This is a genomic window from Microbacterium sp. Mcb102 (genome assembly GCF_024519805.1).
In the GTDB taxonomy this organism is placed as follows: domain Bacteria; phylum Actinomycetota; class Actinomycetes; order Actinomycetales; family Microbacteriaceae; genus Microbacterium.
In genome coordinates, this window is record NZ_JALJRG010000001.1 from 168,815 (window position 1) to 217,688 (window position 48,874).

Sequence of the window (48,874 nt, forward strand, 5' to 3'; positions counted from 1 at the left end):
GCGGGGATGCCGAGGAGCCCGGGAATCGAGAATCCGTGCACGTCGGCATCGACGAGGCCGACCGATAGTCCCTCGTCGGCGAGCGCCACGGCGAGGTTGGCGGTGACCGTCGATTTACCCACGCCGCCCTTGCCGCTGGAGACGAGGATCACGCGGGTGAGCGAGTCGGGACCGAAGGGCATCTGGCGGGCGGGCCTGCCGTCGCGGAGCTTCTCGGTCAGCGCCTTGCGCTCGGCCGGGGTCATCACGCCCACCTCGACGTCGACCGCGGCGATGCCGGGGACGGATGCCGCAGCCTCGCGCACATCGGACTCGATGCGCGCCGCCGCAGGGCAGCCCACGATCGTCAGGACGATGCCGACCTGAGCGCGGTCTCCGTCCACGGCGATCTCGCGGACCATGTCGAGCTCGCCGATGGGGCGGCGCAGCTCCGGGTCCGTCACCGCGGAGACTGCGGCACGGACGAGGTCGGCCCCGGTCACGATGCGGCGCCTGCCGTCGGCTTGTCCCCGGTGTCTTCGAGCTCGGCGAGCAGAGCCTTCAATTCCTGCCGCAGCACGTCGCGCGTCACGGCCTGCGCGTTGCGCTCCTCGAGCGACATGCGCAGCGCCACGATCTCCCGGGCGAGGTACTCGGTGTCGGCGAGGTTGCGCTCCGCGCGCTGGCGGTCCTGCTCGATCTGCACGCGGTCGCGATCGTCCTGGCGGTTCTGCGCGAGGAGGATCAGCGGCGCGGCGTACGAGGCCTGCAGCGAGAGCATGAGCGTCAGGGCGGTGAAGCCGAGGGCGGCATCGTCGAAGCGGAGCTCGTCGGGCATCAGGGTGTTCCAGACGATCCAGACCACGCAGAACAGGCTGAGGATGACCAGGAACGCCGGGGTCCCCATCGCACGGGCGACCCACTCCGTGAACCGGCCGAACCGATCGCGCGAGGTCGTGCGGGGCCTCGTCGTGCTGCGGCCGGGGGCATCGAGGCGCGGCGACCGGGGCATCAGCGGGCCTCCTTCGCGGAGGACGAGGTGTCATCGCTGTCGTGCGATCGCCAGTCGTCGGGGAGCAGATAGTCGAGCACGTCGTCGATGCTGATCGCACCGACCAGGCGGTGGGCCGCGTCGATCACCGGCAGCGAGACGAGATCGTAGCTCGCCAGCAGTCTCGCCACCTCGGCGGCGGATGCGGTGACGGGAACGGGCTCGAGGCTGTCGTCGAGGATCGCGCCGAGTCGCTCGTGGGGCGGGTAGCGCAGCATCCGCTGGAAGTGCACGAGTCCGAGCAGACGCCCGGTCGGCGTCTCGAACGGCGGCAGGGTGACGAACACGGCGGCGGCCAGCGCGGGGTGCAGCTCGTGGCGGCGGATCAGGGCCAGCGCCTCCGCGACGGTGGCGTCGGCCGAGAGGATGATCGGCTCCGGGGTCATCAGGCCACCCGCGGTGTCGGGACCGTAGCGCAGCAGCATCCTGACGTCTTCGGCTTCTTCCGGCTCCATCAGCTCGAGAAGCTGTTCGAGTCGGTCCGGGGCCAGCTGGGCGAGCAGGTCGGCGGCGTCGTCCGGTTCCATCTGGTCGAGGATGTCGGCAGCGCGCTCGTCGCCGAGACGATCGAGGATGTGCACCTGCTCGTCTTCGGGCATCTCCTCGAGGGCGTCGGCGAGACGGTCGTCCGACAGCTCCTCGGCCACTTCGATCATGCGCTGCTGCGGAAGATCGAGAAGGGTGTTGGCGAGGTCGGCGGCGTGCAGCTCCGAATACGAGGCGACGAGCTGCTCGGCGGACTGCGATTCACCCGGTGCACGCTGCTCGGCGACCTCGCTCCAGGCGGCGAACGTGGTCGGACCCTTCGCGAACGGCGAGGCGCTGGTCTTCGGGCGGCGGAGGAACAACTGACTGATCGCCCATTCGCCGAGGCGGTTCGGCTCGATCGCGACGTCTTCGATGACGGCCGTGCCGCTGCCGTCCGCGAAGCTCACGCGCCGTCCGAGCATCTCGGCGAGCACGCGCACCTCGCCTGCGCGGGGAGAGAAGCGCCGCACGTTGATCAGGCCGGTGGTGATGACCTGTCCGGACCGGATCGAGGTGACCCGGCCGATCGAGAGGAACACATGGCGTCGCCCCGGGATCTCCACGACCAGACCGATCACGCGGGGGGCCGCGGTACTTCGGTAGACGACGACGACATCCCGGACCTTGCCGAGCCGGTCGCCGAGGGGGTCGAAGACGGCGCACCCGGCCAGGCGCGCGGCGAAAACCCGTTGTGTGCTCACTTCTCCAGAGTAGTCGGCGGGTCCGGTCGAGGGCGGGATGGTCGCGCCTCGGGCCGTCGACCGGTACGCGTGGAAGAATAGCCGGATGAGTATGCTGAACCGCCCCGCGAGCGGCACCGAGACCGGCGAGATGGTCGCTTCGACGCGCGACTACGAGAGCGCGCAGAAGACGGTGTCGAAGCTGATCGCGGGGGAGGTGCCGGCACGGGACATCGCGATCGTCGGGCAGAGCGTGCGCACGGTCGAGCGTGTGACCGGAAAGCTGGGGTATGCGGCGGCCGCGCGTTCGGGTGCTGTCAACGGCGTCCTGATCGGCCTGTTCCTGTCGGCGATCCTCGTGATCGGCAACCCCGAGGTGCCGATCCAGCTCTTCGTCGGCTTCGTCTTCATCGGTGTCGCACTCGGCATGCTCCTGAGTCTCGTCACCTACGCGATCGTGCGTCGCCGGCGCGACTTCGCGAGCGTCACGCAGTTCGCGGCCGACCACTACGAGGTCACGGTGCAGACGGCATCGCTCGCGAAGGCCCGTCAGGTGCTCGGCGCGACGAAGACAGCGCCCGTGCGGCCGCCCGTGAACCTCGACGAGCCGCCGCGGTACGGCGAGCGGATCACGCCCGGTGCGGCGAGTCCCGAGCCCGCGGAGCCCGTGGTCCCGCCGCGTCCAGCCGATCCCGTCGCGGAACCGCAGCTGCCGGAGGGCGATCCCGCCCCCGAGGCCGGCCCGGCGGCGCCCGCTGCCGACGAGGCGGCGCCGATCTCCCCGCTGCCCGCTCCCGAACCCGGCATCGCGCCCGGCTCGGATGCGCCGGAAGGTGACCGACGATGACGCTCCCCGAGTCTCCCGAGCCGGGCGAGTTCTCTCCGCCGCCGCCACCTGCGCCCCCGGCGTCGACTGCGTCGACTGCGCCGCCTGCGCCCCCGGCGTCGACTGCACCGCCTGTGCCCCCGGCGCCGACTGCGCTGCCGGTGCCCCCTGCGCCGCCCGCACCGCCTGCTCAGGCATACGCTGCCCCCGCGGCGCCCGCGGGATATCCGGCGCCGGGATACCCGCCTCCCGGAACCCCGGCACCCGGATACCCAGCCCCCGCGTACCCGGCACCCGGTCAACAGGCAGCTGCCGTGCCGCCCGGGTATGCCCCGCCGGCGTACCCAGGACCCGGTTATCCGTCGCAGACGTATCCCGCTCCCGGTCACCCCGGGCAGTTCTCCCCTGCGGTCGCGCCGGCACGCGGTCTGCTCCCGTGGGCGCTCGGCTTCCTGGTCCTCATCCCGTTCCCGTTCATCGGAGGGCTCGCGTCGGGCCTCGCGATGGCTGTCAGCGGGGGATCGGCGCGTCGAACCGGCGGACCCGCTGCGGAGAACGCGCGGTCGGCCTTGAACTGGGGACTGACCTACCTGATGGTGTCGACGGTGCTCCTCGTCATGCACTTCGTGCTGCTCATCACCGTGACCTCTCAGGGCAACGCCTCCACCGGGTTCTTCCCGCTGGGCATCCCCATCACGTTGTACTTCGCCGTCTCGCTGCTGCACGTCGTGCTCGTGATCATCGGCACGGTGCGGGTGTCTTCGGGAGGCGTCATGCGCGTCCCCTTCGCCATCCCCTTCGCGCGCGCCTGATGACGACGATCCAGGTCGATCTCCCGACAGGGCCGACCGTGGTCAGCGCGGACTGGTCCGCGGGCGGGAACGGCGTGACGGTGCTCGTCGCGCACGGTGCCGGCACCGGCAAGGACCATCCGTTCCTCACGGGGTTCACGGAGGCCCTGGGCGGACTCGGCTTCTCCACCCTGCGCTTCAACTTCCCGTATGTGGAGCAGGGGAGGAAGATGCCCGGGCCCGCGGCGCACGCGATGTCGACGTGGCGGGCCGCTGCGGCGTTCGCTCGCGCGCAGGAACCGGGAAACACGGTGTGGGCGACGGGCAAGTCCTACGGCGGACGCATGGCATCCATGGCCGTCGCGGACGGTCTCATCGTCGACGGCCTGGCGTACCTCGGCTATCCGCTGCACCCACCGGGCAGGCCCGAGAAGCCACGCGTGGAGCATCTGCCGGCCATCGCGGTTCCGCAGTTGTTCGTCGAGGGCACGAACGACCCTTTCATCCAGCCGATCTCGCAGTTCGAAGAAGCGGTCGCGTCCTGTCAGGATGCCCGAGTCGTCTGGATCGAGGGCGGCGGCCACACCTTCGAGGTGAAGGGACAGAAGCGTCCCGCCTCCGAGATCGGCGCATCTCTCGCGCCGATCGTCGCCGAGTTCACACGCCGCTAGCGGCGAACTCGGCGACGTGCCGTGTCAGCCCTGTAGCCGGGCGATCCACGCCTCGACCTCGTCGGCCGTGCGCGGGATGTCCGCCGACAGGTTGACCGGGCCGTCCTCGGTCATGAGGATGTCGTCCTCGATGCGCACGCCGATCCCACGGAGCTCGGCCGGAACCGTCAGGTCGTCGATCTGGAAGTACAGGCCGGGCTCGATCGTGAACACCATGCCGGGGGCCAGGATGCCGTCGTAGTACATCTCACGGCGTGCCTGCGCGCAGTCGTGCACGTCGATGCCGAGGTGGTGCGAGGTGCCGTGCACCATGTACCGGCGGTGCTGGCCACCCTTGTCCGCATCGAGCGCCTCCTCGGCGGTGACCGGAAGCAGGCCCCACTCGGCGGTGCGCTCGGCGATGACCTTCATGGCCGCGCCGTGCACATCGCGGAACCGCACACCGATCCGGGCTGCCGCGAAGGCCGCGTCCGCTGCTTCGCGCACCGTCTCGTACACGCGGCGCTGCACCTCGGTGAACGTCCCGGAGACCGGAAGCGTGCGGGTGATGTCGGCGGTGTACAGGCTGTCGGCCTCGACACCGGCATCGACCAGGATCAGGTCGCCGGGGGCGACCGTGCCGTCGTTGCGCGTCCAGTGCAGATAGCAGGCGTGGGGCCCCGACGCGGCGATCGTGTCGTAGCCCTCGCCGTTGCCGTCTTCGCGAGCCCGGCGGTGGAACACTCCTTCGACGACGCGCTCGCCGCGGGCGTGGGCGACGGCGGCGGGGAGCTCGCGGATGATGTCGTCGAACCCGTCGGCCGTGATCTCGACCGCACGGCGCATCTCGGCGATCTCGAACTCGTCCTTGATGAGGCGCAGCTCGGAGACGAACCGGGTCAGCGCGTCGTCCTCTTCGAGCACCAGCTCGCCCGCGACGGCCTCGAGCTCGTCCAGGTGGGCGGTCGCGATCTCGAGGTCGGCGGCGACGCCGGCCAGGGACGGGCGGGGGCCGATCCAGAACTCGCCGACCGTGGCATCGGCATAGAACTCGGTCGTCGTCCGGTCGGCACGCTCACGGAAGAAGAGCGTGATGTCATGTCCCGAGTCGGTGGGTGCGAAGACCAGTACCGAGTCGGGCTCCGCGTCCGACGCCCATCCGGTGAGGTGCGCGAAGGCGGAGTGCGCCCGGAAGACGTAGTCGGTGTCGTTGCTGCGCTGCTTGAGGGAGCCGGCGGGGATCACCAGGCGCTTGCCGGGGAACGCGGCCGAGACGGCAGCACGGCGGACGGCGGCGTAGGGGGCCTGTGCGCGGGGAGCCGGGAGGGTCTCCGGGCGCTCGGCCCAGCCGGTGGAGATGGTGTCGAGGAAGCCCTGGGGGAACGGCTGCTTGCGGTTCGTGGTGCTGTTCTCGGCCGATGCTTCGACGGTGGGTTCTGCGATCGTGTCGCGCTCTCCGGTGCTCATCCCTCCAGTCTGTCATCTGCAGGGAGTGCACGGGAGTTCAGCCGGCGGGCTCCAGCTGCACGACGAGCGCGCGGTGGTCGCTGCCGCCGGCGTCGTCGAGGACGACGGAGCCGGTCGGAGTCCAGTTCTGCGAGGCCATCACGTGGTCGATCGGCGCACCGGCGAGCGGCGGGAGCGAGCTCGGCCAGGTGCCGGTGACTCCGTTGCCGGTGCGCGCCGCCACGTCACGGCAGTAGCCGATGTCGCCGCCCTCCACGCCGAGACCGGCCATGTGGTCGATCGTCGCGTTGAAGTCTCCCGCCAGGATGAAGTCCCCCTGCGGGCACTGGTCGGCGATCCACTGCAGATCGGTCTGCCACTGCTGCATCTCTTCCATGCGCGGTGCGACCGCGTGCACGGCGACGATCGTGGGACCTTCGCCGTCGATCGGCATCAGGACGACGCTGGGCACGGAACCCGTGTTGCTGGTGCCGTCCTTCGCCGACTCGATGACGGAGTACTCGCCGAGGTCGGGGGCGACCAGGACCGTGGTCTGCCAGGATTGCGGTCCGTCCTGTACATCGGGGCGGAACTGCACGTGGTGCACCCACATCGGGTGCCCCTGCTCCCTCAGCATGATCGCGATCCGCTCACCGACCTCTTCGGTGGTCTCGGGCAGCGCGACCACGTCCGCGCCCTGGTCGAGGATCCGCTGTGCGATCACGTCGGCCGACACGGCCTCGCCCGCGGTGTTCCAGGTGAGCACTCGGACGCTGCTGTCGGTCTTCTCCGGAAGGGCGGTCGCTCCGAAGCCCCTGCCGGCTCCGATCAGTGCGGTGGCGCTCGCTCCCAGCAGGGCGACGATCAGCACCGACGCGGCGAACCCGCGAAGCGGACGCGCGAACAACAGCAGGAGGGCGAGCACCACGATGATGAGGAAGCCGCCGAGAACCAGGCCGCGGACGGAGACGAGCTGGGCGAAGGGATAGGTCTGCTCGAGGTGGAAGAACTGCGGCCACACCACGATCGCCGTCGCGATCGCGAGCAGGACGGTGAAGAGGATCCCCAGTAGTCGAAACATCCCCTCCAGCCTAGAAGCGCCGCCTGTGAAGTCCCTGCCCCGACATCCTCTCCGTGCGCCTCCGCGCCCGGCGACGGTCGCGCTCGGTACGCTCGGAGGATGGCCACTCCGTCCGCCGGGTTCACCGGTCCCGCCGACCTGCACCTGCACTCGCACCAGTCCGACGGCACGGAGTCTCCGGCCGAGGTGATGCGGCAGGTTCATGCGCACGGGATCCGTACGGCCGCGCTCACCGACCACGATCGCTCCACCGGGTGGGCCGAGGCGGGCGATGCGGCCGTCGCGCTCGGAATGACCTTCATCCCCGGCATGGAGCTCTCGGCCAAGCACGAATGGCGCAGCGTGCATGTGCTGGGCTACCTCTTCGACCCCGAGAACGAGGCCCTGCGCGCCGAGACCGATCGCATCCGCGGAGACCGGATCGGCCGTGCCGAGCGGATCGTCCGGAACATCGGCCGGGATTACGACCTGGACTGGGAGGACGTCGTCGCGCAGACGAACCTGGACGCGACGGTGGGGCGCCCCCACATCGCCGACGCGCTGATCGCCCGCGGTATCGTCCGCGACCGGACCGAGGCGTTCGACGGCATCCTGCACCCGCGCGAGGGGTACTACGAGCCGCACTATGCGCCGGATCCCCTCACCGCCGTACGTCTGATCACCCAGGCCGGGGGAGTGGCCGTCATCGCGCACCCCGTGACGTCGGGCCGCGACCGGATGATGCCGGTGCCGTTCATCGAACGACTGATCGCCGCCGGCCTCGGTGGCTTCGAGATCGACCATCGCGAGAACACCGAGGCCGGCAAGCGGAAGCTCCGCGAGATCGCCGCCGAGCACGACCTCATCATCACCGGTTCCAGCGACTATCACGGCAGCGGCAAGCCGAACCGTCCGGGCGAGAACACCACATCCGACGAGATGGTCGCGCGGCTCATAGCACGCGCGACCGGCATCTCCCCGCGTTATCCCTGATCCTCGGCATTCTGTCGGTCATCTCCCGGCGGGCTGTCGACGGCGACCGATACCGTCCGAGGCATGCAGCGAGCGACTTCCCTGGAGCGGCGCGTCGACGCGATCGCTCATCGCGTCCTCCGCGGCGCCCCGGCGCACGGAACCCGCGCCGGCCTGATCGAGTTCGCGGTGTTCGTGCTGAAGCAGGCATGGGCGTGCATCTTCGGGGCGGCACTGCTCGTCGCGATCGTCGCAGCGCGGCTCTGGTACCCCGACGATGCGGCGCTCGCCCGCAACGATGCGCTCACGATCGCCGCGGTGCTCATCCAACTCGCGATGCTGGCCTTCCGGCTGGAGAGCGGTCGAGAGCTGTGGGTCATCGTGCTGTTCCACATCACCGGCACCGTGATGGAGTTGTTCAAGACCGATGTCGGATCGTGGGCCTACGCCGCGGACGGCTTCCTGCGCATCGGCGGGGTGCCCCTGTTCAGCGGCTTCATGTATGCCGCGGTCGGGTCGTACATGGTGCGCGTCTACCGCCTCTTCGACCTGGGCTTCGAGAGGTATCCGCGTCGGTGGATGACGGCGATCCTCGCGGTCGCGATCTACGTCAACTTCTTCGCGCACCACTGGTGGTGGGATGCGCGTTGGGTGCTGCTGGTCGGCGTCGTGCTGCTGTGGCTGCCCACCGTCATGCACGCCCGCGTGTGGCGTCGCACGATCCGGCTACCGCTCCTGGCCGTCTTCGCTGGCGTCGCCGTGTTCATCTATCTCGCCGAGAACATCGGCACCTGGGCGGGTGCGTGGGCGTATCCGGATCAGGCCGAGGGCTGGCAGCCGGTGTCTCCGAGCAAGCTGACCTCGTGGTTCCTGCTGATGATCATCTCGGTCGTCCTCGTCGCGTGGGTGTATCCGCCGCAGGTTCCCGCCGTGTTGCTGCAACGCGGGCAGGCCGCTCAGGCACCGGTGTGATCCGGGTACACGACGAAGGGCGCGTGAACCGGACGGTCGTCCGCTTCACGCGCCCTTCGTGAGGTGCTGAGGTCTGTCAGGCTCCGGCGACCGGAGCCGCTCCTGCGCCGGAACCGCCGCGACGACGCCGGCGACGACGTGCCGGGGCCGGCTTGCCGTCGTGGTGTTCCTTGCCCGCACCATCGTGCGTGCCGGCGCCCTCGGCGCCACGGTCGGCTGCCGGCGCGGACTGGCCCTCTCCCGACGTGGGCTCGGCGGCGCCTTCGGCGAACGTCGAACCGACCGGGGTGGTGCTGTTGCGGCGGCGGCGACGGCGGCGCGTGCCACCCTCGTCGGTGCCTTCAGCCGCGGCATCCGCAGCCCGCTCGGGACGGCGCGTGCGCTCTGTCTTGACCGACTCGGTCTTCGGAGCCGAAACGAGACGGCCCTTGGTGCCCTGTGGGATGTCGAGGTCCTCGAACAGGTGCGGACTCGACGAGTAGGTCTCGATCGGTTCCGGCTGGCCGAACTCGAGGGCGCGGTTGATGAGGGCCCACTTGTGCAGGTCCTCCCAGTCGACGAACGTGACCGCGATACCGGTCTTGCCCGCGCGGCCGGTGCGGCCCGCGCGGTGGAGGTACGTCTTGTCCTCGTCCGGGATGGTGTGGTTGATCACGTGGGTCACGTCATCGACGTCGATACCGCGGGCGGCGACGTCGGTCGCGACGAGCACGTCGCGCTTGCCGGCCTTGAACGCGGCCATCGAGCGCTCGCGCTGATCCTGGCCCATGTCGCCGTGCACGCCGCCGACGTTGAAGCCGCGGTCGCCCAGTTCGTCGACGAGGCGCTGTGCCGCACGCTTGGTGCGCGTGAAGATCACGGTCTTGCCGCGACCCTCGGCCTGCAGGATGCGGGCGATGATCTCGTCCTTGTCCATCGAATGCGCGCGGTAGACGAGGTGCTTGATGTTCGCCTGCGTCAGGCCCTCGTCGGGGTCGTTCGCGCGGATGTGGATCGGGTTCGACATGAAGCGGCGGGCGAGTGCCACGATCGGGCCGGGCATGGTTGCCGAGAACAGCTGCGTGTGGCGGACCGCCGGGACCTTCTGGAAGATCTTCTCGATGTCGGCGAGGAAGCCGAGGTCGAGCATCTTGTCGGCCTCGTCGAGCACGACCTCGGTCGCGTTCGAGAGGTCGAGCAGACGCTGGCCCGCGAGGTCGATGAGGCGACCGGGGGTGCCGACCACGATCTGCGCGCCGGCCTTGAGCTGGTCGATCTGTCCCTCGTACGCCTTGCCGCCGTAGATGGCGACGACGCTGGTGGAACGGTTGCTGGTGAGCAGGTCGATGTCTTCGTAGACCTGCACCGCGAGCTCGCGGGTCGGCACCACGATGAGCGCCTTGACGCCGTGCTCCGGGTCCTTGCCGAGGCGCTGGACCACAGGGATGCCGAACCCGAAGGTCTTTCCCGTTCCGGTCTTCGCCTGGCCGATGATGTCCTGGCCGGGAAGGCCGAGGGGGATGGTCTGCTCCTGGATCGGGAACGCGTCGACGATGCCCTTGGCGGCGAGCGCGTCGACGATGTCCTGATCGATGCCGAGATCGGCGAAAGTTGTCACTTTATTCAGATTGCCTGTCCGGCGAGCCTGGGGGATCGCCACGTAAACGGAGCCACGCCGTCTCTTGTGCCACAGGCGCGGGGCCCCGCTCCGACGGCGGGGACACGCCCAGCCTACCCGAGGGGTCGTCGGGACCCGGAAGGAGGTCGTGGCGCGGGTATTGTGAACGACGTGGCGAACTCGGGAGGAAGACCTCGTGGTTAAGTGGTTCTGGCAGCGCGAAGACGCGCCGCGGCGTACCCTCGCCCTGCGAAGTCGAGGGGAACAGAGCGATGCCACGCGCGTCGACTTCGCCGAACTCGCCCCCGAACTGGATCGTTTCCTCGGCCAGGCGGCCTACCTGCAGTTGGGGTACTTCGAGACGCTCACCCGGCTCATCCGAGCGACGCCGGAGCTGTCCGAGAAGGAGTCGCTATCGCGCGCGGCCGGGGCAGCGCTGACGAAGCACCGCGGCATCGTCGAGGTCATCGCGGAACGCGGCGGGGATCCCACACAGGTGATGCTGCCGTTCCGCGAGCACCTCGATGCGTTCCGACGCAAGACGATCGGTGCGCGTCCGCGTGAGACCCTGCTGGCGGTCTACATCACCGCGGGGATGCTCGACGACTTCTACCTCGCGCTCGCCTCGAGCTACGGCGACACCGGCCGCCGGGTCGCGCAGATCCTGCGAGAGGACGACGCCGGCCACGAGATCGTCGCGATCATCCAGGAGACGATCGAGAGCGACGAGGAGTGGCGTTCGCTGCTGTCGATGTGGGCGCGCAGACTGGTCGGAGACACGATCCTCGTCTGCCGCTCTGCCCTGCGACCCGAGTTGCTCGACGTCGACGACGCGCGCATCGAGCCGGTGTACACCGAGCTGATGGGAGCGCACGCGCGCCGCATGGATGCGATGGGACTCGCGTCGTAGAGACCTTCGCGGGCCGGGGTGTCCGGGTCAGATGCCCAGTGCGGTCCTGGCCGTCGCGTCGGAGCGCTTGCGCAGTGCCGTGATGGCCAGGGTACCGACGGCGGCGATCGCGACGGCGCCGAGAACGCTCGCGACCCACAGCCAGATGCTGTCCTCGCCGACGCCCAGCCACTGCAGGCCCGTGTAGAGGATCGCCGATGCCGCCGTCGCGATGGCGGGGGCGAGGACGACCCCGCGCAGCTCGCGGTCGGCGATCAGGAAGTGCACCGCGATTCCCAGTGCGCACGCTCCGACGAGTGCGAGGAGGATGTACATCGTCGGATCAGGCGACGAAGCCGACGCGGCGCGATTCCTCGGTGCCCAGCTCGATGTAGGCGAGGTTCGCGGTCGGGACGATGTACGAGTTTCCCTTCACATCGGCGAAGCTCACGTGCGTCGCGTTCTGCTCCAGCGCCGTGGCGACCTGGGTGCGGACCTCGTCCGCGCTCACGCCGGTGTCGAAGCTCAGTTCACGGCCGGTGTTGATGATGCCGATGCGGATTTCCACGCGTGCTCCTTGAAGATCGGGGACTGGCCCAACTCTACCCCGCGCGCCTCGCGCCGGATCGGCCGACGGCGGTGGTTTCGCCCTGAGCGCACAGACGGGGACGCACGCCGATGTCCGCGCGTCCGGATAGCGTGGACGACATGACATCGGATGCCGCGCAGCGAGCTGTGATCGCCGCGGAGCCGTCGGCATCGGGCGTCATCATCGGCGCACCGGGAACGGGGAAGACCCGCACCCTCGTCGACCGCGTCGTGCATCTGCTCGATGCGCAGGGGCTGCGGCCTGAAGAGGTGCTCGCGCTCACTCCGAGCCGACAGGCGGCGACGGCGCTGCGCGACCGCATCGGCGTGCGCATCGGCCAAGCCACCCCCGGGCCGTTGGCGCGGTCCCTCGGGTCCTTCGCCTTCCAGCTCGTCCGCGGGGCGATGGTGCGCGAGGGCGCGGAACCGCCTGCGTTGCTCACCGGCGCAGACCAGGACCGCATCATCGCGGAACTGCTCGCCGGCGACATGGAAGACGGGCGCATCGCCTGGCCGGATGCCCTCAGCCCCTCCGTCCGCGCATCGAAGGGGTTCCGTTCCGAGCTGCGGGCGTTCCTGGCGGAGTGCACCGAGATCGGCGTCCACCCCGAGGAGCTCCGAGCGTCGGGCAACGATGTGTGGGCCGCGGCGGCCGAGTTCCTGGTCGAGTATCGGACGGTGCTCGATGCGCTGCGCTCGGCGCACCGCGACGCCGCGGATCTCATCAGTGAGGCGAGCACGATCCTGCAGCGGGCGGACGCGTCGACGCTCGGTCCCCTGGCGCCCCTGCGCGTGGTGCTGATCGACGACGCGCAGGAGCTCACTCGGGGTGGGATCGCGATGGTCAAGAGCCTCCGTGGCCGCGGCATCGCCGTTCTGGCCTTCGGTGACCCCGACATCTCGTCCGGTTCCTTCCGCGGGGCCAGCCCGGAGCTGTTCGCCCAGCTCGCGGGCGCGCTCGGGGATGTGCATGTGCTCGACGGTGCGCATCGTCAGCAGCCGGCGCTCACCGCGCTCACACGGACCGTGACGCAGGCGATCGGGGTCTCCGGCAGGGTGGAGCACCGGCGTGCTCCCGTGCCGGTGACATCGGAGGAGATCGACGCCCGGGTTTCGACCTTCGTCGCACCCTCGCCCTACGAGGAGCTCGATCGCATCGCCGGAGTGATGCGGGAATGGCATCTCGCTGAGGGGATCCGTTGGGAACGGATGGCCGTCATCGCCCACGACACCCGACAGGTGACGACCCTCGAGACCGAACTCGCCGCCCGAGAGATCCCCACCCGCGCCGCCGGAGTGCAGCGTCCGCTCGGCAGCGAGGGCATCGTGCGAGACATCGTCGGCATCGTGCGCCTGGCGCTGACCCCGGTCGAGGAACGCACCTCCGAGGCGCTCGAAGAGGCCATGCGCACCCCGTTCGGAGGGATGGACGCGATCGGACTGCGGCGCCTCCGTGCCCGGCTCCGGCATATCGAGCTCGAACAGGGCGGCGCGACGCCCGCGCGAGAACTGCTGCGGCAGGCCATGGCCAACCCTGCGCACCTGACCCTCATCGACGCGCCGGAGTCGCGTACGGCAGAGCGCTTCGCCGAGACGATCGAAGCCACGGCCAGAGCGGCCGCCGAGGGGGAGACGATCCACGATCTGTTGTGGCGGGTGTGGGACCAGGCCCGCGCCGTGGACGGTCGCCGGCTCCAGGTCGCCTGGCGCGAGATCTCGCAGTTGCCGACCGGCGCCGAGACGGCGCGCTCACTCGACGCCCTCGTCGCGCTCTTCGACGCGGCGAAGAGGTTCGTCGAGCGTACCCCCGATGAGCAGCCGCACACCTTCGTGCGCGACATCCTCGACAGCGAGGTCCCCGAGGATTCGCTGTCGACGCCCGACCGCCCGGGCAGAGTCACGCTCCTGACCCCCGCGACGGCCCTCGGCACGGAGTTCGACGCGGTCGTCGTCGCGGGGGTTCAGGATGGGATCTGGCCGAACGTGCGCCTGCGCGGTGGTCTGCTGCAGACATGGCGGCTTGCGGATGCGATGCACGCGGCTCGCACCGGCACCAGCACCGAACCCGTCGGTGTGCTGGATCGCCGGCGGGCGGCGCTCCACGACGAACTCCGCCTGTTCGTCCGCGCGGTCTCCCGTGCGCGAGACCGCCTGCTGATCACGGCGGTCGATGACGACGACCTCACGCCGAGTCCCTTCTTCGGGTTCCTGCCGGCCCCGGAACCACCGGAACGGCACGCGTCAGCGGAGCATCCGCTCACCCTGCGCGGACTGGTCGCGCGGCATCGACGCAGCCTCACCACCGCCCACACGGACTCGCTCAGGCGAGACGCCGCCGGGCAGCTCGCCGTGCTCGCCCGCGAGGGGGTGCCCGGCGCCGACCCCGCGGAGTGGTACGGGATGACCCCGACCTCGACCGATGCTCCGCTGCGCGACCTCGCGGTCACCGGCGCACGGGTCTCGCCATCGAAGATGGAGTCCTATGAGGAGTGCGGCCTCAACTGGGTCGTCTCGGCCCTCGGTGGCGACACGGTGATGCCTCCGACCGCCGGCATCGGCACGATCGTGCACGAGGCGATGGAGCGCGTTCCCGATGGTGACCTGGAGCGGATGCGCGCGATCGTCGAGGAGCACTGGCCGGAACTCGACTTCGAGACCGAGTGGATCGGCCGCAAGGAGCGGCGGCGCGCAGACGTGCTCGTGAGCCGCCTGCACACCTATCTCGGCGATGTGCGCCGCGAGGGCGGCCGCGCGATCGGCAGCGAGATGGAGTTCCGCTTCGCCGTCGACGTGGCCGCCGAAGCGGGAGACGATGCCGTGCCGACGGTGCACCCGGTCGGGGAGGACCGGTCGAATCAGGCCGTCATCCACGGGTACATCGACCGGGTGGAGGCCTATCCGCCGGCGGCCGGCGAGCACTCCCATGCTCGCGGACGCGGTTGGGAGCGGATGTCGAGCGGACCGGAAGGGCCCGTGGTCGTCGTCGACCTGAAGACCGGGAAGAACGACCCCGAATCCGACTCCGGCGTCGCCGAGCACGCACAGCTGGCCGCCTATCAGGTGGCGGTCCAGGAGGGGCTGGTCGAGGGTGCCCCGCCGGCGTCTCTGGCGGGTGCGCGGCTCGTGATCGTCTCCAAGACGCTCGCCAAGAGCGACTACCGGATCGCCCATCAGCACACGCTGAGCGACGAGTCGCGCTCCGCCTTCCTGCGGCGGGTATCGGATGCGGCGCGCGGTATGTCGGCATCGAGCTTCACCGCGCAGGTGGAGTCGCACTGCGCAGACACACAGCGCCGCGTGCATCCGTGCCGAATCCACACGGTGCCGGCGGTGAGCTCATGACGGCGTGGAACGGCGGCGAAGGCCTCTCCGCCACCGACATCGCCGCCGCGCTCGGCCAGCCCTCGCCCACAGCTGCTCAGCAACGCGTGATCGAGGCTCCGCCGGAGCCGGCGCTGGTCGTGGCCGGTGCCGGCAGCGGCAAGACCGAGACGATGTCGGGGCGCGTGGTGTGGCTGGTCGCGAACGGACACGTGCGCAGAGATGAGATCCTCGGCCTGACGTTCACGCGGAAGGCGGCGGGCGAGCTCGCTGAACGGATCGGACACCGGCTCGCGGTCATCGACGAATACGGACGCCGGGGACTCCTGCCGCATCTGCCCGAGATCGTGCGGACCGGTGCGCTACGTCGTGTCGATGAGGCGGTGCCGGGCCGCCAGCGCGAGCTCGTGCGCACGCATGTGCTCGACGAGCTGGCCGCGCACCACGGCACCGGCTGGAATCCGGCGACGCCCCGATCGGCGGAAGACCTCATGGTCCGGCCGCGCGTCTCGACCTACAACGCGTTCGCCGACGGCATCGTCCGGGAACATGCGGCACGGATCGGGCGGGATCCCGACGTCGCGATGCTCAGCCAGGCAGCCTCCTGGATGCTCGCGCGGGAAGTGGTGCTCCGCAGCGATCTGCCCGAACTGGAGAACATCGACTATGCGCTCGGGACGATCATCGACGCAGTGCAGCGGCTCGCGGGTGACGCCCTCGATCATCGCGTCGACCTCGCCCTGGCCGAGCGGATCGCGGGGGAGCAGGCCCTCGCGTTCGAGCCGTATCGAAGCAACGGCGATGTCGAGAAGGCGGCGGTCAACCTGCTCAGTCTGCCGACGCTCGCACGCCTGGTGCGTGACTACATCGACGAGAAGGAACGTCGTGGCGTGCTGGACTTCGCCGATCAGGTCAGTGGCGCCTACGACATCGTCGAGTCCGCTCCCGATGTCCGCGCAGAGCTCCGCGAGCAGCATCGCGTCGTGCTCCTCGACGAGTACCAGGACACTTCGGTGATCCAGACGCGCTTCCTCGCCGAGCTCTTCCGCGATTCCGCGGTGATGGCGGTCGGAGACCCGCACCAGTCGATCTACGGCTGGCGGGGTGCGAGCGCCGACAACCTCTACGCCTTCTCCGGCACGTTCTCGGGAACGGGAACAGCGACGACGTACAGCCTCATGACGAGCTGGCGGAACGACCGCGGCATCCTCGACATCGCGAACCGGGTACTCGAGCCGCTGCAGCGCCCGGGGCTGGATGTCCCGCCTCTCGAACCCCGCCCCGGGGCGGGGGAAGGCACCGTCGCCGTGCGATTCCCGTTCACGGTCGACGAGGAGGCCGCGGCCGTCGCGGACTGGTTCGCCGAACGGCGGACGGAGCACGATGCGCGCGCGGCCGGTGCGGGTCACGCGACGACACCCCACACCGGCGCGATCCTGTTCCGTTCCAAGCGGCACATGCAGACCTTCGCGGCCGCGCTCGCCGGCCGCGGCATCCCGCACCGCATCCTCGGCCTCGGTGGACTCCTCGCGACACCGGAGGTGGTCGACGTCGTCTCGACCCTTCGCGTCGTGCACGACCCCACGGCGGGGTCCGCGCTGATCCGCCTGCTCACCGGCCCCCGGTTCGGCGTCGGCGTCGCCGACATGGCGGCCCTGTACGACCTGGGGCGCACGCTGTCGGAGCGCGACACCGCGATGGCGCCCCTGCCGGAGGAGGTGCGCGCGCGGCTGCGCTCCTCCCGCGGCGCGGACGAGGCGGTGTCGATCATCGACGCGGTCGACGTGGTGCGCGCCGTGCGCGACGACTACCGGTTGCTCGAATCGATCACCCCCGACGGGCGGGCGCGGGTCAGAGCAGCGGGGGAGATGCTGGAACGGCTCCGACGCGCCTCGTCGCAGCCGATCCCGGAGCTGATCCGGCTCATCGAGCTCGAGCTCCGCCTGGACATAGAGCTCGCGGCCAACGAGACCAGGGGGCCTGCACGCATCGCGGCCACGCAGCTGCGTGCCTTCGCCGACGAGGTGCGCGCGTTCCTCGCCGCCGACGAGCGCGGGAGCATCGGCAGCCTGCTCGCCTGGCTCGACAAGGCCGAGAGCACGGATGAGCTGATGCCGCGGCCGGAGCCGCCGGAGGCCGGTGTCGTGCAGCTGCTGACCATCCACGGGTCGAAGGGCCTGGAGTGGGATGCGGTCGCGGTGGTCCGGTTGGTCGCCGACGAGCTTCCGAGCCGGGTCTCCGACACCTCCGGCTGGTTCGGGTTCGGCGTGGTGCCGTTCGCGCTGCGCGGCGACAGGGACGCGTTGCCGCGTTTCGAGTGGGACCCCGCCGAGGCCATGGGCGGCGAGGCCGACCCCGCGAAGCGGCAGAAGCTCGCGCAGGCGTCGCTCTCCGGCGGTGCGACGAAAGCGAATCCGCACGGAGGTGCGCTCAAGAGGTTCAAGGACGCCTACCGCGCGTATCAGCAGCAGGAGGAGCGGCGCCTCGCGTACGTCGCGGTCACCCGTGCGCGGACGGATCTGCTCCTCAGCGGTGCGCACTGGGCCGGTCAGAAGGCCCCGCGCACGCCGAGTCCCTTCCTCGTCGAGGCGATCGAGGTGCGCGGCCTCGAGCCGATCGAGACGGTGGACCCGGACGACAATCCGTACGACGGTCCCGGGTCCACGCTCCGCTGGCCACTCGATCCGCTGGGAGCGCGGAGGACGGTCGTCACCGCAGCCGCCACAGCCGTCGATGAGGCGATGCGCGCCGGGACGGCCGAGCCGACGATCGAGCTCGAACGGCTGCTGGCTGAGCGCGCCGCCCGCCAGCGCGGAACCGATGCCGAGGCCCCGACGCGCGTCCCCGCCTCGCGATTCAAGGACTATGTCACCGACTTCTCGGGAACGCTGTCGTCGATCGTGCGCCCCATGCCGGAACGCCCTTATCGGCAGACGCGGCTCGGCACCCTGTTCCATGCCTGGGTGGAGCAGCGGTCCGAACTCGTCGGAGTCGGCAGTCGCGTCGACGAGGCGCTCTGGGAGATAGACGAGGACGAGACCGGGTCAGACCCCGTACGCGAAGGGTCGGGTGCAGCCGCCGACGCCGCTGATCTCGCTGTCCTGCAGGCGACGTTCGAGCGCAGCGAATGGGGCGGGCTGAAGCCGATCGCCGTGGAGATCGAGATCGATTTCGCCCTCGGATCCGGACTGCCCGGCTCGCACGAGCGCGAAGAGGCGCACATCGTGATCTGCAAGCTCGACGCGGTGTACCGGCGCGCCGACCGCGGCGGCCGCATCGAGATCGTCGACTGGAAGACCGGTCGGGCGCCGCGCACACCGCAGGAGCGCGACGAACGGATGCTGCAGCTCGCGCTCTACCGCCTGGCCTATCATCGGCGATTCGAGGTGCCGCTCGAGGAGATCGACGTGGCGTTGTACTACGTGGCGGACGATCTGATCATCCGGGGCGACCGCGTCTATTCGGAGGAAGAGCTCTTCCATCGCTGGAGTGCCGCGCGCGCGGCGCGCTGAGCCTCGTCGGAATCGTCCGCGTCGTCATCCGTGTCCTCGCGCGGGGCGAGGGGGTGCGAGTCCTCGCGTGCTCCGGCGACTCCGCTGGTGCCGGCGAAAAGGCTCGCGACACCGGAGAGGTCCTCGGTCTCGATGTTCAGCATCTCCGCCCGGTGCGCGCTCTCGTCGGCGCGACGGCCGGTCGCGGTGCCCGGGAGTGCTTCGTGGGGCGCGGTCTCGGTCTGCGCCGGGTCCGACTCGTCGGGGGCGTTGGCCCACAGCTCTTCCGGGTTGTACGCGTCGGTGTGCATCGATGTATCGATCTCTGCGGCGGTGTCCTGGGGAACACGGTCGAGGGCGTCGAGGGCGGAGTCGACACCGACCCCGCGAGAGTCGACGACGTTCAGGTCGTCGTCGCGGATGCCCTCGGCGAGTGCGTCCAGCAGGGCGGCGGCATCGTCGACGATGTCCGGCCGGCGCATCGAATCGCCGTGGACCAGCCATCGGGCGAACTCCAGCTCCGCGAGCAGGCGCGCGCGCACCTCCAGGCCGCTGTCGGGTGCCCGGTCGACCGAACGGGCATATGCCGCGTGCACGTCGGCGGCGGCGTCCGGGGCTGCCGAGAGCCAGGAGAGATCGAGGGCCGGATCGCCGACGGAGAGTCCATGCCATCCGACCAGTCCGACCACTTCGGGACCGCGCTCGGGGTCGTCTTCGAACAGGAACGAGGTCGCCTGGACGCCCCCCAGGATGACGGTGGACTCGAAACGCCACAGCTCGTCGTCGGCGACGGCATCGCGCCAGCGCACCGTGAGTCGAGCCGGAACGCGGCCCGTGGCCGCGGCGGTGTCGATCAGGCGCTCCAGTTCCGCGCGGCTCTCCTCGGCGCTGCGAGTGGCGAGCCCGGAACCGCGGACGACCGAGGTCGGAAGGGCGTGCACGGCGGCGATCGACGACCCCATGGATTCGGCGGCGCCACGCCCGGCCGGCACCAGCGCGGCCTCGATCTGGAATCCGGGAAGGAGCTCGGTCACGAGGGCGCGGGCGTCGCCGAGTCGCGTCTCCCCGATATAGGCCGGGGCGCGGAAGGGGAGCATCGCCCGTGCGCCGTCGGTCAGTGCGCGCAACGCGAGTGCCTCGGCAGCGAGCTCACGCGCGGTGTCGTCATCGTCTGCGACACGGATCGCGAGCTCACGACCGTCGGCGAGTGAGGCCACCGCCGAGTCGAACCGCGCGTCGCCGTCCGCGCTCAAGCTGCGGGCGCCCGTGACCTCCGCCCCGGGCAGAGCAGCGGTCACTGCCGCGGCTAGAGTGAAAGGAGAGCGTCCCATGCCCCCAGGGTAGGTCGGCTCAGGGGCGGTCCCGCCTCCGCCACGCCCGTGAAAGAGGGAGTCGATGACCATTCCGCGCCCGTCCCTCGACCGTGCAGCCGAACTCCGCGACGAGCCGGACGTCATCGGCCGCCTCCGTGGCGACCCGGCCACCCGGGTGATCGTCGTCCGCGAGGGGCGGGTCAGAGTCGTCGATTCGACGCTCCTGCGGGTGCCCGCCGAGACCGTGGTCGAGGCGACCTGGGCTCTCCTCGGACGCGACGCTGACGGTACCGTGCTGCTCCTCGCCGCCGCCCCGCCGGAGACCGATGCGCTCGACACCGCTCCCGACGAGGTCTGGCTCGGGCTGCGCGATCTCGGCGGTCGCATCGACGGGCAGGAGACGGAGCTGCTCACCGGTGCCGTCGCGCTCGCCGGGTGGCTCCGCGACGCACCGTTCTGCCCCACCTGCGGTGGTGGCACCGAGCTGCGCAACGGCGGATGGTCGCGACGCTGCCTCGTGTGCGGGCGGGAGCACTTCCCGCGCACGGATCCGGCCGTGATCGTCGCCGTCGAGAGCCGTGACGGGGAACGCCTGCTCCTCGGCGCCAACGCGAACTGGGGCGGCCGCATGTACTCGTGCTTCGCCGGCTTCACCGAGGCGGGGGAGTCGCTGGAGTCGACCGTCCACCGCGAGATCGAGGAGGAGTCCGGCGTGCGCCTGTCGTCGCTGCGCTACATCTCGTCACAGGCGTGGCCGTTCCCGCGGTCGCTCATGGTGGGGTTCCGCGCCGTCGTCGACGAGGAGTCCACGGCGCTCGCCGACGGCGAGGAGATCATCGATGTGCGGTGGTTCACGCGTGCCGAGATCGGTTCCGCCCTCGCGGGAGACGGTCCGGTCGGGCTTCCTGGTCACGCGTCGATCGCCCGTGCACTGATCGTCGACTGGTACGAGGAACACGCGTGAGCGCACTCGATGCCCTCGACGAGCGGCAGCGGGCTGCAGCATCCGTCCTTCGCGGACCCGTCGTGGTGCTCGCCGGAGCCGGTACCGGGAAGACGCGTGTCATCACGCATCGCATCGCGCACGGCGTCGACACCGGGGCGTACTCGCCGTCGCGCGTCATGGCCGTCACCTTCACCGCCAAGGCGGCAGGCGAACTGCGGGGGCGTCTGCGGGCGCTCGGCGTCGAGGGCGTCGCGGCTCGGACCTTCCATGCGACCGCCCTCGCGCAACTCAACTTCTTCTGGCCGACGCTTGCCGGCTCGCCCGCGCCCTCGATCATCGACAACAAGGTGCGGATGCTGGGTCAGGCCGCCGATGCGATGCGGCTCCGCCCGAGCACGGCCACCCTTCGTGACATCGCGTCCGAGATCGAATGGCGCAAGGTCTCGATGCTCTCGATCGAGCAGTACGCCGCGCTCGGGCGTCCGATCAGCGGCGTCGACGCCGGTCAGCTGGTCGAGCTCATGCGCGGCTACGAAGCGCTGAAGGACGATCGCCGTCAACTCGACTTCGAGGATGTGCTGCTCGCGTGCGCGGGCATGTTGGAGGCAGAACCGCGGGTCGCGGCATCCGTCCACGAGCAGTACCGTCACTTCACGGTCGATGAGTTCCAAGACGTCTCGCCGCTGCAGAACAGGCTGCTGGAGCTGTGGCTCGGCGACCGACACGACATCTGCGTCGTCGGCGACGCCAGCCAGACCATCTACTCCTTCGCCGGGGCGGAGCAGCGGTTCCTGCTCGAGTTCGAACGACGTCATCCCGATGCCACGGTGGTGCGGCTCGAGACGAACTACCGCTCCCAGCCCCCCATCCTCACCGTCGCGAACGCGCTGATGCAGGGCCGTCCCGGCGCGCTGGAGCTCGTGCCGGCGCGAGAGCAGTTCACCGCGGATGCCCCCACCGTCACCGCCTATGACACCGAGGGCGAAGAGGCCGCAGGCATCGCCGCCGCCATCTCTGCGCAGATCGCGGCCGGAGCATCGCCTTCGGAGATCGCCGTGCTCTACCGTGCGCACGCGCAGTCCGCGATGCTGCAGCAGGCGCTCGCCGTCGAGGGCGTCGCGACCACGGTGCTGGGCGGGACCCGGTTCTTCTCGATGCCGGAGGTGCGTCAGGCGATCCTGGCGCTGCGTGCGGCGGCGGTGGCGCCCACCGAGCAGGGGTTCCTGCCCGGGGTGCAACGGGTGCTGCGCGAGCTCGGGTTGACCGACGAGCCACCGGCCGCCGGTGGGGCGCAGCGCGGCGGCTGGGAGGCGCGGCGCGCCATCCTGCGGCTCGCCGAGGAAGCCGGACCGGACGCGACCCTGCGCAGCTTCAGCGATGCGCTGATGGCGCGGGCCAAGGACCAGCACGAGCCCACGATGCGGACGGTGACCCTCTCGACCTTGCACGCGGCGAAGGGCCTGGAATGGCCGCATGTGCATCTCGCCGGCTGGGCCGAGGGCTCACTCCCGATCTCCTACGCGACGACCTTCGAGTCGGTCGACGAAGAGCGGCGTCTGGCCTACGTGGGCGTCACGCGGGCCGCGCGAACGCTCTCGCTGTCCTGGTCGAGATCGGCAGGACGGGGGGAGCGTGCTCCGTCGAGGTTCCTCGCTGAGATGGGGACCACAGGCCGCGGCACCGGCATTCTTCGTGAAATGTCACCGAACGCCACACGCGGGAACCGTCCGCGCTGACGCGCACGACGCGCCCGTCAGCGCTTCGGTCGCCGGCGAGGAGCAGGGCGGCGAGGCGACCCGCCTCGGCGACTTGCGCGGCGCGGATCGGGCCGGGGTCGCGGTCGATCATCTGAGTGTGCAGGAGTGGCCATGCCGGATCGAGGGCGGTGGCGTGCGCATCGCGGCAGGCGAGGCACGCGGATTCGCCGGGGACCACGAGCGGCCCGACGGTCACCCTGCCCGGCTCGAAGGACACCGGCAGATGCGGGGTGTCTTCGCGCAGGTGGCGCGCGAATTGCAGAGCCGCCGCGGCGCCTCGCACGAGTACGACGCCCACGCCCGGTCGTCGCCCGGGATCGACGAGGGAGACGCCCTCATCCGTGAGCGCCTCCCGAATGCGGTATTCGGTGCGCCCGTCGTCGATGCCGATGCTCTCGACCCAGGCCGTGCGGGGCGCGGTCGGCTCATCGAGCAGTGCGGGCTCCAGGCGCGCGAGCAGAGCCCTCGCCGCCTCGCGCGGGGCCCCGGCGGCGTGCGCGATCACGTCGAACGATCCGCGGCGGAAACCCGTGCGTAGGCGGCTGAGCAGGAGCTCCACCCAGGCGGCATCCGCCTCGACGCGCAGTCCGTCGTCGTCACCGAGCTGCAGCGTGTGCTCGTCCCGCCACAGCAGCGGTGCACTCGGGTCGAGGCGCGTGAGGATCGGCGGTGTGAGAGGCATCTCTCCGATTCTGGAGGGACGCCGCCGCCCGCGGGGAGTTGTCGAGGCATCCGTGGACAACTGCCGCGCGTGTCCCCGACGGGGGAGGAGAGGTGATGACACCTTCCGTCCCCGTCGAGGTCGGAACCTCGCCTGTCGGGTGCTCAGGTGTCGGATCCTCAGACGGGGCGATCGCCTTCCGCGGGGCCGCCGTCACCCTCGGTGCCGCCATCGCCCTCGGTACCGTCGTCATCGCCGTCGGACGGTGTCTCCTCTGAGAAGTCGTCGCCGTCGAGCAGGCGAGCGAGCGCCTCGTCGAACTCGTCCGCGACGGGCTGTTCGCCGCGTTCGACGGCCTGCAGTCGGGCCACGAGCGCGCTCGGGTCGTCGATGTCCTCGGCCGTGGGCATCAGGTCGGGGTAGTCCCAGAGGGAGTCGCGGGCACTGATGCCCACGGCATCGGTCACCGCCTGCCACATGGCGGATGCTTCGCGCATGCGCCGTGGTCGCAGCTTCAGCCCCACCAGAGCACCGAGCGCGTCCTCGGCGGGTCCGCCCACCGCGCGGCGGCGACGGGCGGCCTCGGCGATCCGCGCGCCATCGGGGAGGCGGGACGTCGCCTGAGCGGTCACCACGTCGACCCAGCCGTCGATCGTGGCGATGAGGTTCTCGAGTCGGGTCAGGGCCTCGCGCTGCGCTTCGCTCTGCACGGGCAGGAGCGCGCCGCCCTCGATGGCCGCGCGCAGTTCCTCGGGGTCGGAGGGGTCCAACCTGCTCGCCACGTCTTCGAGGGCGTCCACGTCGACGGTCACACCCCGAGCGAAGTCCGTGATCTGCGCCATCACGTGCAGGTGCAGCCACTTCGCGTGCCGGTAGAGCCGGGCATAGGCGAGCTCCCGGGTGGCGAGATAGAGCGCGATCTGGTCTTCCGGGATCTCGAGGCCGTCGCCGAATGCCGTGAGGTTCTGGGGGATGACGGCGGCCGTGCCCGCGGGGAGCACGGGGATCCCGACGTCGCCTCCGGACACGACCTCGAGCGACAGGTTGCCGAGCACTTGGCCGAACTGGGCGGCGAACACCGAGCCGCCGAGGCCGCGCATGAGCTTGCCCGCGCCCTGGACGACGCTGCGCATCTCCTCGGGGACCTGCGTATCGAGTGCGGAGGTGAGCGCGTCGGCGATGCTGGTCGACACCGGGTCGGCGATCTCCTTCCACACCGGCAGCGTCTTCTCGACCCATTCTCCGCGGGTCATCGCAGTGGGCGCCTCGGAGAGCTCGGAGATCGTGGTGGCCTCGCCGAGCCACAGGTTCGCGAGGGAGAAGGAATCCGCGAGCGAGGTGCGGGAGCCCTCGGTGATGCCCTGTCCGTCGCGGTTGGCGATGAACAGGGCCTGCCGCAGCGCGTTCTCCCACGGGTCGCCGCCGAACGCGCCCTGGAGCTGCGACATGATCGTCTGCATCATCGCGGGGTCGAGGGTGAAGCCGTCCATGCCTTCGAAGGCACCTCGAAGCGCTTCGGGGTCGATGTCGCCACCGCCCTGGTTCGCGAGCATCCTTCGCAGGAACTCCTGGAAGTCCTCGGGGGTGGGGTCGTTGTCTGCCATGTCGCTCGCCTCTCAGCAGGTCTGAAGCCGTGGCCTCTACGCTAGTCACAGGTTTCTGCGCGCGAACCCGATGCGGGCAGATCGGTGTACGCCGCCCGCGAACGACGGAGGAATGCAGTGGATCGAACGCGGTCTGGAAAGCTCGGACTCGGAGTCTGGGCGCTGGTCGTCGCACTCGTCGCCCTCGTCGTGCTGACATTCCTGCCGTCGCCGTACGTGATCCAGCGGCCGGGTCCGGTCTACGACACCCTCGGCACCGCGACGGACAAGGAGGGCGACGAGGTTCCCCTGATCAAGGTCGAAGGCGCCGAGACGTTCGAGACCGCGGGCACCCTCGACCTCACCACGGTGCAAGTCGTCGGCAACCGGGAGCGCACCCCGAGCTGGTTCGAGCTGGCGCTGGCCTGGATGGACTCGTCGCGCGCTGTCGTGCCGCTGGACTCGGTCTTCCCCGAGGGGGTCACGACCGAGCAGCGCGACGAGCGCAACGCCACGCTGATGGTCGACTCGCAGCACGAGGCGACGGCGGCCGCGCTCAACGAGCTCGGCTACGACACAGGCGCAGAGGTCGTGGTCGTGGATGCGGTCGCCGACTCTCCGGCCGACGGCACCCTCGAAGCCGACGACGTGATCACCGGGATCGACGGCACGGCTGTCGAGTCGGCGACGGAGCTGCGGGCCGCGATCCAGAAGGCCGGGGGAGACCCGGTGACCCTCACGGTGCTGCGCGACGGCGAGGAGCAGAGCGTCGAGGTGACCCCGGAGGAGCACACCGAGGGGGGAGTGACGACCTGGCTGATCGGCGTCACGCTCCGCACCGACTACGACTTCGAGATCGACGTGACGATCCAGCTCGACAACGTCGGCGGCCCGAGCGCCGGGATGATGTTCGCGCTCGGCATCATCGACACCCTCACCGAGGGCGAGCTCAACGGTGGGGAGAATGTGGCCGGCACCGGAACGATCGACGCCGCCGGCACGGTCGGACCGATCGGCGGTATCCGACAGAAGCTGTACGGTGCGCGTGACGCCGGAGCGGAGTACTTCCTCGCCCCGGAGGCCAACTGCGACGAGGTCGTCGGGCACGTTCCCGACGGGCTGCAGGTGATCCGCACGGCCACGCTCGACGAGTCGCTCGCGGCGCTCGAGGTCATCGCGGACGACGGCGACGTCGCCTCGCTGCCCACCTGCGAACGCGTCGCCGGCTGATCCTCGAGAGCGGCCGTGACCTCGCCGTGATCGGGATGACAGCCCGCGCACAGTGAGCGATGCCTAGGATGGAAGGGTGACCTCACCCTCAGCATCGAATCCGGCCACGCCTCGAACGTCCCGACGTATTCTCGGCATCTCCTTGGTGATCATCGCCGCCTTGATCGCGGTGTTCTTCGTGTTCGCCTCCCTGTACACCGAGTTCCTGTGGTTCGATCAGGTGGGCTTCACGGGGGTTCTCACCACGCAGTGGATCGCCACGGCGGTGATGTTCGTCGTCGGCTTCCTCGGGATGGCCGTGCCCCTGTTCGTCGCGATCCAGCTCGCGTACCGGTTGCGCCCGGTCTACGTGCGACTCAGCTCGCAGCTGGACCGATACCAGGAGGTCATCGAACCCTTGCGCCGTTTGGCGATGTGGGGGATGCCGATCTTCTTCGGACTGTTCGCCGGGTTCGCCGCCGCAGGGCAGTGGAAGACCGTGTGGCTGTGGGCCAACGGCGTCGCCACCTCGAGTGTCGACCCGCAGTTCGGCATCGACACCGGCTTCTACATGTTCGCGATGCCGTTCTACTCGATCCTTCTCGCGTTCGTCTCGGCCGTCCTGCTGCTGTCGCTTCTGGTCACGGCGCTCGTGTCGTACCTCTACGGCTCGGTGCGCATCGGCCAGGGTGAGCTGCGCATCTCCAAGCCCGCTCGCATCCAGCTCGCCGTCATCGCGGGGCTCTACCTGCTCGTGCAGGCGGCGAGCCTCTGGCTCGACCAGTACAAGACGCTGGTGCAGCCCGACGACCGCATCACCGGTGCCGCGTACACGGGAGTCAATGCGACCATCCCCGGCCTCGCGATCCTCGCGATCATCGCCGGCGTCGTCGCGATCCTCTTCTTCGTCACGGCCGTGATCGGTCGCTGGCGCTTCCCGCTCGCGGCCACGGCACTGCTGATCGTCGCCGCACTGGTCGTCGGCGTCGGTTACCCCTGGGTGGTCACCACCTTCCAGGTGAAGCCGAACCAGAACGCTTATCAGGCCGAGTACTACCAGCGGAACATCGACGGCACGAAGGAGGCGTACGGGGTCGCGAACCTCGAGACGACGCCTTTCGCCGCGAAGACCGATGCCGAGGCCGGCCAGCTGCGCGCCGACGCGGAGACCACGGCGTCCACACGCATCATGGACCCGAAGGTCATCCCGCCGACCGTCCGTCAGCTCGAGCAGTACCGCGGGTACTACCAATTCCAGAAGACGATGGACGTCGACCGGTACGAGATCGACGGGAAGATGCAGGACACCGTGGTGTCCGTGCGTGACCTCGACATGTCGGGTCTCGGCGACGGAGACAACTGGAACAACCGTGTCGCCGTCTACACCCACGGCTACGGCCTCGTCGCGGCCGCGGGCAACCAGCGGACGACCGACGGTGAGCCCGTGTTCCTCGAGCGCGGCATCCCGACCTCCGGGTTCCTGTCCGACCGAGAGAACTTCGAGCCGCGGGTCTACTTCGGCGAGAACTCGCCCGAGTACTCGATCGTCGGGGCTCCCGACGGCTCCGAGCCGGCGGAGATCGACTACCCGCGCGGCAAGGACGGCTCGAGCGAGACGAAGACCACGTTCGAGGGCAGCGGCGGTCCGCAGATCGGCGACACGTTCACGAAGCTTCTCTACGCGTTGAAGTTCCAGTCGGAGCAGATCCTGTTCTCCAACCTGGTGAACGAGGAATCGCAGATCCTGTACGACCGTGACCCGAAGACCCGCGTGCAGAAGGTCGCTCCGTACCTCGAGCTCGACAGCGACCCGTACCCGAGCGTGGTGGACGGTCGTATCGTGTGGATCGTCGACGGCTACACGACCAGCTCGACGTACCCGTACTCGACGAGCGTCAGCCTGTCCGACGCGATCGCGGACTCCAACGTCCCGTCACCGACGCTCGCCATCGATGACATCAACTACATCCGCAACTCGGTCAAGGCCACGGTCGATGCCTACGACGGTTCCGTCACGCTCTACGCGTGGGATGACGAAGACCCGGTGCTCAAGACCTGGCAGAAGATCTACCCGTCGACGCTGAAGCCGATCAGCGACATGTCGGGCGAGCTGATGAGCCACGTGCGCTACCCGACCGACCTGTTCAAGGTGCAGCGTGACGTCCTCGGCGTCTACCACGTCGACAAGGCCGGCTCGTTCGCTCAGCAGGACAACCGCTGGCAGACGCCGAACGACCCGCGCAGCGAGGCGATGCTGCAGCCGCCGTACTACCTGACGATGCAGATGCCCGGCCAGGATTCGCCGCGGTTCTCGATGTTCTCGACGTTCATCCCGAACTCGCAGGGCGCGGGCGGAAGCCGTGACGTGCTGATGGGCTACCTCGCGGTGGACTCGGATGCCGGTTCCGAGAAGGGCAAGAAGGCAGAGGGCTACGGCCAGCTGCGCATGCTCGAGATCGACACCGACACCACGGTTCCCGGTCCCGGTCAGGTGCAGAACACCTACAACTCCGATACGTCGGTGGTTCCCCAGCTCAACCTGCTGCAGCAGGGTGAGTCCGAGGTGATCTACGGCAACCTGCTGACGCTGCCCGTCGGTGGCGGTCTGCTCTACGTGCAGCCCGTCTACGTGCAGTCGTCCGAGGGAACGCAGCTGCCGCGTCTGCAGAAGGTGCTGGTCGCCTTCGGTGACCGGGTCGCGTTCGAGAACACCCTCACCGAGGCGCTCGACACCCTCTTCGGCGGTGACTCCGGTGCGACCGGTGGTGACGACGAGGTCGAACCCACCGAACCCGGGACAGAGGATCCGGAGACCGGAGAGACGCCGACAGAGCCCACGCAGCCGACGAACGCCGAGGCGGACGCCCTGGCCTCGGCGCAGGAGGCCCTGATCGACCGTGAAGCGGCACTGAAGGCCGGTGACCTCGCCAAGTTCGCCGAGGCCGACGAGCGCCTCACCGCGGCGGTCGAGAAGCTGCTACAGCTGGAGTCCGCAGCGGGGGAGTGATCACCCCTTCGTCACGGAGAGCAGAATGGGCGCCCCCTCGGGGGCGCCCATTCTCGTCTCCGGCCGATGTGATCCTCGGGCTCGTCGCCGCAATCGTCGGACTCGTCCTCGCAATCATCGGACTCATCCGGGCAAAGCGAAAGGCCCTCTGACCTGGATTTCTCCGAGTCAGAGGGCCTTTCATTTGTTGCGGGGACAGGATTTGAACCTGCGACCTCCGGGTTATGAGCCCGGCGAGCTACCGAACTGCTCCACCCCGCGGCACAAGAAGTAACTTATCACGGATCCCGGGGCCCGGCCAATCGGAGCCGCCCTGCGCGACGCCCCGGGCGTGTCGATGCGAGAGGATGGGGATATGCCTGAGACCCCTGCCGTCGCCGTCGCCGTGTGCCAGTTCGCGCCGACCGCTTCCCGAGCCGACAACCTCGCGCAGATCGCGGAACTGACTGCCGACGCTGCCGCGCGGGGCGCGAAGCTGATCGTCTTCCCCGAGTACTCGAGCTACTTCGTCGACCCGATGGACGACACCCTCGCCGCGAATGCGGAGGGTCTCGACGGCGAGTTCGTCGAGACTCTGACCGCGCTGGCCGCCGACCGCGCGGTGGTGATCGTCGCCGGCCTCGTCGAGCGAGCCTCCGATGGGCATCGAGTGCGGAACGCTGTCGTCGCAGTGCGCGGTGACGGCACCCTCGCCGTCTATCGCAAACAGCATCTCTACGACGCCTTCGGGCAGACCGAGTCCGACTGGATCGAACCCGGGGAAGTGGGGGAGGCCGCGACGTTCGAGCTCGGCGGACTCCGCTTCGGGCTCATGACCTGCTACGACCTGAGGTTCCCCGAAGTCGCCCGGTCTCTCGTCGACGCGCAGGCCGACGTCCTGGTCGTCCCCGCCGAGTGGGTCCGAGGTCCACTCAAGGAGCACCACTGGACGACGTTGCTCGCCGCGCGCGCGATCGAGAACACCGTCTACGTGGTCGCGGCCGATCACCCGACGCCGATCGGTGTCGGCCACTCGCAGGTCATCGACCCGCAGGGCGTGGTCCTGGCGGGGGTGGGGACAGCCCCCGGCATCGCGGTCGCGGTCGTGGAGGCCGCCGCGATCGAGCGGGTGCGCCGGAGCAATCCCTCGCTGCGCGCGCGGAGATACGCGGTCGTACCGCGCTGATGGCGTGATCCGCTGCGAGCGGAGAGCCGGTCAGGCGGAGAACCGCGCCAGCCGCGAAGCCGCCTCCTCGAGCACGTCGACGCGCTTGCAGGCGGCGAAGCGCACCAGGCCCGAGTACTCGTGCCGGTGGGGTTCGGAGACGAACGCCGTCAGGGGGATCGCCACGACTCCGGCGCGCTCCGGCAGAGAACGACAGAATGCTGCGGCGTCCGCGCCGCCGAGCGCCGTCGCGTCCGCCACCGTGAAGTAGCCGCCCTGCGGGGCGTACACCGTGAATCCGGCGGTGCGCAGTCCTTCGCCGAGGATCTCGTGCTTGCGGGCGAGTGCCGTCGCGGCATCCGTGAAGTACGAATCGGGCAAGCGGAGCCCCACCGCGACGGCCGGCTGGAAGGCGGAGCCGTTCACGTACGTGAGGTACTGCTTCACGGTGAGGACGGCGGTGATGAGATCGGCGGGCCCGTGGACCCAGCCGATCTTCCATCCCGTCGCGGAGAACGTCTTGCCCGCCGAGGAGATGGTGAGGGTGCGCTCGGCCGCTCCGGGGAGCGTGGCGATCGGGGTGTGCGGCGCGTGGAACGCCAGGTGCTCGTAGACCTCGTCGGTGACGATGACGGCGTCGTGTCGCGCGGCCAGCCGGACGACCTCCTCGAGCACGTCGCGACCGAAGACCGCACCCGTGGGATTGTGCGGATCGTTGATGAGGATGATCCGGGTGCGGTCCGTCACGCTCGCGGCGAGCTGATCGAGGTCGGGCTGGAAGTCGGGAGCGCGGAGGGGGACAGTGCGCAGTCGTGCGCCCGCCAGCGCCACCGCCGCGGCGTACGAGTCGTAGTACGGCTCGAAGACGACCACCTCGTCGTCGGGCCCGTCGATCAGCGCGAGCAGCGTCGCCGTGAGCGCCTCGGTGGCGCCGGCGGTCACGATCACTTCGTCGGCCGGGTCCACATCGAGGCCGTAGAAGCGCTGCTGGTGCTCGCTGATGGCGGCGAGCAGGTTGGGAATGCCGCGACCCGGCGGATACTGATTGGCTCCGTGCGCGATCGCGCTGCGGGCGGCCTCGAGAACCTCCGATGGTCCGTCCTCGTCGGGGAAGCCCTGTCCGAGATTGATCGCCCCGGTACGGGCTGCGGCGGCGGACATCTCTGCGAAGATGGTGGGCGCGACGGTTCCGTCTGCGGCGAGCAGGCCTGCACCGGCCGCCGTGCGCCGCCATGCGCCGGGAATGACACTCATGAAGAACAGGCTAAGGCCATAGCTGAAACTCATCGTCGACATAAGGAACACACAGACACAGGCGTCATTCTGAAGTGGTCGTTGAAGGAGCACACACCATGAACGAAGACAACACCCAGGACCACTCGGCACCCGCGTCGAACGACGCCGTGCCGTCCACCGAGGCTGCAGAGGTCGCCGCTCAGCCGGCGACGCCTGCCGCCGCTGACACGACCGGGTCGGCATCCGCCGCGCCCGCCACCGCCGCGCCGACGCCCGGTGCACCGGTGCAGGGGCACGAGGTGCCGTCGACGTTCACGTCGCACGTGTCGCCAGCGCCGCAGGTCGCGCCGGTGCCGCACGCATTCAGCGCGCCATCTGCGCCGGCGACGGGCGCCGCTTCGGGCGCGGCCTTCGGTATCCCGACGGCGTCGCACACGCAGCCCACGCAGCCGTACGGCGCGGAGCCGCTCGTCGGCGATGGCACCAAGACCAAGGAGCAGAAGTCGCGCGGGGGCACGAAGTTCGCGGCGCTGATCGTCGCGGCCGCACTCGTCGGCGGCGTCGCGGGCTTCGGCGGCGGCGCGCTGCTGAACGGGCTCCAGGACACCCCTTCCTCCGGCACGGCGACCGGGCCGCAGACCGTGACGGTCAACAACCCCGGCTCGGTCAACGAGACCACCGCGGTCGCGACCTCCGCACTGCCGTCCGTGGTCACCATCGAGGTCGCCGGCTCGCAGGAAGCCGGCAGCGGCTCCGGCGTGATCATCAGCGACGACGGCTACGTGCTCACGAACACGCACGTCGTCACGCTCGGCGGTGCAGCGGCAGATCCCACCATCCGCGTGACCGCGTCGGACGGGAAGATCTACGAGGCCACCGTCGTCGGCACCGACCCGATCTACGACCTTGCCGTGATCAAGCTGAAGGACGCCCAGGGACTCACGCCCATCGACTTCGCCGACTCGTCGAAGCTCAACGTCGGCGACACGACCGTTGCGCTCGGTGCCCCGCTGGGCCTGGCGAACTCGGTGACGACCGGCATCGTGAGCGCGCTCAACCGGAGCATCCAGATCGCGTCCTCCGCTCTGCCCGACTCGTCCGCCGAAGACGCGCCGCAGGAACAGTCTCCCGAGGGCCAGGGCCAGGGGCCGTTCCAGTTCGACATCCCCGGCAGCGGCGAGCAGCAGCAGACCTCGGAGTCGATCTCGATCGCCGTCATCCAGACGGATGCCGCGATCAACCACGGAAACTCCGGTGGAGCGCTCGTGAACAGCAAGGGCGAGCTGATCGGCATCAACGTGGCGATCGCGAGCTCGGGCAGCTCCGAGGAGTCCGGCTCGATCGGCATCGGCTTCGCGATCCCTTCGAACATCGCCAAGCGAGTGTCCGAGGAGATCATCGCCGACGGCGCAGCGACCCACGGTCTGCTGAACGCATCCGTCCAGGACGCATCGAGCATCGAGGGCGCTACCGTCGCCGGTGCCTACATCGCCAAGGCCAACGAGGGCGGGGCTGCTGCCGCAGCCGGCATCGAGAAGGGCGACATCGTCACCTCCTTCAACGGGGTGCCGATCACCAGCGCGACCGACCTCACCGCGCAGGTGCGTGCGGCAGCGGCCGGCAGCAAGGCCACCGTCACATATGTCCGCAACGGCAAGGACTACGACGTCGAGGTGACCCTCGGCGAACTGGCCGGCTGACCCGAGCCTCACAGCGAAGGACGCCACCCCGCGCGATAGGCTCGCGGGGTGGCGTCCTTCTCTTTCGGCACCGGCAACGCGGCCAAACTGCTCCGGATCCCGCTGTATGCCGTCGGACGCATCGGTACTCTTCTCCTCCCGCGAGGGCGGCGCTGGGTGTTCGGCTGCGGTGCCGGGATCGGCGACGGTGCGCTCGCGATGCAGCAGCACGCGGCAGCGGCGGGCCATGACACGCTCTGGCTCACGTCATCCGAACGCGAAGACCGCGAGGCGGCCGCCCTCGGCATCCGTTTCGCCCGCAAGAGCGGCCTGCGCGGCTGGTGGGCGACCGCCAGGGCCGGTGTGCTGGTGGTCACTCACGGCTTGGGCGATGTCAACCGCTATGCGAACGGTGGCGCGTTCGTCGTCCAGCTCTGGCACGGCATCCCGCTCAAGCGGATCGGGCTGGACTCGCCGGCGACGACCGAGGTGCCGAAAGTCCCCGGTGCGCCGCTGCTGCGTCGCGCGATCGCGGTGCTCTACCGCGCCGCCGCGCAGCGGATCCGTGTGCTGCCCGCCGCGTCCCATCGCGCGAGGGGCAGGCTGGAGTCCGCATTCGGTCTCGGCGACGACCGGGTCGTCGTGACCGGCGAGCCTCGCGTCGATGTCCTCTCGGCGGGTTCGGGGGAGGAGCGGCGCAGCGCCGCATCCGCACTTCTCCGCCGGGTCGTCGGCGACATCCCCGTGTCCGCGCGCACAGTCCTGTACGCGCCGACCTGGCGGGACGGCGCTCCCGACCCCGCCGTTCCGTCTGCGGCGGAGTGGGTTCAGATCATCCGCCTCCTCGAAGCGCAGGACGCCGTTCTCCTCGTGCGTTCGCACCCGCTGGGGGAAGGTGGCTACGCACCGCCTCTGCCGAGCAGGCGGGTCCGCGCTCTGGGCTCGACCGTGATCGCCGACGTCACGCCCGTGCTCCCGGCGGTGGACGTGCTCGTCACCGACTACTCGTCTCTCGCTTACGACGTGGGGCTGTTGTCGATGCCGGTCCTTTTCCTGGCGCCCGACGCGCAGCAGTACGCGCGGACACGCGGCTTCTATGGTCGATACGAAGAGGTCGCGGGCCAGGACGCGGCCGCGGATTGGACGGGGCTGCTCGCGCAGCTCGAGCATCTGCTCGCCGACCGTCGCGTGTACGACGCGGCGTCCGTGCGGTCCGCTACGCTCAGCGCGGGGATGCACGCGTATCGAGACGGGCGCAACACCGAGCGCGTCTATGACGTGATCCGCGCACGGGGGATTCCCGCGCCGAAGGGAGCAGCATGACAACGGCCCGCATCGACGACACGGCACAGGCGCTGGTCGTCGCAGGGACCGGGGCGCGACCGGCGGAAGCCGTGTTGGTCGGACCGCGCGCACGGGTCGAGGCCCGCATCAGCGGCGGCGGCAAGACGTGGAAGGCCGCGTTCCCGCTGGAGGCGTCGCGCTGGGGCGGCCCGTCACTCCCGCTACCGTCCGGAACGTACGAGCTGCGGATCTCGGATGTCGACCTGCAGGAGCTGAGGATCGATCCTGTCGTCCTGACCGGCGTGCGCATCGCCGTCGACGGCAGCACGGTCCGCATCGCCGCGCCGATCGATCCCGTGTACGAGACGGTGGAAGGCAGGTCGACGCTCGAGGAGCGCTACGTCGCCCAGAGCGGCGGCACCGAGAACGCGGTCTTCTTCGAGAGCTTCTACGGTCGCAGCGTCGGCTGCAATCCTCGCGCGATCGACCGCGAGCTCGCGACTCGTGCTCCGCAGGTGCGGCGCTACTGGAGCGTCGTCGACCTCTCGGTCGAGGTTCCGGAGGGTGCGATCGCGGTCGTCGAGGGGAGCCCCCAGTGGTGGCATGCGCGGGGAGCGGCGCGTCTACTCGTCGTCAATGACTGGTTGCGGCGTCGCTTCGCCCGCAAGCCGGGTCAGAAGGTCCTGCAGACCTGGCACGGCACCCCGCTGAAGCGGCTCGCGCTGCACCGGCCGGGTTTCGATCCGCGACGCATGGCGGCGGTGGTCAAGGAGTCCCGCCGCTGGGACGTCCTCCTGGCGCAGAACGCCTACTCGGAACGCATTCTGCGCAAGGCATACGCGTTCTTCGGGCGCCCGATCTGGGTGGACGGCTACCCCCGCAATGACACGCTGATCTCGGAAGACCCGGCCGCGATCCGCCGCTCCCTGGGCATCGGGGCCGAAGAGAGGGTGCTCCTTTACGCCCCGACCTGGCGAGACGACCGCACCGAGATGGTCGACTTCATCGACCCCGAACTCCTGGCACGTCAGGCCAACGCGGTGGTGCTCGTGCGCGGCCATTCCCGGACACTCGAACAGGGCCGCGACCGCGACGGCGCGCGCGTCATCGACGTGACGGGATATCCGGAGACCGCGCGGCTGCTGCTCGCCGCGGACGCGTTGATCACCGACTACTCCTCGGTGATGTTCGATTTCAGCGTCACAGGCAAGCCGATGTACTTCCTGGTGCCCGACCTCGATCACTACCGTGGACAGCTGCGCGGCTTCTACTTCGACCTCGCCGAACGCGCGCCGGGACCCCTGGTGCGCACGCAGCAGGAGCTCACCGCCGCCCTCGAGGACGCGGGTCACGAAGCCGCATTCGCCGAGCGGTACGCGGCGTGGCGTCGACAGTTCAACCCCCGAGACGACGGCCACGCCGCGCAGCGCGTCGTGGACCGCATCCTCGATCTCGGTTTCGTCACGCCCTGACGGCCTCGCCGCCGGAGCGGTTCAGGGCAGCGGAGTGTTGCGAGTGCCGAGGCGAGACGCGTCGACGGTGTCGCGGGCTCCGCGGAGCACGCCGCCGAGGAAGCCGATTCCCCAGGACAGATGCATGGTCGGCAGCACGAGCATGGTCCACAGCCGTTGGCGCACACCGCCGCCACGCGGCGCCAGAGCGACGCCCAGCACGAGGAGCAGATACAGCGCGAGGGGTGCGTACACGATGAGGGAGACGATCAGCGAGACCGCGCCGCCGAGCACTCCGGTGAGCTGGAGGATCCCCGTCACGAGGGCGAGCAGGACCAGGAGCACGAGCGCAGGCGGCGCGAAGTAGCGGATGCCGTTGCGGCGACCGAACCGACGCACGAGCTCGCCGCGCCAGGCGCCGGTCGCGCGGAACTGGCGCGCCAGACGGATCCAGCTCTCGCGGGGCCAGTAGGTGACGGACAGCTCGGGGTCGAACCAGACACGGTGCCCGGCCTGACGGATGCGAAGGTTGAGCTCCCAGTCCTCGCCACGCCGGATCGACTCGTCGAACAGGCCGACCTCGTCCAGGACCTCGCGTCGCATGACGCCGAGATAGGCGGACTCGGCCTCGCCCTCCTGGGAGCTGCCGTGGTAAGCGCCTCCGCCGAGTCCGACGGGGGAGTTGTACAGGCGGGCGACGGCCTTCTGGAACGGTGTGCGTCCCTCGGCGTGCATGACGCCGCCCACATTGGCCGAATCGGTGCGTTCCAGGGTCCGGAGCGCCCGGGCGGCGTAGCCGGCGGAGAGCTCGGAGTGCGCGTCGACGCGCACGATCGTCGAATAGCGGCTCGCTCGGATCGCGGCGTTGAGTCCGACGGGAATGTGCGCCGCGGGATTGTCGACCAGCCGGATACGCTCGTCCTGCTCAGCCAGGCGCTGAGCGAGCTCCGTCGTGCCGTCGTTCGACGGCCCCAGCGCGAGGACGAGCTCGGTGGGGACATCGACGTCCTGGGCGAGCACGGATTCGATCGCGTGCTCGAGGTAGGCGCGCTCGTTGAGCACCGGCATCACGAAGGACACCCCGGGCAGGGGAGCGGCTGTTTCGTCGGCTGGCACATGACGATCATGTCACGGTGGCTCCCACTGATCCTGAGGAGGACGCGGACTATCGCCCTTCCGGCGCCGGATCCGTCCGCAGGCGCCGGACGACGCCGCCCCGACGAACTATTCTGGAGGGATGGGTGCACTGTCTGATGCGAAGAAGGCGTACCGACTGCTGACGCGGGCGCTCGCATCCCGCACCGCCGTGCAACGCGTGCGTCGGCGGCTCTCGGAACGCGAACCCCTCCCGACCGACCACTTCCAGGTGGCGGTGTACTTCGCCGACGGTGCCGTGAACATGTACCAGATGCGTCAGTGGTACCGCCCGCTCGCCGAACTCGCGAAGCGGTGGCCCGTCGTCGTGCTCTCGCGTCAGGCGACCGGAACCGAGAGGCTGCTCGAGGAGGATTCCCCTCCCGTCGCCTTCGTGCCGAAGGTCCGCGACCTCGAACGGTTCATCGCGACGCAGGACATCCGCGTGGTGCTGTACGTGAACCAGAACACCCGCAACTTCCAGATGTTCCGCTACGGGCGGCGGTGGCACGTGTTCATCAACCACGGCGAGTCCGACAAGATGTACATGACCACGAATCAGTACAAGGCCTACGACTACGCCTTCGTGGCCGGTCAGGCTGCGCGTGATCGGCTGTCGCGCACGTTGTGGGACTATGACGTGGATCGCCGCACCATCGAGATCGGCCGGCCGCAGGCGGATCACTACTCGGGAACGCTCCCCTTCGTGCCGGACGAGCGGACCGTCGTCCTCTACGCGCCCACATGGGAGGGGGACCGCCCGAGTGCCCACTACGGGTCGATCGCCACGCACGGCGAAGCGCTCGTGACGCGACTGCTGGCGACCGGCGCGCATCGGGTGATCTACCGTCCCCACCCGCGTAGCGGTGTCGTGGACGAGGCGTACGGGGCCGCCCACCGGCGGATCATCGCGGCGATCGCTGCCGCCAACGCGGCGGACCCGACGGCGCAGCACGTCTACGATCATGCACCGGAGCTCGGCTGGCAGTTGACGGCGGCTGATGTCGCGATCGTCGACATCTCCGCGATGGTCTACGACCGTCTCGCCGCGGGGAAGCCGCTGATGATCACGCGTCCGACCGACGAACGTGCTTCCATCGACACGCAGGGCTATCTGGCTGATTGCGAATGGCTGACGGCGGAGGCCGCGCACGACATCGTCGCGGAGGTCGAACGGGTGCGAGCCGACGAGGCAGCCACCGCTCGTCTGCGGATGTGGGTGCAGCACTACTTCGGTGACACGACACAGGGAGTGGCCACGGAGAAGTTCCACGCGGCGGTCGACGGGCTCATGAAGGAGTGGGAGCGGTGGCAGGCCCACGAGGTCGGGGCGATCCGCGAGGACGAGGACGACGACGACGAAGAAGTCGACGACGAGGAAGTATGAGCGTGGACTTCTCGCTGGCGCATCCGATCGTCCCTCGACTCGAGGTGCGGGAGCGAACCGGGTCGACGAACGCCGATCTTCGTGCGCACGCGGGGGATGTCGTCGGTTGGCCGCATCTGTCGACCATCGTGACGCGCGACCAGACCGCGGGCCGAGGCCGCCTCGACCGCAGCTGGGTCGCCCCGGCGGGCACGGCCTTGGCCGTCTCCGTGCTTCTGCGCGCTCTGCCGCTCGACCCGGCGACACGAGGCTGGATTCCGCTCGCCGCCGGGGTGGCGATGTCGGACGCGGTCGCAGCGCAGCTGCCGGAGCACGACGTCGGGGTGAAGTGGCCGAACGACGTACTGGTCGACGGACGCAAGATCTGCGGCATCCTCGCCGAGGCGACGGGGGATGCGGTGGTCGTCGGCGCCGGTGTGAACACGGCGATGACGGTCGAGCAGCTTCCGGTGCCGACGGCCACGTCATTCGCGGCCCTCGACGTCGAGGTCGACGAGGATCGGCTCCTGGCCGCGTATCTCACCGCGCTGGATGATCTGCTGTCCGCGCTCGTCTCGACGGGTGACGCGGGCAGGAGCGGGCTGCATGCGGCGGCGACCGCCCGATGCGCGACGATCGGGCAGGCGGTCCGCGTGTCTCTGCCGGCTGGCCGGATCCTGGAGGGCGTGGCCACAGCACTCGATCCGGAGGGGCGCCTGGTGGTGTCCGTCGACGGCGAGCAGCAGGCGATTTCCGCCGGTGACGTCGTCCACGTCCGCCCTGCCGGAAACTGACACGCCGTCGTCCAGACGGCTATGTCGGCGATCACAGGCACAATGGTGGTGTGACCCAGCCTGTGACGCTCGGCGGGCGGCCCCTGATGCCGCCGCCCGGTACGCCTTCGGAGGAGTTGCTGATCGCGCGCTTCCGGAGCCACGCGCGTCGGCTGTTCTGGTCGGCACTCGTGCTCATCGCGACCTTCGGTGCGACGGCGTACTTCTACGGCAACCTGCCCGCGGGCTTCGAGGACTGGATGCTGCTCGCCGCAGCCGGTCTCCTGGTCATACTCGCGGTCGTCATCCCCTTCGTGATCTGGTACTCGCGCAGCACGACGGTCACGACCAGGCGGGTCATCGCGCACCATGGCATCGGCGCTCGCGGGCGCCGCGAGATGTCCCACGCCCGCGGATACACGATCGCGGTTCGCCGTGGTCCGCTCCAGCGGCTGTGGGGCTCGGGCAACATCACCCTCTCCAACGGTGTCGATGCGCCGCTCCGACTCGCGAACGTCCCGAACGTCACCCTCGTGCACGAGACGCTCGCCGACCAGATCGAGGTCGGGCAGATCCTGGCGCATCGCGACGCGCAGGCCGGCGGCGACGAACCGAACCCATCGTGAGCTCGCTGCTCGCCGCAGGGCGGGCCCTCGTCCGCTGACCCCGAGCGTGTCGATTCCGCCCGCCCCGGTGCGCGAGAATGGGTGCAGACGAATGGAGACGGCACATGGCGTTGCGTGTTGGTGTGATCGGCGGAGGACAGCTGGCCCGGATGATGATCGCACCTGCGGTGGAGCTCGGTCTCGACCTGCGAGTGCTCGCCGAGGGCGAGGGGATGTCGGCCGCGCTCGCGGCCACCGCGATCGGTGACTACCGCGACCTCGAAACCGTGCGCGCTTTCGCGGCGGACGTCGACGTCGTGACGTTCGACCACGAGCATGTTCCGCAAGACGTCCTGCGAGCGCTCGTCGCCGACGGGGTCGTGGTGCATCCGGGCCCCGATGCCCTGCAGTTCGCGCAGGACAAGCTCGTCATGAGAGCCCGGCTCGCCGAACTCGGTGTGCCGCAGCCCGACTGGGCTCCCGTGCGGAGCATCGCCGAGCTGCAGGACTTCCTCGATGCGCATGCCGGTGCGGGCGTCGTGAAGACACCCCGCGGCGGATACGACGGAAAGGGCGTGCGGGTCGTCCGTGCCGCCGCCGAAGCGCAGGACTGGCTCGATGCGCTCGCCGAAGACGACGCGCTCCTCGTCGAGGAGCTCGTTCCTTTCGTGCGCGAACTCGCCCAGCAGGTGGCGCGCCGCCCGAGTGGGCAGATCGTCGCGTACCCCGTGGTCGAGACGGTGCAGCGCGACGGAGTGTGCGCCGAGGTCATCGCCCCGGCGCCCGCCGCCGCGGACCGCCTCGTGGAGGTCGCCGAGGCGATCGGTCGCACGATCGCCGAGGGGCTCGGCGTCACGGGCATGCTGGCCGTGGAGCTGTTCGAGACCGACGACGAACGCATCCTCGTCAACGAGCTCGCGATGCGCCCGCACAACAGTGGGCACTGGAGCCAGGACGGCGCTGTCACCGGACAGTTCGAGCAGCACCTGCGGGCGGTCGCCGATCTTCCGCTGGGAAGCACCGCGCCCCGCTCCGCCTGGTCCGTGATGGTGAACATCCTCGGCGGGCCGGTGGAGGGCACGCTCGATGGACGCTTCGGTGCGGCGATGGCTGCGCACCCGCAGGCGAAGATCCACACATACGGCAAGGCTCCGCGACCCGGCCGGAAGGTCGGGCATGTGAACGTCGTCGACGATGACCTCGACGATGCCGTGTACGTGGCGCGGGCCGCTGCCGCCCACTTCGACTGAGCAGTGCTCACTCTCGGCGCCACACGGCGCGAGACATGCGCGCGAAGAGCGCGGCGTTCGGGGTTTCTCCCAGCGGCAGACCGTAGCCTGATCTGGTGACCGAGCCACTGCACTCCTCCGCCGTTCCTCTTGTCGGCGTCGTCATGGGATCCGACTCCGATTGGCGCGTGATGAGCGATGCGTCTCAGGCCCTCACGGACTTCGGAATCCCGCACGAGGTCGAGGTCGTCTCGGCGCATCGCACGCCCGACAAGCTCATGTCGTACGCGCGTGACGCGCGGTCGCGAGGAGTCCGCGTCATCATCGCGGGTGCCGGGGGTGCAGCGCACCTTCCGGGCATGCTCGCCTCGATGACCCCGCTTCCCGTCGTGGGTGTCCCTGTGCCACTCGCCTACCTCGACGGCATGGACTCGCTGCTCTCGATCGTGCAGATGCCTGCCGGGATCCCGGTCGCCACCGTGTCCATCGGCGGAGCGCGCAACGCGGGACTCCTCGCGGCACGGATCCTCGGGACGGCAGACCCCGACCTCGCCGACCGTGTCGAGGCGTACTCGCGTGAGCTCGAGGCCCAGGTCGAGGAGAAGAACGAACGGCTGAAGGGGTCACTGTGACCCTTGCGCCTCCGCGCGCATCAGGGCGCCCACTGATCGAGACCCGGCCGCTGCGGCACCCGGACCTCTCCGATCCGGGCACGATGGCGAAGCGCGGCTGGTGGCTGGTCGCGCTGAATCTCCTGCTGCCGGGCTCGGCCCAAGTGCTCGCCGGCAATCGTCGACTCGGTCGCTTCGGCCTCGGTGCCACTCTGCTCGCCTGGCTCCTCGCGATCGTCGCTGTCGGCCTCGCGCTGTTCGCGCGCCCTGTCCTGCTGTGGCTCACGATCGGCGGCGGGTTCTTCTCGGCTGCCGTCCTCACGATCGTGCAGGTGCTTCTCGTCGGATACGTCGTGCTCTGGATCGTCCTGACATTCGACGCCCTGCGTCTCGTGCGCCTCGTGAAGCTCCCCGGGCCGTCCCGCCTCGCCATCCCCGTCGTCGCCCTGCTGCTGCTGGGCCTCGTCGGCGGGGGAGCCGCGTATGCGGCGACCGCGGTGGGCTCGGTGCGCAGCACGATCGGCTCGATCTTCGGTCAGAGCGGCCCGAGCGTGCAGCCGAGCGACGGCTATTACAACATTCTGCTGCTCGGCGCCGACAGCGGCGACGGACGCGACTCGATGCGGTTCGACAGCATCTCGGTCGTGTCGGTGAACGCCGACACCGGCGCCGTGACCATCACCGGCATCCCGCGCGAGCTCCCGAACGCCCCGTTCAGCGAGGGCAGCCCGATGCAGGACCTCTATCCGAACGGCTTCGAAGGGCACAGCTCATCGACGTGTGGCTGGAACGGGTGGATGAACCACGTGCGCAACGCGGCCGAGGTGTGCCGCGATGACGGGGGAGCAGGGCTCTATCCCGACGCCGTCGCCCACGGCTCCGACCCGGGGATCGAGGCGACCAAGGACGCGGCGGAGGGTGTTCTCGGCATCGAGATCCCGTACTACGTGTTCGTGGACATGCACGGCTTCGCCGAACTCGTCGATGCCCTGGGTGGCGTGGAGATCAATGTCACCGAGCGCCTTCCGAAGGGCGGACCGCCCGAGGGCTGGACGGGCACCGACGTGAACGAATGGGCCATCGGCTGGATCGAGCCGGGCTCACAGCGGATGAACGGCGACACGGCGCAGTGGTACGCCCGATCCCGCTACACCACCAGCGACTGGGATCGCATGAAGCGTCAGCGTGAGCTCCAGGAGGCGATCCTCGCTCAGTTCACGCCGCAGACCGTGCTCACCCGATTCAACGAGGTGGCTGCGGCGGGCACGGCACTGATCAGCACCGATCTGCCCTCCGACAAGCTGCCGGAGTTCTTCGACCTGATGCTGAAGGCGAAGGAGCAGCAGGTGACGTCGATCGAGCTCACGCCCGACTTCGGCGTGGACGAGCACGAGCCTGACTACGGCTTCATCCACGACCTGATCGCGACGTCGCTGCATCCGCCGACGCAGACGCCGAGCCCCGCTCCCTGACGACCGCGAGCCCGCGTCGACCGGAGACGGTGCTGGACGTCCGGACCGTCCCCGCGAGCGCGCGACAAAGCCCACGGCTCTCCCGTCCCAGAAGGGGCGAGCCGTGGGCTTCCGGTGGGTGCCACCGGATGCACCAGACGACGGTGATCGGAGGGGGAGGGATCACCGTCGTCCAGTCGACCACCGCGCGAGGCGGCAGCCGGACCTAGGCGCGCTTGCGGCGAGACGCTCCGACCGCGACGAGGGCACCGCCGGCGACGAGCGCCGCGGCGCCGCTTCCGAGGACCCACGGCGAGACGCTTCCGCCGGTGAGGGCGAGCTCGAATCCGTCGCCCGTGAGCGGCATCTCCGCGCCTGCCGGTGCGACCCCAGGATCGTGGTCGCACGTCGAAGCGGCATCATGACCGTGTGCGACGGTGATCGTCGCGGTGTACGAGCGCGAGCCGGCGAAGGAGACGGCATAGGAGCCCTCTCCATCAGAAGGCGGGCGGAAGGTGAGCGTCAGGCTGCCGTCGGTCGCGGCGGTGTTGCCCGAGACAGCGGCATTCCCGGCGTTGAGACCGGACACCGAGACGTTCACGTTCTCGGACGGCAGGAAGTACCCCGGTCCGAACACGATGGTCGAGACTTCGCAGATGTCGATGACCGGGTCGCCGACCTTGACGCCGGGAGGCGTCGTGTACGAATCGGTGGACGCGGCCGGAACAGTCGATGGCGCAGCGGATGCGACGGCGGGCGCCATCAATACGAGCGCGCCGGCGGTAAGGCTGATTGCAGCCAGTTTTTTCAGCATGATTTCTCCCCAGAATTTCACGCGGAATCGCATCCGGATACACCCCTGCATCCGACTGCGTGGAGTCGTCTTGCCCCCACGGCAAGATTGCAGACTCCAGATATTCCCCAGTGGCTCAACGCTACCCTATCGAGCGCGGAATGTCACGTTGCGCAGTTCAGCGGTTGCCGTGCGGTGTCCGGAGCCTCGATGAGCGGTGTGTGCCGCACTTCCGTGAACCGCGCTCCGGCGCCCGTGCCCTCGAACTCCACCGTGATCGTCGTCGATTCGCCGGGGGCGAGGGAGACCTCGTGCTGCACCACGGAACGATCGCCGAGCATGGCCGTCTGCACGCCTTCCTCTTCGCCGTCGCGGTCGACATGGGCGGGCGTCGCGCCCTCGGGTCCGTACACCGCGATCAGCGTGCGCACCGTGCCGGCGGGGACGCCGTAGAACCCGTCGGCCGTGACATAGGCGGGCAGCGAGGTCGCGGCGTCCGCCGGGGCCGTATTCGTCCACGTGACGCGCACCTGCGTGGTCGGAGCGCCCTGACACGTGCCGACCGACGTCGTGATGGATGCACGGGTGTAGTAGTCCATCTTCCCACCGGTGGTGTCGTTCATCAGCACGCCCACGTAGGTCGCGTCGTCGCTGTCCGTGGGGATCGTGCCGCCCAGTTCGGAGGCGGCGAGAACGGCCTCCTCCTCCGGGTGTGCGCTCCAGATGCGGATACGACTCTCGTCCGCCGATGTGGCCAGTGCCCCGATGAGAGCCCGGGGGTCGCCGCCGGACAGCGCGGCGCTGAACAGGCCGCCCGCCGCCTGCGCGAAGATCGCGTCCTGCGCGGCGGGATCGGGGACGGCTGCATAGATCTGGGACAGCAGGATGTCCGTCACGGTGTCCGCTGTGGCCGTGAAGGGTCCGAAAGCGAGGTCTCCGGTCGACTTCATGAGGTGCTCCGCGACGACGGCGTCCACGGCGATGACGCCGTCGACGGTCCCGCCGAAGCGACCCGTCCACCGGGCCGCGATGATCTCGCCCGCCTCGGCGAAGTCCGGGATGGCGGTGATGTTCTGGAGGTAGCGACCGGGGCGGTCGTCGAACAGGGCGATCGTGGACTCGCTGAGCGGCAGAGCGGTGTCCAGCGGCGGGAAGTCCCGGGTCGACGCCTGTCTCTGCAGCGTGATCGTGCCGTTCTCCGCGTGCAGCAGCGCGATCGAGCCGATGATCCCGCCGGAGGAGCGTAACTCGGCGTTGTTCTGCATGGCCAGGACGTAGTTGCGCGGACCCTCGCCGCCGAGCATCGTCGGCAGCAGCACGGAGGCGCCGTGCAGGGAGCCGACCACCGACGCGGCTCCCGTCACCGCGGATCGCAACTCACCGATGGCGTCGGCGAGAGGTGGCAGCGTCGCGTCCGCATCGATGCGCTTGGCCTGCAGCTCCGCAGCGCTGAGCGCAGTGCTCGCCGTACCGAGCGGCTTCTCGATCTCCGCGAAAGGGGCGAGGTCGATCGTGCCGCCTTCGACGCCCAGGCCTGCCAGATCGAGCCCGCCTGCCACATCGAGCAACGGCGTGAGCGCGTCCGTCGAGACGTCGTGCGCGATCTCGGCGATCTCGCTCACCGCGCGGAAGTTCGGTCCCAGCCACGGCACAGCGCCGAAGGCCTGCCAGACCGGGTCCGAGGTGAGTTCGTCGGCGGACGCCGCATTGCGCGCGATGCTCCCGGAGACCCGCTCCGCTTCCTCGAGGTCGCCCGAGGCGATCGATGCCTTCAGCTGCGTGGCGCCATTGGCGACCTGCTGAAGGTCGCTGACCGCGCCGAGCCCGCGGATCGTCACCCAGCCGATCGCGATGAGGAGGATCGACACGAGAACGCCGATGGTCCACCCGATCCATCGGCGTCGGACGGGAAGACGACCATCGCTCACCTGAGCATTCAAGCATGAACCGCTGGTGCGGCGGTGGGCGAAAACTGTGGGAACGCTGACATTCGCGCGGCACGGGTGGTGCGCTCCACGGGGGAGCCGCGCGGCGAGGATAGCCTGATCGCATGGGTGCTCGGCTGCGTGTTGTTCTGGATCAGCTCGTGCATGTCGTCGACCCCGACCAGGCTTCCGCCTCTCTCGATCTCACGGTCGGCCTGATCGCCACGGCACCGTCGGGGTGCGCCGTGGACGCCATCGTGCCTGCGGGCGCGGAGGTTTCGGTCGCCGGTGTCGGAGATGTGCGGACCCTCGGGCTCGGGCGCCGCGAGTTGGCCGCCTCCTGGCAGCTCGGGATCGCTCCGGGGGTCGGTGGAGGGATGATCCATTCGCCGACGCTGATGGCCCCGCTCGTGCGGCATGACCGCATGCACGACAACCACCAGACCACGGTCACGCTGTGGGATCTGCGCGCCTGGGACGCACCGGAGCAGCTGTCCAAGAGCCTCGTCGCCTGGCAGCGCGGCATGCTCCGGCGGGCAGTCAAACATGCCGACGCCGTGGTCGTGCCGTCGCATGCCGTCGCCGAGCGGCTGTCGGAACTCGCACGCCTCGGGGATCGCGTCCGCGTGGTCGCGGGCGCTCCGCCCCGTGGATTCGCGGCGCCCGCAGACGCCGCCGACCGGCGAGCGGCACTGACGTTGCCCGCGCAGTACGTGGTGTTGGCGGGATCGGCGGCAGATCTGCACGACGGTTTCCGCGGCGCTGCGGCGGCGGGAATCGATGCCGTCGTGCTGGGCGCTCCCGATGGTGCGGAGCCCCGTTACGCCGAGCTCGCTTCGGCCGCAGGGCTCCCCGAGCGGCGCGCGCACATTCGAGGCGCGCTGGATACTGCAGACCGTGCGGCCGTGCTGGCCGGGGCCTCGCTGTTCGCCGCGACGAGCAGTTCCGCCGGGTGGCCATGGCGCGCGGTCGAGGCGATGACCCTCGGGATCCCCGTCGTCGCCGTCGACAGCGGCTCGCATCGGGATGTGATCGCCGACGGGGGCATGCTGGTCGCAGCCGAGGAGATCGCGGATGCCATGGTGGAGGCCACGGACGCCGCCGCGGACCGGTTGCGCGTCTTGGCGACGGATCGGTCCAGGGCGTTCTCCTGGGCGAGTTCGGCCGAACGGCTCTGGGGTCTGCACGCCGACCTCTGAGGGCTGGGAGCCACCTGCGCATCGACGCGACACGCCGGGGTGCTGTGGCCAAAGAGGCGCAACAGTGGCATCATCCTGCAACTTCCGTCACACTGGTCACATGTCTCGACGTGCCCCACGCTCGCGAAACACCCTGAGGACCGCCCCACTCCTCACCTGTTTCCTCGCTGTCTCCGCCCTCGTTCTCGGAACGGTCGTTCCCGCCGCCGCTGCTCAGGCGACGGTCACGTCGCCCGTGGCGGCAGCCGCGAACGCCTCCGCCGCCCCCGTCGAAACGGGGATCGCGAAAAGCAGCCTCACCGGCTTCACTCCGGGCAACCTCATCAGCGACGCCGTGTTCACGAACAAGAGCACGATGACCGAGGCGCAGATCCAGACCTTCTTCAACGGCAAGGTCGCGCGCTGCCTGGGTGGTCGTGACGAGAACAACGAGGCGATCGTCTGCCTGAAGGACTTCCGGATGACCACGGTCACCCGCCCGGCAGACCAGTACTGCTCCGGATACAAGGGCGCTGCGAACGAATCGGCCGCGCGCATCATCTATCGCGTCTCGCAGGCCTGCAACATCAACCCGCAGGTGCTGATCGTGATGCTCCAGAAGGAGCAGGGTCTCATCACCCACACGTGGCCGAGCGCCTGGCGCTATCGGATCGCGCTCGGTCAGGGATGCCCCGACACCGCGCCGTGCGACCCGAACTTCATCGGCTTCTTCCACCAGATCTATGGCGCCGCCCGCCAGATGCAGATCTACATGGAGGGCAAGTGGTTCCAGTGGTACGCGCCGGGGAAGACGTGGAACATCCTCTACAACCCCAAGGCGTCCTGCGGCTCCGCGCCGGTGTACGTCGCGAACAAGGCGACGTCGGCTCTCTACTACTACACGCCGTACCAGCCCAACGCAGCCGCCCTGCGCGCCGGCTACGGCGAGGGTGACGGATGCTCGGCCTACGGCAACCGCAACTTCTACAACTACTTCACCGACTGGTTCGGATCGACCCAGGCGGTGAAGGTCGACCCGCTCGGCGACATCCGGCGTGTCTACACCGGGCTCGGTGGTGCGACGGGCGTCCTCGGGGCGGCGAAGACGAGTCCGGCCTGCACGGCGACGACAGCGCGGTGCACGGTGAGCTACACCAACGGCATCATCACTTGGACGAAGGCGCTCGGCGCACGGACAGTGTACGGGGCCGTGTACAAGGAGTACACGGCGCAGGGAGGCCTCGGCGGAAAGCTCGGATATCCGAAGACGTCGCCGACGGCCGTGACGGATCCGAACGGGAACGGGGTCTCGCAGCAGTTCGACGCCGGGTGGATCCACCAGTCTTCGGCGGGGGCCTACGCGTCGACGAACAGGACCATGACGGCGTACTCGGCCGCCGGCTGGGTCCGCGGAAAGCTCTCATGGCCCGTGGGGCCGGAGATCTGCACCGCGGTCTCCTGTCTCCAGGACTTCGGCGGAGGGGCCATCGGTTCGCTCACCGGCAAGCCTGCAGCCTCGGTCCTCGGGACGAACACCAAGGCGATCGACAGCGTGTACGCGGCGAACGGCGGTTCCGGCGGCGCGCTGGGTGCCGTGAAGAACTCGTTCGTGTTCGTTCAGGATCCCCACGGAGCAGGCATCACCCGGCAGTATGCGAACGGGTGGATCCATGCGTCGGCGGCGGGGGCGTTCGTGAC

General features: G+C 69.6%; 38 protein-coding genes and 1 tRNA gene (1 of these 39 only partly in view). 24 read left to right on the forward strand and 15 right to left on the reverse strand.

Annotated elements, in window-relative coordinates; genetic code table 11:
* The 3 genes in view from OC372_RS00840 to OC372_RS00850 are tightly spaced (each overlapping or abutting the next) and all read right to left on the reverse strand, a layout consistent with a single transcriptional unit that may run on beyond the window.
* A protein-coding gene (locus OC372_RS00840; RefSeq protein ID WP_029262052.1) for an Mrp/NBP35 family ATP-binding protein crosses the window boundary here: on the reverse strand, nucleotides 1-482 show its beginning. 640 nt of this gene lie to the left of the window's left edge; 482 of the gene's 1,122 nt are visible here — the first part of the coding sequence; its start codon is at nucleotides 480-482; its stop codon lies off the left edge, out of view.
* Nucleotides 479-991: a DUF1003 domain-containing protein gene (locus tag OC372_RS00845; protein ID WP_105709600.1), complete on the reverse strand. Its 513-nt coding sequence runs from the start codon at nucleotides 989-991 to the stop codon at nucleotides 479-481. The genes OC372_RS00840 and OC372_RS00845 overlap by 4 nt, the downstream gene beginning before the upstream one ends.
* Nucleotides 991-2,259, reverse strand: a complete 1,269-nt coding sequence (locus OC372_RS00850; protein WP_029273778.1) for a magnesium transporter MgtE N-terminal domain-containing protein — start codon at nucleotides 2,257-2,259, stop codon at nucleotides 991-993. The genes OC372_RS00845 and OC372_RS00850 overlap by 1 nt, the downstream gene beginning before the upstream one ends.
* Nucleotides 2,260-2,344: 85 nt before the next feature.
* On the opposite strand from OC372_RS00850, the gene OC372_RS00855 reads away from it, so the two are divergent.
* From OC372_RS00855 to OC372_RS00865, 3 genes are all read left to right on the forward strand, one after another.
* The gene (locus OC372_RS00855) at nucleotides 2,345-3,085 is read left to right on the forward strand and encodes a general stress protein (RefSeq protein WP_262000650.1); all 741 of its coding nucleotides are present in this window, start codon (nucleotides 2,345-2,347) and stop codon (nucleotides 3,083-3,085) included.
* A 293-nt stretch (nucleotides 3,086-3,378) separates the two neighbouring features.
* Entirely contained in the window at nucleotides 3,379-3,876 is a 498-nt protein-coding gene (locus OC372_RS00860) for a DUF4870 domain-containing protein (RefSeq protein ID WP_262000651.1), read from the forward strand.
* Nucleotides 3,876-4,526, forward strand: a complete 651-nt coding sequence (locus tag OC372_RS00865; RefSeq protein WP_262000652.1) for an alpha/beta family hydrolase — start codon at nucleotides 3,876-3,878, stop codon at nucleotides 4,524-4,526. Before OC372_RS00860 ends, OC372_RS00865 begins: the two co-directional genes overlap by 1 nt.
* A 24-nt stretch (nucleotides 4,527-4,550) precedes the next feature.
* On the opposite strand, the gene OC372_RS00870 is transcribed toward OC372_RS00865, so the two are convergent.
* Together OC372_RS00870 and OC372_RS00875 are read right to left on the reverse strand one after the other, a co-directional pair.
* A complete protein-coding gene (locus tag OC372_RS00870; RefSeq protein ID WP_262000653.1) occupies nucleotides 4,551-5,972 on the reverse strand; it encodes an aminopeptidase P family protein in 1,422 nt (473 codons plus the stop codon).
* A gap of 37 nt (nucleotides 5,973-6,009) precedes the next feature.
* A complete protein-coding gene (locus OC372_RS00875; protein ID WP_029262045.1) occupies nucleotides 6,010-7,032 on the reverse strand; it encodes an endonuclease/exonuclease/phosphatase family protein in 1,023 nt (340 codons plus the stop codon).
* Nucleotides 7,033-7,131: 99 nt separating this feature from the next.
* Here OC372_RS00875 and OC372_RS00880 point away from each other — a divergent pair, with 99 nt between their 5' ends.
* Together OC372_RS00880 and OC372_RS00885 are read left to right on the forward strand one after the other, a co-directional pair.
* Nucleotides 7,132-8,004 (forward strand): PHP domain-containing protein, encoded by an 873-nt coding sequence (locus OC372_RS00880; protein ID WP_262000654.1) that lies wholly within the window; start codon nucleotides 7,132-7,134, stop codon nucleotides 8,002-8,004.
* A 63-nt stretch (nucleotides 8,005-8,067) separates the two neighbouring features.
* Nucleotides 8,068-8,955: a DUF817 domain-containing protein gene (locus tag OC372_RS00885; protein ID WP_262000655.1), complete on the forward strand. Its 888-nt coding sequence runs from the start codon at nucleotides 8,068-8,070 to the stop codon at nucleotides 8,953-8,955.
* A 76-nt stretch (nucleotides 8,956-9,031) separates the two neighbouring features.
* Here OC372_RS00885 and OC372_RS00890 read toward each other — a convergent pair whose 3' ends face one another.
* Complete coding sequence (locus OC372_RS00890; RefSeq protein ID WP_262000656.1) at nucleotides 9,032-10,552, reverse strand: DEAD/DEAH box helicase; 1,521 nt, start codon at nucleotides 10,550-10,552, stop codon at nucleotides 9,032-9,034.
* A gap of 196 nt (nucleotides 10,553-10,748) precedes the next feature.
* Between OC372_RS00890 and OC372_RS00895 the strand changes: the two genes are divergently transcribed.
* Nucleotides 10,749-11,462 (forward strand): ferritin-like fold-containing protein, encoded by a 714-nt coding sequence (locus tag OC372_RS00895; protein ID WP_105709607.1) that lies wholly within the window; start codon nucleotides 10,749-10,751, stop codon nucleotides 11,460-11,462.
* 27 nt (nucleotides 11,463-11,489) lie between these two features.
* On the opposite strand, the gene OC372_RS00900 is transcribed toward OC372_RS00895, so the two are convergent.
* Both OC372_RS00900 and OC372_RS00905 read right to left on the reverse strand, forming a co-directional pair.
* On the reverse strand, nucleotides 11,490-11,777 hold the full coding sequence (locus OC372_RS00900) for a hypothetical protein (protein ID WP_105709608.1): 288 nt from the start codon (nucleotides 11,775-11,777) through the stop codon (nucleotides 11,490-11,492).
* A gap of 7 nt (nucleotides 11,778-11,784) precedes the next feature.
* Nucleotides 11,785-12,009, reverse strand: a complete 225-nt coding sequence (locus tag OC372_RS00905) for a DUF3107 domain-containing protein (RefSeq protein WP_029262039.1) — start codon at nucleotides 12,007-12,009, stop codon at nucleotides 11,785-11,787.
* Between the two features lie 140 nt (nucleotides 12,010-12,149).
* Here OC372_RS00905 and OC372_RS00910 point away from each other — a divergent pair, with 140 nt between their 5' ends.
* A complete protein-coding gene (locus OC372_RS00910; RefSeq protein ID WP_262000657.1) occupies nucleotides 12,150-15,371 on the forward strand; it encodes an ATP-dependent helicase in 3,222 nt (1,073 codons plus the stop codon).
* Nucleotides 15,368-18,862 (forward strand): ATP-dependent DNA helicase, encoded by a 3,495-nt coding sequence (locus tag OC372_RS00915; protein ID WP_262001217.1) that lies wholly within the window; start codon nucleotides 15,368-15,370, stop codon nucleotides 18,860-18,862. Before OC372_RS00910 ends, OC372_RS00915 begins: the two co-directional genes overlap by 4 nt.
* Here OC372_RS00915 and OC372_RS00920 read toward each other — a convergent pair.
* A complete protein-coding gene (locus tag OC372_RS00920; RefSeq protein ID WP_258133914.1) occupies nucleotides 18,808-20,172 on the reverse strand; it encodes a hypothetical protein in 1,365 nt (454 codons plus the stop codon). The genes OC372_RS00915 and OC372_RS00920 overlap by 55 nt on opposite strands.
* A 64-nt stretch (nucleotides 20,173-20,236) precedes the next feature.
* Between OC372_RS00920 and nudC the strand changes: the two genes are divergently transcribed.
* Together nudC and OC372_RS00930 are read left to right on the forward strand one after the other, a co-directional pair.
* Entirely contained in the window at nucleotides 20,237-21,118 is an 882-nt protein-coding gene (gene nudC, locus OC372_RS00925) for an NAD(+) diphosphatase (protein ID WP_262000658.1), read from the forward strand.
* Complete coding sequence (locus tag OC372_RS00930; protein ID WP_029262034.1) at nucleotides 21,115-22,836, forward strand: ATP-dependent helicase; 1,722 nt, start codon at nucleotides 21,115-21,117, stop codon at nucleotides 22,834-22,836. Before nudC ends, OC372_RS00930 begins: the two co-directional genes overlap by 4 nt.
* Before the next feature lie 861 nt (nucleotides 22,837-23,697).
* On the opposite strand, the gene OC372_RS00935 is transcribed toward OC372_RS00930, so the two are convergent.
* Nucleotides 23,698-25,122, reverse strand: a complete 1,425-nt coding sequence (locus OC372_RS00935) for a zinc-dependent metalloprotease (RefSeq protein ID WP_105709614.1) — start codon at nucleotides 25,120-25,122, stop codon at nucleotides 23,698-23,700.
* A gap of 117 nt (nucleotides 25,123-25,239) precedes the next feature.
* Here OC372_RS00935 and OC372_RS00940 point away from each other — a divergent pair, with 117 nt between their 5' ends.
* Both OC372_RS00940 and OC372_RS00945 read left to right on the forward strand, forming a co-directional pair.
* Nucleotides 25,240-26,331, forward strand: coding sequence for a PDZ domain-containing protein (locus OC372_RS00940; RefSeq protein ID WP_262000659.1), 1,092 nt, complete (start codon nucleotides 25,240-25,242; stop codon nucleotides 26,329-26,331).
* A 76-nt stretch (nucleotides 26,332-26,407) separates the two neighbouring features.
* Nucleotides 26,408-29,317, forward strand: a complete 2,910-nt coding sequence (locus OC372_RS00945) for a UPF0182 family protein (RefSeq protein ID WP_105709616.1) — start codon at nucleotides 26,408-26,410, stop codon at nucleotides 29,315-29,317.
* Between the two features lie 187 nt (nucleotides 29,318-29,504).
* On the opposite strand, the gene OC372_RS00950 is transcribed toward OC372_RS00945, so the two are convergent.
* Nucleotides 29,505-29,578 (reverse strand) — tRNA-Met (locus OC372_RS00950).
* A gap of 94 nt (nucleotides 29,579-29,672) precedes the next feature.
* On the opposite strand from OC372_RS00950, the gene OC372_RS00955 reads away from it, so the two are divergent.
* Entirely contained in the window at nucleotides 29,673-30,482 is an 810-nt protein-coding gene (locus OC372_RS00955) for a carbon-nitrogen hydrolase family protein (RefSeq protein ID WP_262000660.1), read from the forward strand.
* 30 nt (nucleotides 30,483-30,512) lie between these two features.
* Here the strand turns inward: OC372_RS00955 and OC372_RS00960 are convergent, their stop codons facing one another.
* On the reverse strand, nucleotides 30,513-31,715 hold the full coding sequence (locus OC372_RS00960; RefSeq protein WP_262000661.1) for an aminotransferase class I/II-fold pyridoxal phosphate-dependent enzyme: 1,203 nt from the start codon (nucleotides 31,713-31,715) through the stop codon (nucleotides 30,513-30,515).
* A 98-nt stretch (nucleotides 31,716-31,813) separates the two neighbouring features.
* Between OC372_RS00960 and OC372_RS00965 the strand changes: the two genes are divergently transcribed.
* The 3 genes from OC372_RS00965 to OC372_RS00975 are packed head-to-tail and all read left to right on the forward strand — an operon-like array spanning nucleotide 31,814 to nucleotide 36,132.
* Nucleotides 31,814-33,397 (forward strand): S1C family serine protease, encoded by a 1,584-nt coding sequence (locus tag OC372_RS00965; protein ID WP_262000662.1) that lies wholly within the window; start codon nucleotides 31,814-31,816, stop codon nucleotides 33,395-33,397.
* Nucleotides 33,398-33,445: 48 nt separating this feature from the next.
* Complete coding sequence (locus OC372_RS00970) at nucleotides 33,446-34,699, forward strand: CDP-glycerol glycerophosphotransferase family protein (protein WP_262000663.1); 1,254 nt, start codon at nucleotides 33,446-33,448, stop codon at nucleotides 34,697-34,699.
* On the forward strand, nucleotides 34,696-36,132 hold the full coding sequence (locus OC372_RS00975; protein ID WP_105709621.1) for a CDP-glycerol glycerophosphotransferase family protein: 1,437 nt from the start codon (nucleotides 34,696-34,698) through the stop codon (nucleotides 36,130-36,132). Before OC372_RS00970 ends, OC372_RS00975 begins: the two co-directional genes overlap by 4 nt.
* A 21-nt stretch (nucleotides 36,133-36,153) precedes the next feature.
* Here OC372_RS00975 and OC372_RS00980 read toward each other — a convergent pair whose 3' ends face one another.
* On the reverse strand, nucleotides 36,154-37,179 hold the full coding sequence (locus OC372_RS00980) for a glycosyltransferase family 2 protein (RefSeq protein WP_051662327.1): 1,026 nt from the start codon (nucleotides 37,177-37,179) through the stop codon (nucleotides 36,154-36,156).
* A 169-nt stretch (nucleotides 37,180-37,348) separates the two neighbouring features.
* Here OC372_RS00980 and OC372_RS00985 point away from each other — a divergent pair, with 169 nt between their 5' ends.
* The 6 genes from OC372_RS00985 (at nucleotide 37,349) to OC372_RS01010 (ending at nucleotide 43,301) form a co-directional block, all read left to right on the forward strand.
* Complete coding sequence (locus OC372_RS00985; RefSeq protein ID WP_029262023.1) at nucleotides 37,349-38,632, forward strand: CDP-glycerol glycerophosphotransferase family protein; 1,284 nt, start codon at nucleotides 37,349-37,351, stop codon at nucleotides 38,630-38,632.
* Nucleotides 38,629-39,405 carry a biotin--[acetyl-CoA-carboxylase] ligase gene (locus tag OC372_RS00990; RefSeq protein WP_262000665.1) on the forward strand — a complete coding sequence of 259 codons (777 nt, stop codon included), beginning with the start codon at nucleotides 38,629-38,631 and terminating at the stop codon, nucleotides 39,403-39,405. The genes OC372_RS00985 and OC372_RS00990 overlap by 4 nt, the downstream gene beginning before the upstream one ends.
* 86 nt (nucleotides 39,406-39,491) lie before the next feature.
* Nucleotides 39,492-40,010, forward strand: coding sequence for a PH domain-containing protein (locus OC372_RS00995; RefSeq protein WP_081859874.1), 519 nt, complete (start codon nucleotides 39,492-39,494; stop codon nucleotides 40,008-40,010).
* 104 nt (nucleotides 40,011-40,114) lie between these two features.
* Nucleotides 40,115-41,239, forward strand: coding sequence for a 5-(carboxyamino)imidazole ribonucleotide synthase (locus OC372_RS01000; protein ID WP_262000666.1), 1,125 nt, complete (start codon nucleotides 40,115-40,117; stop codon nucleotides 41,237-41,239).
* A gap of 143 nt (nucleotides 41,240-41,382) precedes the next feature.
* A complete protein-coding gene (gene purE, locus OC372_RS01005) occupies nucleotides 41,383-41,850 on the forward strand; it encodes a 5-(carboxyamino)imidazole ribonucleotide mutase (protein ID WP_036303450.1) in 468 nt (155 codons plus the stop codon).
* The gene (locus OC372_RS01010; RefSeq protein ID WP_262000667.1) at nucleotides 41,847-43,301 is read left to right on the forward strand and encodes an LCP family protein; all 1,455 of its coding nucleotides are present in this window, start codon (nucleotides 41,847-41,849) and stop codon (nucleotides 43,299-43,301) included. Before purE ends, OC372_RS01010 begins: the two co-directional genes overlap by 4 nt.
* A gap of 205 nt (nucleotides 43,302-43,506) precedes the next feature.
* Here OC372_RS01010 and OC372_RS01015 read toward each other — a convergent pair whose 3' ends face one another.
* Together OC372_RS01015 and OC372_RS01020 are read right to left on the reverse strand one after the other, a co-directional pair.
* A complete protein-coding gene (locus tag OC372_RS01015) occupies nucleotides 43,507-44,094 on the reverse strand; it encodes a hypothetical protein (protein ID WP_262000668.1) in 588 nt (195 codons plus the stop codon).
* A gap of 143 nt (nucleotides 44,095-44,237) precedes the next feature.
* A complete protein-coding gene (locus tag OC372_RS01020; protein WP_262000669.1) occupies nucleotides 44,238-46,001 on the reverse strand; it encodes a DUF4012 domain-containing protein in 1,764 nt (587 codons plus the stop codon).
* A 122-nt stretch (nucleotides 46,002-46,123) separates the two neighbouring features.
* Between OC372_RS01020 and OC372_RS01025 the strand changes: the two genes are divergently transcribed.
* Nucleotides 46,124-47,197: a glycosyltransferase gene (locus tag OC372_RS01025; protein ID WP_262000670.1), complete on the forward strand. Its 1,074-nt coding sequence runs from the start codon at nucleotides 46,124-46,126 to the stop codon at nucleotides 47,195-47,197.
* Between the two features lie 100 nt (nucleotides 47,198-47,297).
* A partial coding sequence (locus OC372_RS01030; RefSeq protein WP_410054846.1) for an LGFP repeat-containing protein occupies nucleotides 47,298-48,874 on the forward strand: 1,577 nt, incomplete at its 3' end.

Coding starts and splice junctions, on each gene's coding strand:
- OC372_RS00845 (WP_105709600.1), bottom strand. CDS start 991: ATGCCCCGGTCGCCGCGCCTCGATGCCCCCGGCCGCAGCACGACGAGG.
- OC372_RS00855 (WP_262000650.1), top strand. CDS start 2,345: ATGAGTATGCTGAACCGCCCCGCGAGCGGCACCGAGACCGGCGAGATG.
- OC372_RS00865 (WP_262000652.1), top strand. CDS start 3,876: ATGACGACGATCCAGGTCGATCTCCCGACAGGGCCGACCGTGGTCAGC.
- OC372_RS00870 (WP_262000653.1), bottom strand. CDS start 5,972: ATGAGCACCGGAGAGCGCGACACGATCGCAGAACCCACCGTCGAAGCA.
- OC372_RS00875 (WP_029262045.1), bottom strand. CDS start 7,032: ATGTTTCGACTACTGGGGATCCTCTTCACCGTCCTGCTCGCGATCGCG.
- OC372_RS00880 (WP_262000654.1), top strand. CDS start 7,132: ATGGCCACTCCGTCCGCCGGGTTCACCGGTCCCGCCGACCTGCACCTG.
- OC372_RS00885 (WP_262000655.1), top strand. CDS start 8,068: ATGCAGCGAGCGACTTCCCTGGAGCGGCGCGTCGACGCGATCGCTCAT.
- OC372_RS00900 (WP_105709608.1), bottom strand. CDS start 11,777: ATGTACATCCTCCTCGCACTCGTCGGAGCGTGCGCACTGGGAATCGCG.
- OC372_RS00910 (WP_262000657.1), top strand. CDS start 12,150: ATGACATCGGATGCCGCGCAGCGAGCTGTGATCGCCGCGGAGCCGTCG.
- OC372_RS00915 (WP_262001217.1), top strand. CDS start 15,368: ATGACGGCGTGGAACGGCGGCGAAGGCCTCTCCGCCACCGACATCGCC.
- OC372_RS00920 (WP_258133914.1), bottom strand. CDS start 20,172: ATGGGACGCTCTCCTTTCACTCTAGCCGCGGCAGTGACCGCTGCTCTG.
- nudC (WP_262000658.1), top strand. CDS start 20,237: ATGACCATTCCGCGCCCGTCCCTCGACCGTGCAGCCGAACTCCGCGAC.
- OC372_RS00935 (WP_105709614.1), bottom strand. CDS start 25,122: ATGGCAGACAACGACCCCACCCCCGAGGACTTCCAGGAGTTCCTGCGA.
- OC372_RS00955 (WP_262000660.1), top strand. CDS start 29,673: ATGCCTGAGACCCCTGCCGTCGCCGTCGCCGTGTGCCAGTTCGCGCCG.
- OC372_RS00960 (WP_262000661.1), bottom strand. CDS start 31,715: ATGAGTGTCATTCCCGGCGCATGGCGGCGCACGGCGGCCGGTGCAGGC.
- OC372_RS00965 (WP_262000662.1), top strand. CDS start 31,814: ATGAACGAAGACAACACCCAGGACCACTCGGCACCCGCGTCGAACGAC.
- OC372_RS00975 (WP_105709621.1), top strand. CDS start 34,696: ATGACAACGGCCCGCATCGACGACACGGCACAGGCGCTGGTCGTCGCA.
- OC372_RS00980 (WP_051662327.1), bottom strand. CDS start 37,179: ATGCCGGTGCTCAACGAGCGCGCCTACCTCGAGCACGCGATCGAATCC.
- OC372_RS00985 (WP_029262023.1), top strand. CDS start 37,349: ATGGGTGCACTGTCTGATGCGAAGAAGGCGTACCGACTGCTGACGCGG.
- OC372_RS00990 (WP_262000665.1), top strand. CDS start 38,629: ATGAGCGTGGACTTCTCGCTGGCGCATCCGATCGTCCCTCGACTCGAG.
- OC372_RS00995 (WP_081859874.1), top strand. CDS start 39,492: ATGCCGCCGCCCGGTACGCCTTCGGAGGAGTTGCTGATCGCGCGCTTC.
- OC372_RS01000 (WP_262000666.1), top strand. CDS start 40,115: ATGGCGTTGCGTGTTGGTGTGATCGGCGGAGGACAGCTGGCCCGGATG.
- purE (WP_036303450.1), top strand. CDS start 41,383: ATGGGATCCGACTCCGATTGGCGCGTGATGAGCGATGCGTCTCAGGCC.
- OC372_RS01015 (WP_262000668.1), bottom strand. CDS start 44,094: ATGCTGAAAAAACTGGCTGCAATCAGCCTTACCGCCGGCGCGCTCGTA.
- OC372_RS01025 (WP_262000670.1), top strand. CDS start 46,124: ATGGGTGCTCGGCTGCGTGTTGTTCTGGATCAGCTCGTGCATGTCGTC.